The sequence below is a fragment of the Leptospira yanagawae serovar Saopaulo str. Sao Paulo = ATCC 700523 genome (genome assembly GCF_000332475.2).
In the GTDB taxonomy this organism is placed as follows: Bacteria; Spirochaetota; Leptospiria; order Leptospirales; family Leptospiraceae; genus Leptospira_A; species Leptospira_A yanagawae.
On record NZ_AOGX02000008.1, the window covers coordinates 112,529 to 170,199 of the forward strand.

Below are 57,671 nucleotides of genomic sequence, written 5' to 3' on the forward strand. Positions count from 1 at the left end.
GGCGAACCAAATCGCCACCTCTCGCTGGGAGAACCATATTTAATCCCACACCAATGATGGCTGTCGAAAAGGATTGTGTGAACGTGATTTTTTTCTCTAGGAGATGGAACCAACGGAAGGAAAAGGGTACAAAGGCCCAAAGGTTTGACAAAATGAGTAAGGGAAAAATCCACCAATTGATTTTGCCTTCCAAACGTTGGAATTCAGTGAGATCAAAATTTTTCTGCAAAAAATAAATGGCAACGCCAGATACGATGATTCCAAATAATAACTTTTTCATGTGATTAACCTGGTGGCCATACCATATGCCTTCCACCTAACAGGTGAAAGTGTAGATGCCCAACTGTTTGCCCTCCATAATTTCCGCAATTGTTCACAACCCGATATCCTTTCTCCATAATTCCATTTTTTTCTGCAAGTTTTGGAATCACTTGAAAGATTTCACTCGTTACTTTTGGATCTAGGTTTCCAATTTCATTCATACTGGATATATGTTGTTTCGGTATAATGAGTAAGTGGATGGGTGCTTGAGGGGTGATGTCATGGAATACAAAAATAGAATCCGATTCGTATTCTTTTTTTGCAGGTATCTCCCCTCGAATGATTTTACAAAAGATACAATTTTCCATATCAAACCTTCTTATTTGCAAAGACTAGGGATGCGGCTCCCAATGTTCCAGAAAGATTCCGGCCTTTTCCAAGTTTTAATCGTTCGTTGAGAACCGAAAATATATTGGAACGAATTTCGTTTTCTAAAAGTTCTCCAAACAAATCATAGGAGTTTGTGATCCCTCCGACAAATACTACTGCTTCTGGATTCAAAAGATGGATGGCTCCGCGAACGGCATGTGCTAAAGCTAAGGTACCAAAATGGAGGATTTCTTTTGCAATTTTGTTTTCTGTTCTTACGAGTTGGAAAAAGGATTCTGCATCGGTGAGTTTTGTATTCGTAGTTTCAAAATAGCGATTGAGAAACCCTTTGGTAGAAAAATAACTTTCTACACAACCTTTCGCTCCACATCCGCAGAGTGCACCTCCGATAACAGATGTTGTGTGGCCAATCTCAATCCCGTTACCTAAAAAACCTGTATATAATTCACCTTGTTTGACAAACCCACCACCCACACCTGTTCCTAACGTGAGGATGAGTTGGGATTCGCAACCTTTGTAAGTTCCGAAATAGGCTTCACCAAGTGCTGCACAGTTGGCATCATTTTCATAATATACAGGTAAAGAAAATTCCTTTTCTAACGTTTGTTTGATTGGAACATTTTGTAATCCCTGCATGTTTGCACTTTTTAGTAACGTACCAGTTTCATTATTGAGAGGCCCAGGTGATCCAACTCCAATCCCAATACAATCTTTTGCCAGTGGGCGGATGGTTTCCGTTAATGTTTTTAAAAACAAATCATTGTCTAAGTGGTCAGGAGTTTTGGATAGGTTTGATTTTTGTTCGTTTCCTGTTCCATCAAAAAGAGAAACTCGGATACTCCCACCACCAATATCAACGCCGATCGCATGTTTCAAAACCTCACTCTCCCTTGATTACTTGTTCGAACCTTCCGTTTTTCATTTCATAAACGGTTTGGGCATCAAAGGCAAGTTTCATATCGTGAGTGACAAGGATGATGGAATGGTTTCGTTTATTGTATTCGTTTAGTAACAATTGTACTAAATAACTATTTTCTGGATCCAAATCCCCAGAAGGTTCATCGGCAAAAAGAATGGCAGGATCATTGATAAGAGACCTTGCGATCGCGGCTTTTTGGATTTGTCCACCTGATAAGGTCCTTGGCAAAGAATTTTGGATGTCTCCCAATTTCAAATGTTCGATGAGGTAATCACATTTTCGGAGATAATCATCATTTGAAAACTTTTTCGTAAAAAGGGCAGGGAGGAGGATATTTTCTTTGATCGTCAAGTTACCCACAAGTTCCGAAAACTGGAAAACGAGTCCAAGGTCTCTTGCACGGATCTCCGCTAACTCTTGTTTGGAAATTTGAGAGAGTTTGATTTGGTCGTACAAAATGTCCCCTTCTGTCGGTGATAACATCCCTGTTAACATCGAAAGCAGGGTGGTTTTCCCTGATCCAGAAGGCCCAATGATGGCCACATAATCCCCTTGGTTCACATCAAAGCTTACCGAACTCACGGCTTCTTCTTTTCCAAAACGTTTGGTGAGGTTATGGACCCGAAGTAACATTATTTCTGCCTCCGAATGGACTTGTAGGGGTCCATAAAGGTGCTAATCCCAACCGTTGGGAACGAAACAAGGATTCCTAAAAACACATAAAGCACCAAACAGGTGAAAACGGATTTTAATTCTCCGACGATACCAAAATCAGGTGGCGGGGGTAAAAAACTCAAATTGATCAAAATCGAAAAGAGAAAACTAGGTAAAAATAGGAAAAATAAGGACAAAGAATGGAGGAGTATACAGCCCATTCGGTTCCCACCCACTGCCATCATGACACCGATATCTCCGAGTGCGTGCAGGCAGTGGAAGAAAAATAAAGTCATGAGTGCAAAGCTTGTGGCGTAAAAAAGAATCTGAGGAGACTTGTCAAAGGAAACGATACTAGTAAGAGACACTCCCGCATACAAATGGAAGTGGATCCGTACCGCAAGTACGAGGAAAGTAAAAACAAGGGTTCCCACAAGGCCATAGGCCAAGGAATAGAGACGATCTCTTGTGAGAAGTCGAAGAGCAAACGAAATGTAGGTGAGTTGTATCACTTCCAGGACAGAATTGACGTAAGACTCTTTTTTACCAACCAAAATAGGAATTTAGGAAGGATTCGAATTTGGCATTTTTTATCTTTGTTGGAGCCGCTGTGATTATGCTTGGCTTTCTTTTGACCTTTGTCATTGGTCAAAGGCGGGATAGTTATGCAAAAGCCTTAAGTCTTGCGACTTTAGGGAATTTTCTAGATGCACGGGCCCTTGTACGGGAAAAATTGGAAGAAGACCACCAAAACCCGTATGGTCATTATGTGATGGCAAAAATTTATGCCATGGAAAATGACCCCTTAAACGAAGCCAAACACCTCGAAATCATCAAAAAAAACAATCGTTACAATAAGGAAATTGATCCTGTCACGGTTTCGAACCGCATTGCTGAGATTTATTATAACAAAGATTTTTTTGAAGAGGCATTTTTCCATTACCTCGACACCCTCCAAACAGACCGTTCCAATCCCATTGCTTGTATCCGATTGGGGTTTATGGCACTCGGACAAAAAGAATTCAAGATTGCGGACCATTTTTTTTCCCGGATCCCAGAAGAAAAAATAAATCTCACATCGTTTTACATTGCCAAAGGTGTCATCTCTGGGGTCACAGGTGGGGGTAAGGAAAGAGAGTATTTTGAAAAAGCTTATAAACTCGAAAAAACTCCTGTCTCTGGATTTTTGTATGCCCTTTCTCTTTCCAGGGAAAACAAACACAAAGAAGCAGTGAAAACTGCCATTGCCATCAGTGAACAAATCGATGACGAGTTTGTCAGGTTTACATTATTCCAGTTCCTTATGACAGAAGCTATCCTCATGCAAAATTTCCCAGAGGCCTTGAAGTATGGAAGGTTATGCCTTGAGATGGCAAAACTGAATGCATGGCAAAGTGAAATCACAGAGTGTAGCATCCATTTTGCGATGATCACAACTTATATGGGTAGGTATGAAGAAGGAGCGGAATATCTAATCGAAGCAGAAGCGGAACGATTGGATGATCCTGATGTGATTGCCCTCGCGAATTTAAAATACCGATTGGAACGGGGAACGGGAACCGTTGAATCGTTGACCCATGAATATGATCTAACTCGTGAATTGAATTTATTATCTGTGAATATATTCCCTAATTCTCGTTATTTTGAGTTAAGTGGGATGCGTTCATCGAAACCATTTAACATCAAGGGAATGGTAGATGAAAATGGGAAAAAACTAACATCCAAATTGGATATGCTAGGCTTAGATAAATTTGAAAAATTTATCAGTTTACCTGGAACCAATTTTAAAAACCAAGCTACACGAATGGTGATGAGCCTTGGATACCGAGTGACAAAAGAAATTTCAAATCCTGAAGCCGACGGAGTCAATTTACTTGCGTCTTCCAAGGAAGATGTGAACAAACGTGCTTTGTTTCGGGTGCGAAAGTGGAAGGATGCCAAAGTATCGGATGTATTTTTACGAGAGATGACAAACCAAATGGAAGACTTAGGTGCCACCAAAGGGTATGTCATCGGCAATTTTGATGTCACAGAAGCAGGGAAAAAAATCATCTCCGCTAGTAATGGTGCTCTTGAAATGTATTCAGGGGATTTGTTTGAGGATCTCCTCAATAAAACAATGTAATGTGCATTCAATTCCAAAACATAGTTTCCGTCTGTATTCATCATTTGTTTCGCAGTTTTTGTTTGAAACGGATTATTTTTTTCCTTATATTTAGCCTCTCTTTTGGATGTGCAAATTCCAAACACGTAGAAAGCCCTGTTTCCATTCCTTCTTCAAAAGAAGTTCATTCGAAAGACATAACAAACCAAAATTCTAAAACCCAGTGCCCATTTCCGGTGTTATTGGGTGCTACTTATGGCAAAGGAATTTCCAATTTTGACAAAACCATGATTTTGTTTGTGACCAAACAATTGTTACTGGATTTGTGTGAGGGGCACTTACAACATTTGTTATCCTTTGTTGAAAAAGAGACAGGTTTATTTGTCGATGCAAAAGGGTATTGGACCGTTCAGGAAGTAGAAGAGGATTTAAGAGACCCTGATGGATACTTTGCCTTGTATTATTTTAACCAAACGAAACTAAACCAAAAAAAAGGAAGTAGTGGGAATTTAACCATCCGCGATGTATTTGTTCAGGCTGAAACTGTGGTTTTGGATTTTTATATTGGATCGAGTGAAGAGGTTGAAATAAAATTCAGATTTCCAAAAGATCCGAAATTAGAACGTTATCTCATCAATCCAAATTTTATCAAAATCAAAAACACCTGGTATTTACACCGTATGTTTTAATCATTTGGTTCCGGTGATCACTTGTTTTACGATATCAGAAGCACTGAGGCCCGGATGGTTTTTCTTTGCATCTGATACTTGTTTGGTGGCAGTTTTTTCATCAAAACCCAATTGGATAAGAGCAAGTGTTGCCAAATCGTTTTCCCGATCAACGATGTTGGCTTCAGTATTACCTTCGTTTAAAAAGATTTCGAATTTTTTAAGGTTTTGTTTGATCTCAAAAAGAATTTTTTCTGAAGTTTTCCCTTTGACTTTGGGAATTTTTTCTAAGGTTTTTTTATCATCTGCTTTGGCAATTTGGTACAAATCATCTGCTTGGAAAAAGGATAAAATTTTTAGAGCTGTGAGTTCTCCGATTCCATGCAGAGATTTGATAAGTTCGAATAATTCTCTATCTTTTTTTTGTGCAAAACCAAACAATCGTTGTGCGCGGTCTGTAATGGAGTGGTAGGTATGGATAAAAATTTCTTGTCCAAGTTTATCTTTACACTCTAAATGGAGGGGAAAGGGAATCATCACTTCATAACCCACACCAGATACTTCAACTACAAGGCGATCAATTTCTAATTGGAGTAATTTCCCACGTAAACTAGCTATCATAAAAACTTCTTCTATCCTATTGTAAGGGGGGAAGATTTATGACTACTCTTCTTTTTTTTTAAAGAATCCTCTCCAAGTTTGATCAATTGTCAAAAGGTTACTTGTAATTTTTAAAAACTGGCGTTAAAAACAGATGTTGTGAAACGGATTCGAAAATCAAAAAATCCTGCCCTGGCCCAGTATCTCACCTTGGCGGATTTATTCAAAAATCTCCCACATTCGGTTCTACGGGAAATGATGGACCATACCGTAAGAGAATTTTTAAAAGGGGGAGAGGTCTTATTTTTAGAAAATTCCGTTGGGAATGATTTGTATATCTTGGCCGCAGGGAAACTTCGGTATGAAAAACGAAGTGCGGATGGAAGTTTACGAGACAGTGGTGAATTCAAACGACTTGATATCATTGGTGAACTGAGTTTGTTCACCGGTGAAAAGCGGTCTGCAACGGTAAAAGCTGTACGCGATTCGGAACTCATCCGAGTACCAAGAGAAGTGGCACTATCCATTTTAATCAAATACCCAGAAAGTCTTTTACAGATCACAAAAATCATAGCAGAAAGACTTGCGCATGCAAAAACAGATTCGAAACCATTTGTGCCACAAGCAAAAACATTTTCTCTATTGTCATCTCTTCCTGAAAAAACTATTTTAGATGTGGTCCATTACTTAGGTCTTGTTTTTTTACGTTATGGTTCTTTTTATGTTGTCGACGAATCCATGTTTAACGAACGATTAAAAGAGCTAGATAAATTAGAAGAAGCAGGCAGAGAGCCATGGATCATTCGATTTTTCACACAAATTGAAGCAGAATATGATTATATCTTTTATATTTTAAAAGATGGAAATAATATCAGCTCCTTTGCCGAAAGAGCTCTCCGCCAATCCGATAGTTTTGTTTACATCAAAGATGCAGGTGAAACACCAAGTTGTATCGAATTAGAAGCATTTATCGACAAACGTAAGTTTAATGACAGAAAACATGTTTTGGTTTTAATCCAACCAGACAGAAATTCGGTGATCACAGGTACCATCAGACATTTAGAAAAACGAAGGTACGAACGCCATTTCCATGTCCATATGGACCGAATGGATACCTGGGAACGTTTGGGAAGGGGTTTACTTGGAAAATCCATTGGACTTGCCCTCGGAGGAGGTGCAGCAAAAGGGTTTGCTCATTTGGGAGTATTAAAGGCCTTAGAAGAAAATTCAATTCCCATTGATATGGTTTCTGGGACGAGTGCCGGTGCAATTTTTTCTGCTCTCATTGCGATGGGAGAATCAAGTGAAGCAAGTAAAGCTAAAGCGAAAGAATTTTGGGTAACAAGAGACTTGTTGAATGAATACACAATACCCGTTTTATCACTCACAACCGGTCGTAAGTACACAGAAGCCATCCGAGAGTTTTTTGGTGAGATCCAAATTGAAGATTTATGGATTCCTTATTTTGCGATTGCAACCGACTTATCCCATTCAGAAATCTTAGTCCAAGAAAGAGGAAGTTTGTGGAAAGCCATTCGAGCAAGTACTTCAATCCCTGGAGTGGTTCCTCCTTTTATCAATGAAGGCATTGTGTATGTAGATGGTGGAGTACTCGACAATGTGCCTGGCATTGCTTTAAAAGAACGCGGAGTTGGAAAGGTGATCTCAGTTGATGTGTTTGGTGATATTTACCCAGACCAAGACCGTGAACTTTGTGATTATTTTGATCCGAATCGGCCTGGAGTCATGACCAATCCATTCTTTCAGATGACAAACCTTATCAATTTCCAAGATTTGATGAAACCAAAATTCCCTCCTATTGGCGATATCATCATTCGTTCCATTTTGGCATCTAGCAGGGAAAGGATCCGCCAAACAGAAAAAATCTCAGATTTATTTTTGCAAATTCCAACGAATAATTTTGGATTACTCGACTGGTTTGCTTATGAACGATTGATAGAACTAGGATACATTTCCTCGGTTGAGAAAATCAAAATGAACCGCGAGAAATTCATAAATCCTTCTTTACAATGAAGGATTCTCAGTCTACTCATTGGATCATGTTTTCAGAATTTTCTTTCCATCTGACAAACCGATTGTTTTTCCTTTTGGTTTTTCTTTTTCCATTTCTTTTGCACTCTCAAAACTTAGAAAGTTTACTCAAATCAGGATACAACAAACAAGAAACCTTACTCATTCGAAATGAAATCCGTAAAAAATTAGGAGACCGGGCCAATCAAAAACAAATCCAAGATACCATAGAATCCCTTCGTGTATGGGCAGTATTTGAATCCATGCCTCCTGATGAGTTTGCTTTAGAAGTGGAACGATTTGTTATTTTACAAGACCACGGATATGAATGGGAAGAAGTAGAAGATTTGATTCCCTATTTCATTACCGCAAAACCAACGAAGTCAGAAATCCCATTCCTCGGAAAATTTTATCGTGAGATGACGGTAAGCCAAGTCCCCGAAGAAGAGGTATTCAAATTTTTCCAATTGGCAAAAAAGAAACGTTGGACAGGTGATACCATTTTTGTCGCAGGAAGGATGTATGTATTTCTTCGAAAACTAGAGCCTAATTCTGATTTGGTGTTTGTTCGTTTGGAAAAAATATTACCAAATAAAGTAATGGGTTTAAATCCTGAAAAACAAAAAAAACTTTTAATGGAGATCAAAGCTGGTGCCAAAGGTTCGCAGGAGGATGCAAAATGGAATGTGGTGCTCGAAGATACTTTATCCATCTTAAATAGCAAAAACTCCATTTCTGATTTTAAAGTTTCAAACCGTCGAACAGAGATCATTTGGAATGAAGAAGGGAATTGGATCACAAAGGAAAGACCAAAACTGGATCCCAGTTTGATTTTTATGGAAGAACAAACAAGTTTGGACATCCCACCAGAAAAACATGAATCCAAACGAAAACTTGTGGATCCAGTGGGAAGGCAATGGATTGGAACACCATACCTTTATGGTGGATATTCCAAAAGAGGCATTGATTGTTCAGGTCTCACCAAGTCCATCCTTACAGATGCCAAAATTGGAATGAAGGATAAGGCCATCCCTCGTTCAGCAAGAGACCAAGCATCGATTGGAAACTTTGTTTCTCGAGAAAAACAGCAGATTGGCAATTTAGTCTTTTTTTCTGCTTCTCCCAATACAAAAAAAATCACTCATGTAGGTCTTGTCTTAGATAATGGAAATTTTATCCATGCATCCACAAGCCGAGGGGTTGTCATTCAATCACTCAATGAAAAATGGTGGAAAGAACGTTACGTAACCGGACGAGATATTTTTGTAAGCGGTAAATAAAATGGCAAAAAAGAAAGCTTTAGTATTGTCAGGTGGTGGGGCAAGAGGTGCCTACCAAGCAGGAGTATTACGGTATTTAGAAGAAATTGATTGGAAACCAGACATCATTTGTGGCACTTCTGTTGGTGCAATCAATGCATGTGCCATTGGTTCTGGTATGGATTCCAAACAATTAACTGATTTATGGTTACAGTTAAACCAAAAACATATCATGCGTTATTCGATATGGAATATGATCAAAGGTTTTTTTCGTAGGAAATATTACCCCCTAGTCGAAACATATCCCCTTAAAAAATTCATACACGAACATTTGGATTTTACTAAGTTAAACCAAACGAAAACAAAAGTGATCATCTCTGCTGTCAATATTCTCAGTTCAGAACTTCGGTTTTTTGAAAATCCTAAACTGCAAATCGAACATATCCTTGCTTCTTCCGCAATCCCCATGATATTTCCTTGGCAATTGATTGAGGGGGAACCGTATTGGGATGGAGGAGTGATGGCAAATACTCCTATTTTACCGGCACTCACTCATGAGGCATCTGATATTGTTGTGGTTCTACTTTCGCCCGTTGGTAGTTCAACGATTATGCAAACTCCAGTGACCAAAGACGAAGCATTGGAACGGTTATTTGAACTCTATTTGTTAGGATCATATCGTAGTGTGGAACAAGGATTGGAGTATAGGAAATCTGTCATGGATGGGTTAACATCCATTGAGAATTTTTTCTTGAGTTTGCGTACTCAATTTACAAAAGCAAAAATTTCAGTGATTGCGCCGAAACAAATGTTAGGTCTTGGCAGTATTTTGAATTTTAAGAAAGAACAAGCGGAAACTCTTTTGGCACAAGGGTATGCCGACGCAAAAGAGTTTTTTGAAACGAAGTCCAAATCTAAGAAGTGATTTAGTTTCTGGAACTCACCATTATATAAATCGAATGAGCACTGTATTCAAAAGATTGGGCTAGTGAATTAGGATCAATTCTGGAATTGCCATACCCGAGTTCGCGGATATAAGTGACGGAAACTGAAGATTTTGATGTTACCCAAGAAAATCCTAAACTCAAACCCCGATTCCGTGAGTATTCGTTTCTTGGGTTGGTTCCAGACCTTGCCACCTTATAAATGACACTTGTATCCCCAGAGGATTGGGAAACTTGGTTTCCAATTGTATTTTGTAAGTATAAATCCACAGCTGATTCTGTCCATGAGATTGGTTTTGTGTTGGGTTCGTTGGTATAAATTCCACCTAGCACAGCAAAGGTGTCAGCTAGGTAATATTCCATTCCTGCGGCAAAATTGGTAGTGGAATAACGGGTGAGTTCTCTTACTTCAGTGTCATTGATTGTATAGGTGACCCGCCTTCCGAAAGTGCTAATTTCATTTTGGTTCCTTCTTACTTTATAACCAGAAGTATGGATCACATCAAAGGATGCGAGAAATCTTGCTGTTGGAAAAAAGGCCACACCAAATCGCATTTCCGATGTTTGAGGGATGGATGTGATGAGTTTTGGTTTTTGAGTGAGGACACCTTGTTCGATGGAGGAGGCACTTTCCCCCGTACCTTCAATGAAATCAATGGCTGATGTTCCAGGCCTTCTTGTGGAATCAGCATACACTTCATTGTACAACCTATCCCCACCTGTAACAAAAATCCTACGGTAACTCATTCCCAGTGATACTTTTGGGTTGGGTTGGTATTGGATGCCAAGGACTGGCATAATGCCAGTTGTTTTTCTGTTATCGACATAGGACCGCATCACATAACTCAAATCCGAAAACTGTTGGAATTGGGTCCTAGAAGCTTCCTTGGTATCATTCATGTAATAAAGTGTAGCACCAAGTGAGAGTTTGTCGTTTACAAGATATGCTAAACTTGGTCCAACAAGGAGTTGGTTGTATCGTTCTTTTGTATAATTCCTAGTGGAATTGATTGAAGGAGAAACAAGTGGGTAATTTACTTGGTCTACTCGATTGTAAGAATAATTATATGTATTTACGATTGAAAATGCAAATTTCCATCTGTCAAAGTTTTTAAGAAGTCCAATAAAATTCGGATCAAATCCTTGGTGTGTTTGGTTGTACCTTTGTCCAGGTGTGTCAATATTGATATAACTTCGTTTTACATCTTTAAAGTTACTGGCAGATATGGAAATTCCATCATTATGGGTGAACCCAAGTCCTGCTGGATTGTAATACGCTCCTGATGGGTCATCAGCTATAGCGGTAAAAGCACCAGCAAGACCAGCTGCTCTTTCACCATAAAACCCATGTAAGTTGTGAAACGGTTCGGAAGCAAAAAGAGAAAACGGAAGACTGATCAAAACAGGTAAAAATGACAATTGAAGGAAAAACCAAATGATAGTTTTTGATTGTTTGAAACTTTTTGGGTTCTGGCAGGGTTTTTTTAACATAAGATTTTATATACTTTTCGTGAAGGTTTGTAGATGTTGATTGTTCATATTTGACATATAAGTTCTTGGGACGATATTGTTGATGAATGTATTCTTCTAAAATTATTTAAAGTTGATATATCGAATTTGTGATTGTAGTATCGTCATAAACTTCGTTTCCATTTGCATCAACGCTATAGCGCCATATGACTGCAGTTGGGATTTGATCCGCAGTTCCGTAAAAATCTATATAATAAACTGGACCACCACTGTTGACATTATTATAAAATTCACCCCAACCAATGTATTCATCAGGGAAGTCATTTGGGTTTACTCCAGCTGGCATAATGACAAAAGCATCGTATTCATCAAAGGCTCCTACACCGATGCCTCCGTTTGGAAGAGGAGTCATAGTAAAATCTACGTAAACATCCCATTCAAATGTATATTCCGTTTCAATGAAATCTCCGTAGATTTCGGGTTCTGCATAACCTAATTCTTCGTAAACATTATAATATGGTGAATTTTCATAATAATCTACTGCAAAGTATACGATATTCCCTTCTGAGTCATATGCTTCTGCCATGTAGTATTCATAGTCTTCCGCATTATCGATGTACTCCGTGAGTACATAACCACCGAAATCATTGGTTCTTCCTTTTACGGAAGTGGTAATTTTATTACCGGCGACATCATCATAAACATTGCTATAATTGAGAGTCACACAATTGTTCGCATTGGCATTTGTATCGTTCGCACATTCTTCAAAGGTAAATCTGGTAGTTGATTTATCTGTATTGCCCGAACCAGATGTAACTTGTTTGATATTGAGGATGGCTTTGTCTTTTTTTCCTTCTTGGGTGATATAGGTGATTGAGGCATCTACACTAAGCGAGATACCAAATACCTTCAAAGAACGACTGATGGAACTAAATACTTTTGATTTGTCGTTTTTGAACTTGATGCTCTTTTGGAATTTGTTATTAGCGGGGCAAGGTTGCGGTGTGCCAAGTGCATCCGCAAAAGAATACTCCACCTCAATATCATATTCATTATTACTTAAGTTTCGGTACACCATGGCTGGAGTTGGCACAGCTTGTCCAATGAAGGGTAACAAACCTTCGTTTTGCAAACTAACAAGTTCCCCTCTTGCTTCTTCAGCACTGAGTCCAAGCCTTTCAATCCCTTCTAAAAATTCGTCTTCCATCGCTTGTGTGATGCGCACAGTGGAAGTGCCTCCAGGGATACAAACTCCAGGACTTGCTTTTGCAATTGAATAGGATCCACTGATGAGTACTAAATCTTTTTTGGAGTCTCGTAAGATTTCCGCAACAATCCCCGTTCCTTCGGTTAAAAAGTTTTGTCCAGTAAAACCATAGTCCAAAGTGTCCTGTGCTATTCCTTTATTTGAAAAAGCAATTTTTGATGATTTGTTTTTTGTTTGTAAACTGGCACCAATTCCAGTGAAGCCGTTGTCGCTAGGCAAAGGGCTTCCGATTTTACAAAGACAGCTGCTGCTAGAGGACTCTCCGAAACACAAAAAATGCGAGTAAGGGGAGAAGGGGATTTGTATGACTTCGAATCATTGCGTTGGCTTGAGTCTGTTCCCTTAACGATCGAATCAAATGCAACCAAACAAAACCAAAATAAGGATCGGGAAACGAATTTAATTCCCAACCAAAATAGTAATCAAAATTTATCAGTGTTAGGTGAGACGAAAGCGGAAGTGAAACTGGGTCGTTCCCTTGCAGCCAGGTTATTAAAACGGTATTCATTGGTTCGTGATTTAGAACTCACACGTTATCTCAATTCTATTGCCACAAAACTTGGTTCTGTTTCTTCAAGGAAGGATTTGGAATTTCGTGTTGGTGTGATTGAATCGAATGAAATCTATGCGTTTTCTTGTCCCGGTGGTTATTTATTTTTAACAACTGGTAGTTTAAAAAAAATCCAAACGGAAGCTGAACTTGCAGGGATCATTGCCCATGAGATGGGTCACGTGATTTTGTTTCATAATGGAGAATTCACGGAATCTAATGTATTTATAGACATTCTGTCTGGACTATTAACTCCACCTGGGAGTGAAGTCGTAAATACTGCAATGGCTACAGCGATTGGAGAAATGGAAAAACAATTTTTTGAGACTGGCCGTGATGCCAAAGTTGAATTGGAAGCAGATGAAGCGGCAGTTGGACTTGTTTCACAAGTTGGGTATTCTCCTTTGGGATTGTCAATTTATTTGAATGTTATGTCAAAAGCAGAAGGTGCTGATCTCTTAAAAAAAACACACCCTGAAACCTCGACAAGGATCGCAAAACTAGTGTTTATTGAATCTACCGTATCCATTGATAGTGCCCCACTTGTCGTGGACAGGTGGAGTGAATTTAAGAATAGAATCCCAAAATGATGAAAAACAAAATTTACATCCCATTCGTACTTATGGTAGTGATCCCTGCGATTCTCACGACCTTCATTTCATTTTTTCGGTTATCAACAACACTAGATCGAAAACTATCTGAAGCTTTTTTTCATATCTTACCTTCCCATCATTTTTTTTCAAAAGACATTGTCATCATCGATATCGATGAACTGAGCATTGCAAAATATGCAGACCATCCGGAATTGGGGCAGTGGCCATGGAAACGACATATATATCCAACATTAATTAGTTATACGAAATTACTCACACCACCCAAAATCACAATCATCGATATCATGTTTACCGAAAGATCTGATTACGATGATGCAATTGTAACAGCAAACGAGAGTTTGGGGGGAATTTCACATGCAGCAAACTTCCGAGATGGTGGGATTGTGATTCCTAGACAAGGCATTGATGAAATCAGTAAAAAATTTCATGTCAATTTAGAAACAAAACTTACATTTCCCAAATATGAAAATGCATCGTTTCCTATCGGAAACATAGGAGAAACGGCACCTATGATCCATGTGGTAAATGTAAGGGCAGATAGTGATGGTATCTTAAGGAGATTTTCTCCTGTGGTTATGTGGAATGGTTTGTATTTTCCTACCCTTGCCTTACAAGCGTTTGCCTTAGGAGAACCTTACCAAATTCAGACGATGGATTCCAATCTCGTTTTAACAAAGGAAAATTCGAAACGTGTACTCCCTTTAGGAAAAGATGGGATGGTCCGGGCCTATTTTTATACGGAAGAGGAATTACGGAATATCCCACGTTACTCTGCTGCTGGAATGATTGAATCCTTGGAAAAATTAAATTCTGGGGAAATTGAAGATCCCAATGAATTACTTGTCCCACCTAGTTTATTTGAGAACAAAATTGTTTTGATTGGTACATCCGCTGCTGCGACCCATGATGATGTAGTGACTCCTCACGGATTGTTTCCGGGAGTCATAGCCCAAGCAGTTTTTGCTTCGAATTTAACAGAAGGCCATTTGTTAAAAGAATTACCAGAATCATATGGTATCACGTTTACTATTTTGGTTTTATTTATCGGAGTATTAATCCTTTTTATCAACCAATGGCATCTTTTAAAGAATTTATATCCGATCATCGCCATATCTATGTTTGTTGGATTATTTTATTTTTTATACAGAATGGATTATGTGATCTCCACCTATTCTTTTGTATTGGGATTTCCCATTTCCTATTTACTTGGATTTGCATACTTAACCTACACAGAAGGTAAGGAAAAACGAAAGTTCAATCATATCTTACGAAACTTAGTAGACCCCGGTGTTGTCAGTGTAGCTCTTGAAAATATGGATTCTCTCAAAAAAGGTGGAGAGTGGGAGATCACTGCATTTTTTTCAGATGTGGCCGGTTTTTCTTCGATCAGTGAAGAATTAAGCGCAACAGATCTTGCTAAACTACTAAATGAATACTTATCGGCGATGACACATGTTTTAAAATCCAACTCGGGAACTTTGGATAAATACATAGGTGATGCAATTATAGGTATTTTTGGTGCACCCATCCAATATAAGGATCATCCGAAAATGGCATGTAAATCTGCATTGGAGATGGTATCTGAACTCGAAACACTTCGATCAAAATGGAATCAAAATAATGAATATACCCCTCTCGCACGTGCTATGGTTTTTCGGATAGGAATTAACTGTGGTTTGGCGAAAGTAGGATTTATGGGAACTGATAGTTTGGCTTCTTATACCATGATGGGTGATAGTGTAAATTTAGCAGCAAGGTTAGAGGCCGCAGCAAAGGATTATGGAGTATCCATTTTAGCTTCTGAAAACATCGAATCTGTTTGCAAAGATGAATTCCATTTTCGATTTTTGGATTGGATCCGTGTAAAAGGAAAAGAAGCACCCGTCAAAATTTATAGTTTAGAATCATTACAAAAAGATGTAACAGATGTGATGAGGCAAGCAGAACGAGAGTATGAATTGGGATTTGAAATGTATTTGGCTCGTAATTGGGAAACGGCCATCCAACATTTTCAGAATGTTTCTAAAATATACCAAAAAGATGATGTGAGCAGTCAATTACTGATCAAACGTTGCCAAAGTCTTTTCCAAAACCCACCACCTGTCGATTGGAATGGTGTTTATACACGTACTTCTAAATAATACTATACACTAATATCTTTTTTTTTCACTGTCCAGATAAGGATTTTGTAGAATGGATGAAGCGAAAGTAAAAGCCATATGTTGGCGGTTGACAATAGGTTTAGAATTACTTACAGCGGTGCTTGCTGTTCCTACCGCTGTGTTATTTATCATTATCGGTGGTATGTATTCATTCGATAAGTCATTGTTAGTTGTTTTAGGTGCGACAATCGCGCTGTTCACTTCCTATATTGTTCCAACAGTTCGTTTTTTTCGTTTAAAAACACTGTTACGAAAAACAATTCCAGACTTTTTCCAACATTTAAATTTAAACGAAAAACAAAAAATCAAATTACAACTACTTGAGTTTCCAAAAATGAATTCTTTGTATTTTTTAGTACAATGGTCTTTTGGGATTCCATTGGCGGCCTTTGTTACCTTTCAATTTTTTTCACCCACTCTTGTAGAATACCTACCTTATGCGATTTTGCCGATACTGATTTATCCAGTATTGGGTGTGTCTCATTTTTTTCTCACTGAGCTTTTGGTTTCAGAAGTATTGGTAATGAAAGAACTAAAAGATTTGCCTTTGGAAGCGCATACAATTCCTAAAGTTGGAATTTATGCACGAATTTTTTTTACTATGTCTGCTGTGTTTAGTATGACTTTAACTGCATTGGGTTACCTATTGGTTGCGGAAGTCACCAAGTTCATTCAATTACAAAATGCGGAACTCACATTGCTCCTTATGGCAGCATTTATTACGGTGAACATTTTTGTCTTAACATCCCTTTTTGTTAAGGCAATGAAGTTTAACACCATCCAAATGGCCACTCGGTATAAAGAATTGGCAAGTGGTGATTTACGCGAGTCCGTTCCAATCATTTCGACAGATGAGTTGGGGCATGGATCCATTTCTTTAAATTCATTTATCTTAAACATTCGTAAAATCACTTCTGTTGTCATAGAAGGATCAGATAAGGTGAACGCAGATGCGAAAATAATCGCAACGCAAACACAAGGTTTAACACAAGCGATGATGGACCAGGCATCTTCTTCGGAAGAAATGTCTGCCGGTGTGGAAGAAATGTCTGCAAGCATTCGTTCTACTGCTTTTGGAGCCAAAAAACAAAATGATATCACAATTGAAGCAAAAGATTTAGTTCTCAAAATGGAGTCTTCCATTGTATCCATTCATGATTTAATGAGTTTAACTGAGAATGAAACCAAACAAATGGAAGAGGAAACAAAACTAGGGCAAAAAGCATTGTTGTCTACCCTTGCTGCCATGTCTGAAATTGAATCAAGTGTTGATCATACTTCGAATGTCATCCAAGTGATCGGTGAAATTTCAGATAAAATAGGACTATTATCACTCAATGCTGCAATTGAAGCTGCGAGGGCAGGGGATGCGGGACGCGGTTTTGCAGTGGTCGCAAGCGAAATTTCCAAACTTGGTGAACAAACACTTTCCAATACAAAACGAATTTTGGAAGCAGTGTCCAAAGCATCTACTTCTACGAAATCTGGAAGACTTGCGGTTTCCAATACTGAAAAAACATTTCAACAAATTGGAAATTCTGTTCACACCACAATCGACCTAATCAAACAATCCACTGAAATGACAAAAAAACAATTGGAGCTAATCGAAAATGTAAAGAAGAGTTTTGAAAAATTAACGATTTCAGCTATGGAAATTGAACAAAATACAAATGAACAAGCAAGTACTTCGGAAGAACTTGCAAAAAGTATCGCAAGTATAACAGAAGGAACTGAATATTTAAATCAGTTTGTCAGTGATATCGATAAACTTTGTGCTGCTTTGTCTGGAAAGGCATCTAACTTAAGACAAACGATAGATTTTTTTAAGATTTAAGTTTCTAAATTAAATTGTAGTAAGAGATTAAAAAAAAAGAGCGATATACGTTGTGGTTTTTTATTTGCAATATCACCAATTCTGGTGAGGTAATCAAAAATAAAATTGTTAAAAAATTATTTACATTCATAGAATATTTGTGCAAAACTTTTTTAAAAAGTGTAGTCCAAATGAAACCAAACCAAAGTTATCTATATCTCCTTCTATTTTTTTGTATCAATTGCATAACCTTTTATGAAAAAATTCCGAATCCATCCAAACAGATCATTGATTTAAAACCGAAAACCTCGTTATCCTCTGCCTCTCAGAAATCATTTTTTTATGAAAATTCTTTTTCGTTACAACCTGGCCAAAAGATTGGAAGTTTGTTGTACGATCCGAATTCGGATTTTTTCAAAATTGGAATTGAAGAAAAAAGAAAGTATAAAAGCAACAATTCGCCATTTTTATGTTTATTGAGTATTTTAACGATCACACTGATTCCATGCTATTATGACGCGGTAGAGACAGTTCGTTTATCCGTTACAAGTCCTTATTTTTTCGATAAACGGAAGCCCATTGAACAAGACATTCGTAAAAGAGAATATGCTTGGTTGCCTTTGATTTTGATTAGTCCTTTTTTTGGAGATAAGTCACCAGAAGATGGCAATCGACTCGCATTAGAAGAAGCTGAAGGTAAATTATCTAAAGAATATGATACGATGTTGTCTGAAATCGATGTAACAAAAAAGAAGTTAAAACCATTAATTGAAAATCCTCAAAAATACTCTGTCATTTTGAATGATTTTGCAACGATTGATTTTTATGCTCAAAAAAATAATTTTAGTTTTGGAACCGGAAAAGATGTCATCATTCAAATATTCAATAACTCATTTAAGACAATGACAAAAATAAAATACCATTTAACCTCTACAAATAGTTTAACAAAGAGTCCAAACGATGTTTATGAAATTGTAGAAAACGAAGAAATTGTTTTTCCAGCGAGTTTTAGCAAAAATATTTTATTTGCCAATCGAAACCCTCGACCAAATTCATTATTTCTTTTTATGGATAAAATTGAAATCGAGTGGGAAGATGGATCAAAAACAGTAATTGCAAAAAGCGAAGTAAACCAAATAAAAGTTGTGGCCTCTCCTCGTTTGATAGCAGATCTATTCAAACAAAAGTAAAAAATGTTTAGCAGTGAGTTATGATTTTGAAATTCGGTTAATTGATAAAACCTAATTTCCTGGCTCGTTCGATCAGTTGCACTCGGTTTCGAACTCTCAATTTTCGATATATCGTTTTTAGGTGAGTATTGAGTGTATTGTCGCTAATTCCTAATCTTTTGCCTGCTTCATGGATGGATAAACCAGAAGCGATTTCAAGTAAAACTTGTTTTTCACGATTTGTTAATTCAAACTCTGATTTTTCATACGGTGTGCGAAAGGAATTGATCATTCTCAAGGCAATGGTTGGCGTGATCATAGCGCCTCCATTCATAATGGTTGTGATAATATGATTTAAATCAGAGAGTTCCGATTTTAATAGATAACCAAGTGCGCCTGCTCGTAATGCTGCAAAAATAGTTTCTTCTGAATCAGCAATTGTCAGAGCGGCTGTTTTTAAATCGGGAATCTCTTCCGAAATGATTCGGATCAGTTCGATACCATCCATTTGAGGCAAACGGATATCAACAAACAATAAGTCAAGATTTGCTTTTTTGCCGTGTTTCAAGAAATCCTCAGCGGAGGACCAGGTTTCCAGCCGAATCGGAGTATTTAATTCTTTTGTTTTGACTTCAAATGAAATTTGAAATTCGAATTGATTCTCAACCAAACCAAGTTTTAACACATTATTTTTTTTCATTTTGGATCAAACTATGAATTGGGATTTGAAATTGGATGGAGTAAGTATTGTTTTCTATGAACTCGGAAAAATTTGCATTCATTGATTGAAGTCTTTTTTGAATCGATTTACTTCCTATCGAAATATCTCTGGATTGTGAAAATTTTGTTTCCACGTTCATGTTCACTTGTAAAACATGATTCTCCAAAATAAAACTCCAATTGGTAGTATTAGAACCATACTTCAAATCATTTGTTGCAATTTCGACAGTAATGGCATACAAATTTCTTTTAATTTCCTCTTCTTCAATTTTTTGGAAATTTTGACTTGTGGATTCAGTTGTATGAAATCTGAGTTTTCTATTTGCGTTGGCATACCTTCTCGTAAGATTAAGTTGCAAACCATACATATAATCCTCTGCCATAATTCGGAAATCGTCATTATCGTAGATTGTATCTCGAAAACTTTGAAAACATTTTTTAACATCAATTTTTAGTGTTTCGATCTCTTTTTCGCTCAATTGGTTATTTGGTTTTAAGTTATCAATTTTTAAACTTAAATCCGTTAACCTTGCGCCTAAATGGTCATGTAAGTCGGTGACGATTCTCTCTCTTTCATTTGATAAGGATAGTTCTAATCTAATGTTTTTCCTTTTTTGATTTAAGATTTCTGTTTCCGCTTCAGTTTTTTCCTTACGTAATTTTTCCGTATGAAGGGATAAAACATATGCTTGTGACAATAAAAATATGATAAAACCGGGTACTTCTATAAAATCGACTCCTTTTATAATATTTCTTTCAATTAAGATTTCAATCAGAACAACAACTGCAAGAAATAGAAAGAGAAGGAAAACTACTTTTGCGCCTTTGTCTCCTTTTTTGATTTCGCGAACGAGTAGTATGGATAACTCGACGACTGCCGCACCAATCAAAATATAAACGGGAATTGGAATATTAGCAAATATAATAGGAGGAGTAAAAATTACGAGTAAAGAAAGTGATATAAAGATAACATTTAAAAATTTTGAAAAAATCTTTTGTGGTTCTTTTGAATATGAGACACGGATAAAATGATAAAAGAATGGTAACAGCGCTAAAAAATTCAGAAATTCTATTTTTTGCCAATTCTCCCAGGAAATAATCGGTAATGTTTCCACTAAGTATTGTTCGTTGATAAGCAATGGTCTTAATGATAAATTCAGGCAGAAAAATCCGAAAAATAAAAAGGGTTTATCCTTTCTAAAAATTAAGAAGGCAATGATATGATAAAATCCAAGTATAAAAGCAGCGCCAGATAGGAATACGGATTCCGCAATGCCATTTTCTCTGTAACCTACTATGTCTTTGTATTCTCCGATGTGTAAGGAAGATGGTATTCCACCTCGCGGAAAATGGAAATTTGCAACTTCAATGGATAATTTGAATTCATTGGAATTTGTGTTTAGTTGTATGACATTTCGATTAAAGGATGGGATCACTTCTTCTTTTGTGTTGGCGACATGACCGCTCTTTGTTACCAATTGATCATTGATGTATACATTATAGGATGAATACATTTCCGGTATGTGTAAACCGATCAGTACATTAGGAATGTTTTTGATTCTTAATTGGTATACACCAAATCCTTCCCCTGGAAGTCCTGGATCAGTGGTCCAGAGAGAAGGCATTTCAACGAAAAGTTTTAAATCCTCTTTTATAGAGTTTAATCTTCGGTTTGGATAAAATTCCCACTCTCCATTTAAAGGAATCACACGATTATACAATTGGTTTTCTAAATCAAAAATTCCTTTTTGTGCCTGAACTGTCACTTGTGTACAATTCGAAAGGACTAAACTAAAGAATACAATGAAACGCAAAATCACAGTATTTGAATAGATAGAATCCTTTGAAACTTTGTCTAGAAATTGTTTCCTTTCAAAAAATAGAATCTCACCAATTTTGGTGAGAATTCTTTTCTCTTTTGTCACCAATACTGGCGATTGTGTTTCACAACGATTTCTGATATTGTTAAAGGATCAAGTTTGAGGATTTCAATGTTTATTTTATCAAAATATCGATTCATTCTAATGTTTAGTTTTTTCTTTTCCTTGGTTGTTAACTGTGCTTCTTTATCGACCTTAAGTGATAGCGAAGTAGAAGAACGATTAGAAAACTGTAAAAGTTTGGGTATGCCAGAAATCCCTTGTCGGGAAGTTGCCAATGAATTTGGAAGACGAAAACAAGCGGAATACAAACGTGAAAAAGAAGCAGAAGCACTTGAGGATCAAAAAATCCAAAATGAAAAAGATGCAAAATCAATCGAGATGGCAAAAACGATAAAAATGCCACCTGCTGGAATGGTTGATCCTAATTTATCCAAACAAATGTTAGAAGCATATTCTGCCGCTTTCTCTGAAGAAAAGTTGACGAGTATGAGGGCAGTGATTGTGTCCAAGTCTTTTAGTCCGATCCGTCATGAGATCAGTGGGATCATCATAGCGAGAGGATTTGCAGGAGTTGTTGCGATGAAGCGACCCAATGGAGAGTGTTTTGTTGCATCTACATATTATGAGCAAGTGTATGATGGACAAAAATACACAAATGTTTATTTCAAACGTTATTCCACTGCATGGCCACCAGAAAGTACGAAATACCAACAATTGATCGATTGTAATAATGTTTATAAATAAATTTTATTCGAGATATAATATTAAAATTTAAAGTTCATATTCGTTCGTTCTTTTTCTATGCATCTTTTTCCTTTAAAGCCTGTTTGAAAATAACAGGCATATTTTTACTTGAATGAGGATACCTTCCGAATATCTGGTTGTCAATTTGTGAAGTATATGACCTGATTTAGCTTATGGCACAATTTGGAAATTTATATTTACCCTATGGTGTTACCTTGGCGACACCCTTACAAAGATTTTTCGCTGCATGCATTGACATCGTATTCATTTATGGCAGTGGATTTTTCGTTTTATTTGTTATATTGGTGATCAATGTTTTCATTCCTACGGAAAACCAATTCAGCACAATTTATCTCACGGGAATATGTTTGTTTTTTATATTGATCCCGTTTGTGATCAATTTGTACTTTTTAGAAAAGGAAGGACAAACCATAGGGAAAAAAATGATGAAAATTAAAATCGTAGATGAATCTGGAGCAATGATGTCAACTGATCGTCTGATTATGCTAAGGCAAATTGTGCCAGCATTATTATTTCATATACCCATTTTAGGTTTAATCTTTTTTTTGTTTGATGCGATTTTGATTTTCTCAAATAGAAGGCAATGTTTCCATGATCGAATTGCTAAAACCATTGTTGTGAATGTTCATAAGTCCTAATTACGGCTTGATTCACTTTATCCTTAAAAAATAAAATGAATCAATTTCTGAAATTGTTGGGACTATTGCATTTTCATGTTTTTGCAAACGTTTTCCAGAAAATATCAGTATGGCTCTTTAAATAGGCTTCAATGTTGAGTGGTCTTACTTTGTGACCACCTAATTTTTTTTGGTGTAATAAAACCAAAAATAAGGGAGAGATTAAAAATAAAGCTGCGACTCTAGGTTCACATTCGATCAATTCATTTTGTCTCTGGTGTAGGATCAATCTTCGTTCAACAGCATCGAATAATGGTTCGAATAAATGGACCAAATATGATGGTCCAAGTTCTTTTTCGCCCATGCCATGTGCCAATCCGAATTGATGGATTGTTCCTACTGGACCCGCTTCAAAACCACTTGTAATGTATTGGAGTAATTTATGAATTGATTCTTTTCCATTTCCTTCTGGTACCAATATTTTTTCTAAATAAGATTCGCCTTTGCTTTTGATGTGGGTGAGTAGGGCTGTCATGACTCCATTTCGGTTTTGAAAATAGTGTTTCAAAGTTGGTGGAGAAACATTCAATAACTTCGCAACATTTCTAAAACTAGGAAATTCTCTGAATTTTTTTTGGACTAATTTTTGAAAGAGTGATTCCAGAATTTTATTTCTTTTCACTTCATAGTCTTCGTTTTTACTACCTTCTGGTCTTGGCATAAATTCTATCGTTTAATAAATCCAAAGATAATAGGAAATCACAAAATCATTTTCAATTATATTATGGAGTGGAACGGTATTTTTAGATTTCAATTTCAACTTCCGATTGTGTTTTTGAGAAAGGTTTTTTTTTGTAAAAAGATAAAGATCTTTTTACAAAATATTCTTATTTTTAAATAATTTTTTTAATTCATATGTTTGTATATTTAAGATTTTTGCAATCGTAACCAAATTAGGCAACGTTTCCATGTTGTTGATTTCTAATGCAGTAGACAATTTTTCTAACAAAATTTTCTTTTTTTGATCTAAAATTCCCTTTTTGGTAGGTTTTGGGTTTCGATTCATTTTTCCGTTTATATTGTATATCAAATGGTATACAATATAAAATAAAATATCCCAATTGGTATAGGATAATCAATTCTTTTTTTAAGATTTGTTTTTGTTAGTTGGACTTGGTTTTGGATTTTTGACTGGTGCCCCAGGAGGGAATCGCCCTCTCCGCTGCCAACACATCCTGTGTTGTCTGCGCTCCGAGGCACGGTTTTGTTCGTCGCCTCCCATCCAGGTCGGCTTATCCAAAACATTGCTCCCTATGGGTCGCAACGTTTTGGTTCACAAAACTGTTCGATTCCGATTTGTTTTTGTTAGTTGGACTTTGTTTTGGATTTTTAACTGGTGCCCCAGGAGGGAATCGCCCTCTCCGCTGCCAACACATCCTGTGTTGTCTGCGCTCCGAGGCACGGTTTTGTTCGTCGCCTCCCATCCAGGTCGGCTTATCCAAAACATTGCTCCCTATGGGTCGCAACGTTTTGGTTCACAAAACTGTTCGATTCCCGATTTGTTTTTGTTAGTTGGACTTTGTTTTGGATTTTTAACTGGTGCCCCAGGAGGGAATCGCCCTCTCCGCTGCCAACACATCCTGTGTTGTCTGCGCTCCGAGGCACGGTTTTGTTCGTCGCCTCCCATCCAGGTCGGCTTATCCAAAACATTGCTCCCTATGGGTCGCAACGTTTTGGTTCACAAAACTGTTCGATTCCCGATTTGTTTTTGTTAGTTGGACTTTGTTTTGGATTTTTAACTGGTGCCCCAGGAGGGAATCGAACCCCCACTGTCGGTTCCGAAGACCGATGTTCTATCCGTTGAACTACCAGGGCATGCTTGAGGGATGTAATGTCAGGATAGGGGGAGGCTATCCTTGGGCAAATGATTTTTTGAAAAAGAAAAACTCATTCGTACGATATAGGAGAAAAGTAAAATTGTCCAAATGACAAGAAGAAATCTTAAAAATAGAAATACATAATAGATCGGTTTTGGTTTTCCTGGAATCAGGAAAACAGTTAAATCATTCACTTGGAAAAGACTGGAACCTGCTATTTTTTTCCGAATGGCATCAAAGTTCTTTCTGAAATCACCTAATCGTTCCGATGGATCCAAATGAAAGTCGTTTGTGTACCGTAAGGATCCTTCATCACCAAAGGCATAAAATGTTGCCTCCCAACCAATGAAAGCAAGGTGGATCGGAAAAGAACCTGGTGGGTTTTTAATAAAAAAATAGATGGTACCACCTTCATAAACAAAGGATGGGATTTGCCCTTCCAATCGAAGTTTCTCTTTGCTAAAACCATCTTCGTAAAAATCAGACCAATCCCCCCATTGGAAAATGGTACCACGGTCTTCTTTCCAAAGGATCCCACCTAAATTTCCAATTTGTTCTAAATCAGATGCCCAAGTTTCACGTTTCTCTTTGGAAGAGGTAAGGTTATCCTTTGTGATTTGATTCTGTTTTAGAGAGTTTTTGATGCGGATGCGAAGTTGTCGAACTTCAGCTTGGTTTGTTTCCAAAATCCTTTTTTTGATTTCGATTTCCTCTTTTTGGAATGGATCGGAAAAAACTACTTCGGACAAAGTGAGGAGAATTTCTGTGAGTGGGTCTTGTTCCATTTTTGGTGCCACTGCCTCGGAAGGTGTAACCATAGAAAAGAGAGAGACAAGGAAAATAAAAATATAAATTCTCATCATATTCTGTATCGGCAATCTGGAGTCTATTTATGACTTGTCCCATCTGTGAAGCACATAAAAATCCCGAAGAAATCCTTTATGAAAATGAATTTTGGATTATAAGAAAAGCAAACCAAAACCTCGAAGGTTATCTTTATTTAGAAGCGAAACGTCATGTCGAATTTTGGCACCAATTAACACTCGAACAATTTGAATCGTATGGCAAAGCACTCCATAAAGGGACAGAGATTGTGGAAGGTTACCATCCAGAGAAGATGTACATGACTGCTATTGCCGAACGTGTTCCGCATTTGCATGTCCATCTCATTCCCAGATACGCGGGGCAAACCCCGGGAATCGAACACATTGCCAAGGCCACCGGGCCAGGATTTCCAAAACCAATGTAAAAAATGCTTGGAGGTTGTAAAAAAACTCCATAGCATTTTGGTTTGTGATTTTAGACCGACATCCCACAAACCAAATTCCCAATTCCTCGTTAGAGGAATTGGGTAGCTTGCAAGAACGTTTTTTTCTTTTACAAAGAGAAAGTGGACGCCAAAAGATCGCTCACATCTTTATACTCGAAGGGTTTGCTTCATCTGGAAAAGGTTCCATCTTACAGTCCTTAACCATCCGCCTCGACCCAAGAAAATTTAAAGTACATTCTCCTTATGTAGACCAATCAGAGGATCGAGGGTATCCATTTTTATGGAACTTTTGGAAAGTGTTACCTCGATATGGTGAATTTCTTTTTTACTTGAACACATATTATAGTCGTTTGGCGTATCTTAGATCGCAGAAGAAAATAAGTTTAGCAGAATACGATCACAGGTTGTTATCAATTCTCAATACGGAACGCATTTTATCGAAAGATAAAATCATCGTTCATAAATTCTTTTTCCATCTATCCAAAAAAGAACAAAAGAAACGATTGGAAGATGCCAAAAAAAAGAAAAAGGAGTGGGAACTTTCTGCGTATGACAAAGACCAAGGCGAACATTACAAACGGTATTTCGGAATTTTTGATTCGATCTTAAGTTCTTCACGGACAATTGATTCTCCATGGATTGTGATTTCTAGTGATCATAAAGATGATACCAAACTACTTGTTTTTGAAGCCATTTTAGAAAGTTTAGAACGAACGTTAAACTATGATTCAAAAGCAAATTTACAAATGATCCAACGAGGAATGGAACTTATCCCATGAAACATAACCTCATTCAATCCAAAGTTCTAAATTTAAAACAACTCGATCTTAATATTTCGATTCCAAGTGATGAATACCAAATCCAAATGAAAGGATTAAAAAATAAAATCAGAGATTTAACCTTTCTAACAAAAGCGAAAAACAAACCTGTGTTAATTGTATTTGAAGGTTGGGATGCAGCGGGCAAGGGGGGAGCGATTCGCCGACTCACTTCCGAAATCGATCCACGTTTATTTGAAGTCCATCATATTGCAGCTCCAAATGAGGAAGAAATCAAACACCATTATCTTTGGAGGTTTTGGAATCGAATACCTAAAATAGGTCATATAGGAATTTTTGATCGTTCTTATTATGGGCGAGTGCTTGTGGAACGAGTGGAAGGATTTGCCAATGAATCGGAGTGGTCACGTGCCTACGAAGAAATCTTTTTATTCGAAGAACAACTCCAAAGTTTTGGCACCATCATCATCAAGTTTTGGTTGCATATCAGTTCGGAAGAACAGCTGGCTCGATTTGAAATGCGTAAAAACGATCCGCTCCGACGTTGGAAACTAACGGACGAAGATTGGCGTAACCGTGACAAATGGCAATTATATGAAGATGCAGCCAATGAAATGTTCCAAAAAACGGATTCTCCCAAAGCCCCTTGGCATTTAGTTCCTGCCAATGACAAATACTTTGCACGAGTGATGGTGATGGAAGCAGTGGTGAAACGCTTAATTGACGAATTAGAATGAATGTTGCTACGGGAAACAATTAACCTATGTAAGGTTCATTTTTTTACGGTTCAGAAGATTCCAACTTTTTTGGGGATAGATAAAAAAAATCGGGTCATTACAGATTTTGCAAAATAGTTTCATTGACAACAGTTTCCTGGGAAACTATTATTGGATTGATGACATCTGAGGCGAACCTAGAACCAAGCCACCTAAAATCACATTTGGGATACCATCTGCGGGTGGTATCAAATGCAGTTTCTCACTCTTTTGCAAAAAAACTTACCAGTTTGGATGTTACAGTTGCGGAATGGGTGATTTTAAGAGAAATGTATGCCAATCCAAACAATACGTCTCCAAGTGGAGTGGCGGAGTTTACGGGCCTTAGTCGGGGCGCTGTTTCGAAACTCATCGATCGGTTGTTACAGAAAAAGCTTGTGAGTAGAGAGGAAGGTTCAGTTGACCGTCGATACCAAGAAATCAAACTCACGAAACCGGGAAGGATACTTGTTCCAAAACTTGCAAAGATCGCAGATGAGAATGATGAGTTCTTTTTTTCAATGCTGACACCAACGGAAAAAAAAGAAATCCGGAAGATTTTAATCAAACTCACAAACTTACACAAACTAAATACAAATCCAATTGAATGAGGCAAAGACAATGACTAGTTTAATCACAAAACTAACCGAAGCACAAAAGTATGCGATGTCCATCCGACCAAAGATTGGAGGATTTCCAGTCCTTGCAGAAGTGTTAAGGCAAGCAGGAGTTCTCATGAACCGTTGGACCTTACCTTCGTGCCAGTCCGTTTATTTGATGCAAGGTGGCTCGGTTGTCCAACAAGGAACCCCTCTTGTCACAGGAATACATGAAATTCCCGTTTTCCAAAAAGATCTTTTAATTAAGGCCCTTCGAAAAGACCAGGAAGGAGGGAGCACGTTCCCTGAATTTTTGCAAGCTGCATGGGATGCAGGAGTTGTTGGCTACGAAGCCCATTTGAATGAGAGAAAAGTTGTTTATTACGGCGTAAACGGAGAAAGTTATTTAGAGGAATACCCGGAAGTTTATTTATAGGGTTTTTGTTTGATTTGGAAGGTATAGGTTCTGTCACTTGATTGAAGAACCACTTGTGCATAAAAACCTAAATCAAGAGATCGAAATTTAGATCGAAAGATCGAAGCTTCTTCATCAAAAATTTCTTTTCGGCAATCTGGTACGAGAGTTTTCCATTTTTCCTTCGAAACAGAATGGTACAAAAAACCATTTGTTTGGGAAGGAAGGGTTCTTTCTTCCCAAGGGATCGGTTCCGAAAAACACAAAATTCCATTCCTGGTTTTGATCCGAAACTCTGATTTCCAATTTGGGTTTGGAACTTTGATTTCCGATTTTGTGTTATTTTCTATAAATAAAAAATACCCTTGGTAAGTTGGGTCTTCCTCTCTGGACAAACTCAAATACATTGGATATCCATCTACGACTTGTTTGTCGGACTTTGTGCTATTCTGAAAACTTCCTGGGTTTAGCGCTTTGAATCCAATATAAAAAATAAGGACAACAAGAACCAAATCAATGAGAAGGACAATTTGTCTCCATCTCGTTTTTTTGTGTTTGTCGTTAATTTGTTTTAGATAATCACGAAACTCTTCTGGTGAACGTGAGTGGTATCCTTTTCCCATTACAATGTCTCCACAAGTGATGTGAGGATTTCGTGTGCAGAAGGATACGGTTCTTCCAATTGTTTTGAATTGTCCAAAAAGGAAAGGGCAAGTAAAACAACTTCTGGAATGGAAAGATCCAAATCCAAACTAAAATACCTGGTTAGGATTCCCGAAAGTAAATCTCCCGTTCCCATGGTCGCAAGTTTCGGATTGGGTGACTCCCAAATATACGACGATCCATCTGGACAAACAAGTAGGCTCACAAAAGATTTTACTAATACATAAACATGATGACTTTTGGTAAATGGAATCAGGCTTTCATAGGCTTCTTGGATGGAATGATGGATTTTACCCGTAAGTCGATTTAACTCACCCACATGTGGAGTAAGGAGGATACGGTCACCTATAGGAAGTTTGGTGCCGGAATCTGGAATGGCTCCCGCATCCAAAATACAAGTTTTACCTGGTTCTAAATTCCATCCAGCAAGACCTTTTGGATAGTTTTGTAGGCCTGGGCCGATCAATATGGTTTTCGTTTTAGTCAAAAAAGGATCGGCTAAAGCGGATTCGAAATCAGCACTAAGAGCCATTTTAGATAAATCATCACCTAGCGCAAGTTGTGTGATTTTTTTTGATGGAGAATAAATTTTTGAAATTCCGCCACCCAACCTAGAAAAAGCTTTTTCAGATAAAAGGATTGCTCCTTCCATTCCTTCCGAACCTCCGAAAAATAAAGCAGAACCAACACTGTATTTATGTGCTTTGTTTTTTCGTTTCAAAACTTGGATGGCTTTTTCAGGTTCTTTTTCATAATAATATTTTTTGGAAAAATTTGATTCTGTTAGGTGGGTACGGATGGGAAACCCAATTGATTCAAAGTACCTAGGGATTACATTGTCCTTTTCATAGATAAAACCTACATTTTCCCATTTACGGGTACCCAGTTCCTCAATCGAATCGGCGTACACATAATGCTGGGAATCTTTTCCTTCGGGCCCAAGGTTATAAGGATCCCAACCACTTGGGGAATCCAGTGAGAGTCGGTAAAAAAAGACGCGAGAGTCGTTAATGGTTTCCACGATACGTTGCAATTCTTTTGAGAGAGGGGACTTAAATCCTGTTCCAAGAAGTGCATCTACAAGTAAAACGGAGTCTTCTTTAGTATGTTTCGTTTCGTTTTGGAAGTCAATGATACTGCCAATCTTTCCAAGAGTGGTGATTACAAGCGATTCATAGTATTTTCCCGCTTCGTTTTTGTTTGGTGATGTTTGAAAAACGCGAACCGAATACCCTTCTTGGTAAAGGAAATGGGCTAATGCATAACCATCTCCGCCATTTCCTCCCGAACCACAAACAATCCATATGGATTCTGCTGTATTCCATAGGTCTTCATTGGCATTAAACACCGATAAGGCGGCCATCCCCATTAGTGTTTGTTCGGAAAAACCGAGTTTTGTTATGGCCAATGAATCCATTTGTTTGGATTCATCACTTGTAAAAAGTGGAATTTGTTTCATTTAAATCCAGCGGTACACTTCTAAGGCACCAGAGCGAATGCGTACGGAATAAATGGTATCGAAGGCATCCGTATACGTTTCTCTCCACTGTCCGCGGGGACTGGAAAAAGGAATCCGTTTGTTGTTGATGTGGTTTCCTTCTTTGTCATGAACTTGCAGTCGAACTGAGTTTCCGCCATCTTCAGTTTCCCAAATGTAGAACTCACCATTGTTTCGAATGGAAAATAAAATTTCGGAAGGATCTTGTATTTCTTTTAAGAGTTCATAATTTTTTGAATCGAATTGGAAACGGTAAATCCTACGAAATTTAAATCGTTTGTCTTTTTTGGAATCATAACTAAAGGAACCAAGAACATAATCTCCTTCAGGATGTGGAATGAGTTTATCCAAAGTGATATCGTATTCTTTTGCATCATTTGTATTAAAAACATCCAATGCGGATTCTTTTAAATTTCCTTTGAGTTCTCCTTCCTCAAAATAAGAGAGTCGCATCTCTTCTGCTATGCGGTGGTAAACGAATAATTTATCACCTTCCCCTGGCATAATGGATTCAATGTATCGAAACGGTTCCGAGTTTTTTCCCGATGCCCCTAACATAAATTTCACGACACCTTTTTGTGTGATTTGCACTAAAAAGGAAGGTAACACAGTTGTCCCTTGGGTGGAAAACGCACCACTATAGGTTTTGTATAAGTTCTCCTGGCCGGGGGGGAGTTCCATTCCCTTGGAAGAAATTCGGTTTTGGACCACAAGGTCGCCGTCTTCATTCATGGCCACAATGCCGATCCCACCAAAACGAAAGGGGTAGTGGGGGATTCCTGCAACCGATTTAAAATCTGGATTCCCGATGGTGGCATCCAATCTGCCATTCCGATCAAAAAGTTTGATCACCGACTGTTTATTGTCAGCAAGAGCTGAAATATTAGAAGAAGTGGGGATGGTTAAGGGAACGTTGGTCAATACTTGGTTCACCACCACACCTTCAAAGGTTTCATTGGTAGCTCCCAGTGGGATTCGGAAGAGGATTTCTTCTTTTAGGTTCTCCACTCGGAAACGCAAACAGGAAATGGAAACAAAGAGTAGGAGGCCGATGGTAAGGGTTCTCATGGTGCAACATCCATTCCCTAATTTTTTATTTACAGGACAACTCGCTTTTCCTAGCCTGTCTAGAGACGTGCTAAATTTTAGCATGAGCTTTGGTCTCTTATACAGATTCCTATTGGAATCTTTGGATATGGTTTGGTATATACCGAGGAAAACATCAGAGAACTGATTTTACGAGTTCTCGCTCCACCTCTAGCGCTTTTTTCGCTCCAAGTACAGAATCGGAAAAACCACGCCCTCATTGAGATTGAACTGGATCATCTCACAGATAAAACTGGCTCTGCTAGTTTGGAAGACTGTGAGACTGTGTCTAGGAGACTCAAAGAGGAGCTGGACCAATGGGGAGAGGAATTTGATTTCACTCTCCAAGTCTCCTCCGCGGGAGCAGAACGTGTTTTACGTTTGCCGGAGGATTTAATTCGTTTCCAAGGACTTTTAGCAAAACTAGAAGTGCCGCTGGAATCAGGGAAATGGGACAAACGATTGTATCGTTTGGGACCGGTTTCGGGGGATTCCGTTGAGCTTACGCTTTACGATCGTAAAACTCGACACAAAAAGAACCAAAAATCGGTATCTATGCCCATCGCAGAAATACGAAAGGGAAATTTGTATTTAGAAATTTAAGACTATGGCGACAAAACAAGCAACGAAAGAAACTGGGCTATTCGAAGCCATCCAACAATTCTGTCAGGACAAATCTCTTGATAGAGAACTCGTACTCGGTGTCATCCGCGACTCCCTCCTTGCCGCATATCGCAAAAAAGTCGGTTTAGAAGCGGAAACGGATGACCGCTGCCAAGTTGAATTTGGCTCTGATAATAAAAATGAAATCATCATCTCTGTGTTACGCGATGTCGTAGCAGAAAAAACAACAAACCCTCTTGAAGTTTCTTTGGAAGATGCACAAAAGATTGATCCAAAGATCGAAGTGGGAAGCCAAATCCGAGTGTTTGAAAAACCACAAGACTTGTCTCGGGTCCTCTCGAGCCAAGCAAAACAAATGGTATTCCAACGCCTCCGCGATATGGAAAAAGAATTACTCTACCAAGAATACAAATCCAAAGAAGGAGAACTCACACATGGGTACTTCCAACGTTGGAAAAAGGACATCATGTCCATTGACCTTGGAAAAGTAGAAGGCATCATGTTAAAAAAAGACCAAAACCCTGGTGAAAAGTACCGCCAAGGTGACCGTCTAAAAGCCATCATCTCTCGTGTTGAGTTGAGACCTCGTGAACCAATGCCAGTCATCACACTTTCCCGTGCGTCTGGTGACTTTGTTAAAAAACTTTTCGAAATGGAAATTCCGGAAGTGTATGATGGCATAGTGGAAATCCGCGATGTGGCACGAATTCCGTCTTACAGAACGAAGGTGGTAGTGACCACAAGTAAGTCTGATGTGGATCCGGTGGGAGCTTGCGTGGGAATGAAAGGGGTTCGGATCCAAGCCATCGTAAGAGAACTGGGAAACGAAAGGATCGACATTGTCCTTCACTCAGATGAACCAAGTGTTTTTATCGCCAATGCCATCTCTCCTGCAAAACCAGTGGAAGTCCATGTGGACAGAAAACGGGGAGATGCCCTTGTCATTGTTCCTGATGAATCGTTATCCCTTGCGATTGGGATCAATGGTTCCAATGTAAAACTAGTTTCCCAACTATCGGGATTCAAAATTGATATCAAAACTGTTTCACAATACAACCAAGAACTCGCGTCTCCTGAGGCACGCGAAAAATTGGACCGACTCTTCAATGCCCAGCAAGAAGCAATGGAAGAATCGGAAGACGGTTACAACGAGTCTAGTGGAGAAGAGGAAGAAGAAGATTCTGGATACACACCTCTCTCTGAAATCCCAGGTCTCACACCGAGGATTGTTGGCCTTTTGGAGGCTGGTGGGATCAAAAATGTGGAAACCCTGCTTGAGTTCAGCCAGGAAGAACTTTCGAAAATTTCCGGAATCGGAAAAACCACGGCAGAACAAATTTTACGTCTGTTACGTGAGTCAATCGAATGGGTAGAAGAGGGTTAAGTTTTAAGGCATAATATGGAAGAGCAAAAATCGATTAAAGAAACCCTCCAGCAGGGAGCCAGCGGTGACAAAACCAAGAAAAAACTTGTCATCAAAAAGAAAGCTGCCCCTTCTGATGAGAAAAAAGAATCCAGTTCCGGGAACCAAGAGCCTAAAGCTGCGGCAGAAGTGAAACAACCTTCGACTCCTAGTGCGGACAAAAAAAAGGATTTAAACGAACTGATTCGGGAAGAAGCGAAACGACAAGGTCTAGGATCAGGTCCTCAAGCTCCTTCCCAAGCATCTCCGATTGTTTCGAGACCAGAACGGAAATCGGAACCTCTTCCTCAATCAGAAAGAGAAAAACCACCAATGGACCGAAAACCGGAATCCATCCTATCAGGCGACACATCTTCACCTAACTATCGTTCTGGTGGAGGGCAAGGTGGTGGAAACCAAGGTTATTTTAGAAAAGAAGACCGCAATCCAATCGTTAGCCGACCAACAACCCCGCGCCCACAAAGGCCAGAGGGGCAAAGTGGCGGTTACCAAGGCAACCGTGGCCCAGGACAAGGCGGCGGTTACCAAGGCAATCGTGGCCCAGGACAAGGCGGCGGTTACCAAGGCAATCGTGGCCCAGGGCAAGGCGGTCCAGGTGGATACCAAGGAAATCGAGGTCCAGGACAAGGTGGCCCAGGTGGTGGATACCAAGGGAATCGAGGTCCAGGACAAGGTGGTCCCGGTGGTTACCAGGGAAACCGTGGAGCAAGACCCATTGGACAAGGCGGCCCAGGTGGTGGTGGAAGACCTCCCGGTGATGCTCCTTTCGGTGCCCCTCCAGGAGGACTTCCGGGTGCAGGTGGTCCAGGTGGAGCCAAAAAGAAAGTTTTTGATAAAGAAAAAGGTGGAAGGGAAGAAAACGAAAACACAAAGTTTTTCAAACAATCCTTTCGCAAACAAAAAGCACAAGCTGCAGCACTTGCTGCAGTTCCAAAAGAAATCTCTATTTTAGAAAACATCCAAGTGGGTGAGATCGCGAAAAAACTAAACCTGAAACCAGGGGAAGTGATTAGTAAACTCATGAAGATGGGGATGATGGTGACAATCAATAATGTAATCGATGCGGAAACGGCATCGATCCTTGCTGACGATTACGGCTGTAAGGTGAAAATTGTTTCCCTTTATGACGAAACTGTCATTGAAGAAGAAAAAGACGCACCAGAAGATTACATCACTCGTCCACCAGTCGTTACCATTATGGGTCACGTTGACCATGGTAAAACCAAACTCCTCGATACGATTCGGTCTTCCCGAGTGGCAGAAGGGGAATCGGGTGGGATCACTCAGCACATTGGTGCCTACCAAGTAGAGACGGAACGCGGAAAAATTGCCTTCCTCGATACACCAGGTCACGAAGCCTTCACTTCGATGAGAGCACGTGGTGCATCCGTTACGGATATCGTTGTATTAGTTGTTGCCGCTGATGATGGGGTCATGCCTCAAACCATAGAAGCGATCAACCATGCCAAAGAAGCAGAAGTTCCGATCATTGTTGCGGTGAACAAAATTGACTTACCAGCAGCAAACCCAGAAAAGGTGAGACAAGAACTTTCTAATTATGGCTTACAACCAGAAGAATGGGGTGGAACTACCATCTTCTGTGATATATCAGCAAAAAGTAATATTGGAATTGATAAACTACTTGAGATGTTAATCATCCAAGCAGAACTCCTTGATCACAAAGCCAATCCAAAACGAAAAGCAAAAGGAACCATTGTGGAAGCAAAACTCGATCCAGGTCGTGGTGCTGTGGCAACGGTTCTCATCCAAAACGGAACTCTCCGTGTGGGTGATGCCTTTGTAGCGGGAGTCCATGCTGGTCGTGTTCGTGCCATGTATGATGACCTTGGTCGTTCCATCAAAGAAGCAGGTCCATCCTTTCCAGCACTTGTGACGGGTCTTGATGGTGTTCCAGATGCCGGAGCTCCATTTGATGTCGTGATCGATGACAAGGAAGCAAGAACCATCTCTCATAGCCGTCAAGATTATGAAAGACTTGGCCAATCGAAAAATGCTGCCACTCGTGTGACACTCGACAATATGAGTGAGATCATCAAACAAGGTGCATTGAAAGAACTCAAAGTCATCATCAAAGCTGACGTTCGTGGTTCTACAGAAGCGGTGAAAGAAGCACTCGAAAAACTTTCGACGGCAGATGTTCGTTTGAATGTGATCCATGCGGGAACCGGTGCAATTGTTGATTCCGATATCATCTTAGCTTCCGCATCGAATGCGATTGTGATTGGTTTCCATACTCGTGCGAACCCAAAAACAGTTTCACTTGCAGAGAAAGAAAAAGTCGAAATCAAATACTACAGCATCATCTATGATGTCGTGAACGAAGTGAAAGCTTCCATGGAAGGAATGCTCGAACCTGAAAAAGTGGAAAACATCATTGGAAAAGTGGAAATACGTGACGTATTCAAAATTTCCAAAGTGGGGAACATTGCAGGTTGTATGGTGAAATCCGGTAAGGTGACCAAACAAGCGTATGTTCGAGTGGTTTCTAGTGAAACAGGTGAGATCACTTGGGAAGGGAAAATCAAAAACCTCAAACGTATGAAAGACGATGTGGCTGATGTCCTCACTGGGTTTGAATGTGGTATCTTACTAGATGGTTTCAATGACTTCTCAGTGGGTGATGAGATCGAAGCATACGAGATTCGCGAGATTGCTCGTAAACTGTAAGGCGGCCTAAATGAATCCCATTCGAATGAAAAAACTCGAATCGGAGATCATTCGCCTTATCTCCTCTGCGATTTTGGAAGGAAAGGTAAAAGACCCCCGGGTCTTTTTGCCAAGTTTCCATCGCATTGAAATCAGCGAAGACTTAAAGTATGCAAAGGTTTACTTCACTGCCCTTTGTAATAATAACGAAAGGAAAAAACTCACACAAGGACTTGTGTCCTGTGCGGGATTTTTATCTTCCCTTGTTGGGAAAAATCTTCACCTTCATACCAACCCAAAGTTTAGTTTTGTCTGGGACAATCACTACATCAAAAGTTTAGAGGTGAACCGACTCATTGATGAATCGGCTCCTAAAACTTTATTTGAAGAACTCCATCCAGAGGAACAGGAAGAAGAGAACAAAGATACGGATTTTCATGAAGGGGATGTTCGCGATGACGAAGATGCCGATCACAAATCCTCAGATGCAGACGGCGAAGTTTCTGAAAAGGAAAACTAAACCGGAAAATCGAAGGATTGAACTTGGGAGTGGGGTTAAAAAGCACTCTTTTCAAGGATAACTCTACGTATCAAAAGGTTGATTTCGATGAAATTTGGAAAAAATCACAATAGCCATCTAAAGTTTGTTTGGTGACCGCAGATGGCAAAACCTTATCAATCAGGATTTTTATTTGTCTACAAACCACCTGGGATTACGAGTTCCGATTTGGTTTTGAAAACGAAACGGTTGCTCGGTCAAAAATCGGTGGGGCATACGGGAACTCTCGACCGGTTTGCCGAAGGACTACTCATCTTACCTTGCGGGGATTACACTGCTTTCTCCCAAGTATTCCTTGGAAAAGACAAAACCTATTTGGCAGAGGTGATTGTGGGACTTCGCACGGATTCAGGTGACCCCGAAGGGGTTGTGGAAATGGATCACCGCGACTCTTTCCTACCAATCTTCCCTTCTCGCTTTCCCATGGAAAGATTGGAAACAGAACTACAAACTCTAACCACACTCACAACCCAAAAAGCACCTAAAATCTCGGCTTTGAAAGTCGGTGGGAAACGGCAATCTGACCTTTTCCGAGAAGGGACGGTGGTGGAAGAAAAGGAACGTGCGATCACCATCCATTCGGTACAGGACATCCAATTCACAGAGGTTGGATTTTCGTTTCGCATCCATGTGAGTTCTGGGACATACATCCGAAAAATTGTCCTCGACCTCTCCGAGAAATGGGGGATCCCACTTTCGCTTGGAAGGCTTGTCCGAGAATCCATTGGAGAGTATGGTCTAACCGGTGCCAAACCCTTGGATCAGATTACCTTTTTGGATTTGAAGGGTTGGAAAGAAGTGTTCCCTCTACCCCTTCGCATCGTGGATGAAATGGAAAAAAAAGCAGTGATCCATGGAGGTTACATCTGGGACAAACTCCCAAAAGCAGACGAAAATGGGTTTTATATCATCGACAGAGATGAAACCACAATCCTTGCCTGGTGTTCTTACGATGGAAAACCGGACCATATTCCTTACCGGTACAGAAAAGTATTTTTTGACCCTTCTGCAAAAATTATGTTTTCTAAATGAGTCCTTCTTAAAATCTGGATACTGTTATGATCACAAAAGAACAAAAACAGCAGATCATTGCTACTTTCGGTAGCAAACCAAACGACTCAGGTTCTGCAGAAGTACAAATCGCTCTTCTCGACTCTCGTATCAAAGACCTTACGGAACACTTCAAAGCGAACAAGAAGGACTTCCACTCTCGCCGCGGATTAATCGCAATGGTGAACCAGAGAAAGAGTTTATTGGAATACCTAAAACGTTCCAACTTAGAAAGTTATAAAAAGCTGATTGAAAAACTCGGCCTTAGGAAGTAATTCCTATGGCTACAGAGTACACTGGTGTTTGGGGTAGAGATTCTATTACCCTAGAGACCGGCAAGTGGGCGAAACAAGCTCACGGGTCGGTTGTATACAAAACCGGAAATTTGGTCCTGCTTGCCACTGTTTGTGCCGCAGAGGAACCAAAAGAAGGACAAGATTTTTTCCCACTTACTTGCGAATACACAGAGAAGGCTTACTCCGTAGGTCGTTTCCCTGGTGGATACTTCAAACGAGAAGCAAAACCTGCTGAACACGAAGTACTACTTTCCCGCATTCTAGATCGTCCCATCCGTCCTATGTTCCCAGAAGGTTACTTCTCGGAAGTCCAACTTCTTGTCCAAGTTTTATCTGCAGACAAACAAGTATCTGTACAAGGCCATGCGATTAACGCAGCTTCGGCGGCACTTTCTGTTTCTTCGATTCCTTTTGCAGGCCCAATTGCTGGTGCTCGCATTGGTCGTATCGGTGGAGAGTTTGTTCTGAACCCTACTAACGAAGAGATCACAAAATCGGATCTGGACTTAGTGGTTGCGGGAACAAAAGATGCCATCGTTATGATTGAAGGGGAAGCAAGTGAAATCTCCAAAGAGGATATGATGGCTGCCCTTCGTTTTGCACAAGAGCAATTGAAAATTGCCGTTGCCATGCAAGAAGAGTTGGCGAAGAAAAATGGAACTGTTAAAAAGGAAGTTGTTTTAAAGGCTCCTGACAAAGAACTCCATGCTAAAATCCGTGAATTCGCATTCGATCGTTTGACTGCTGCCAACAAAAATGCAGACAAAGCAAAACGTAATGACGACATCAAAGCCATTAACAAAGAAACGGTTGAACATTTTAAAACCTTACTAGCTCCCGAAGACAGATCCAAAGAAATCAAACATTTCCTTCATGAATTGGAATACGAAGTCGTCCGCGAACTTGTATTAGGTGAAGGAATTCGTTTTGACGGTCGTAAAACTGACGAGATTCGTAAAATTTCTTGTGAAATCGATGTTCTTCCTGGACCACATGGATCTGCTGTTTTCACAAGAGGACAAACACAGTCTCTTGGGGTGATGACACTCGGAACCACTTCTGATAACCAAAGATACGAAACACTCGAAGGTTCCAAAGAAAAGAACTTTATGTTACACTACAACTTCCCTGCGTTTTCCGTAGGTGAGGTAAGGCGTAACTCAGGTCCTGGAAGGCGTGAAATTGGTCACGGGAACTTAGCAGAACGTGCCATCAAAAAAGTCCTTCCGACACAAACCGAGTTTCCATATGTGATTCGGCTTGTATCTGAAATTTTAGAATCCAATGGATCTTCTTCTATGGCATCTGTTTGTTCAGGAACCTTAGCGTTAATGGCAGGCGGAGTACCGATTTCTGGTCCTGTGTCTGGGATTGCGATGGGACTTTTCAGTGATGAAAAAGGCCGTTTTGCAGTGTTGTCTGACATTGCGGGGATCGAAGACCACTTTGGCGATATGGACTTTAAACTAGCAGGGACCAAAAAAGGGATCACTGCCTTCCAAATGGACCTTAAAGTCAACGGACTTGGTTTGGAAGTGTTACAAAAGGCCATTGAACAAGCGGAAGTTGGTCGTGACCATATCCTTGGTGAAATGAACAAAGCCATTTCTTCTGTGAAGGGAAACCTTAGCGAAAACGCTCCTCGCATCACACAAAAACAAATACCAAAAGATCGCATTGGTGAGCTCATTGGCCCAGGTGGGAAAATGATCCGTGCCATCATCGAACAATCAGGTTCCGAAATTTCTGTAGATGATTCAGGAAAGGTAACCATTGCCTCTCCAAGTGAAGAGTCGAAAGAAAAAGCAATCGCCATGATCGATGGAATCTTTGAAGAAATCGAAGTAGGAAAAATCTACGAAGGTGTCATCAAACGAATCGCTGACTTTGGTGCCTTTGTGGAAATTTTACCTGGAAAAGAAGGGCTTTGCCACATCTCCAAACTAGATGTGAAACGAGTTCAATCTGTCCGTGATATTGTTTCCGAAGGGGAAAAAATCAAAGTGAAAGTGATTTCTGTTGATAAAATGGGAAAAATTGATCTTTCGAGAAAGGATGTCCTTTTAGACAACTAAACAGTCCCCAAACAATTGTTTGGGGGGAGTGAACCAAATGGCACCCGTCATTGAATGCAAACGAACTGTATTGCCAAATGGTCTTACGGTTCTTTTCCAACCTATGAAACACGCATCCTCTATGGGGGTGGGTGTTTTTTTAAAGCAAGGCAGTTTAGCCGAAACCAATTCCGAACATGGTTACTTTCACTTTTTAGAGCATATGCTCTTTAAAGACACAGAAACTCGCACAAGTAAAGAAATCGCTGAGTCCATTGAGCGAGTGGGTGGGATCTTAAATGGTTCTACAGGCCGCGAATACACACAGTACTATGTAGTTGCCATCAAAAACCAAGCAGAGCTTGCGTTTGAAATTTTATCCGATATGTTATTCCGGCCGCTCTTTCGAAAAGAAGACATCCAAACAGAAAAAGGTGTCATCATGGAAGAAATGCGTTCGTATGAAGATGCCCCCGATGATTTTGTATATGATTATTACTTTCGTAATATCTTTAGGAATTCACCTTACGGCCGTGATATCATTGGCACCAAAAAATCGGTAACGGGAGTAACGGAAAATTCCATTCGAAAATTTTTTGAAAAACATTATTTCCCTAAGAATATGGTGATCTCTGTTTCAGGGAATTTCACCTGGGAGAAGGTACTCGATCTTACCAAAAAATACTTTTCGTTTGAAAATCCTAAGGGAAAAACTCCGACAGAACTCATCATCCCGGCACCTAAAAAAAGTTATTCGAAGCATTTGGAACGCCGTAAAATTGAACAGTTTCATATCATGTTAGGAGTGAATGGAAAACAAAGGGACTACCGAACGGTAACGGTTTCCGGTCTTATCTCTACCATTCTCGGTGGAGGGATGGCTTCCAGGCTTTTCCAAAACATCCGTGAAAAGGAAGGTCTCTGTTATAGCATTTATAGTTTCCCTTCCTACTACAAAACTACCGGGCTTTTTTCCATCTCTTCGGCGACATCGAAGGAGAAGGCTGCCCGTTGTGTAGAACTCATACTGAAGGAACTCGAACTCATCACAAAACATGGATTTTCCAAATCGGAACTTGCTGATGCCAAATCCAATCAAATGGGTTCCATTGCCATCGGGTATGAACTTCCTGAAAACAGAATGAATAATATTGGTCTACAGGAAATCTATTATGGGCAGTATTTTTCACTCGAAGACCGAATGAAGGCAATTAAGTCTGTGACCTTGGATGAAATCAATCATGCCGCCAAAGAGATGTTTGGTTTGGACAAGGTGCATTTGTCTTGTGTTGGGGATATGACAGAAAGCCAATTTGCCAAAATCCCAGTGCAATTTGGTGGATAACGAATTCAATTGAATCGGTTCAAGTGAAGGATGAATCAGATGCGTTTGTTTCTTCGCCTTTCAATGGAATCTGAATCAAACGTTTTGATTTAGGACATTCAAAATTTAATGTTTTGCAAAAGGACTTTATGGTAGAACCACACACCCATCTCCAAATCCAAATCCTTAAAGAGGGGGCAGTTGTCCCAGAATACAAAACGGAAGGTTCAGCCGGAATGGACCTCTCTGCTTGCCTTACCGAAAACCTAATCCTTCCAAAAGGAGAAGTGGTATTTGTCCCGACGGGACTTGCCATGGCGATCCCCGAAGGGTATGAGGGGCAAATCCGTCCTAGGAGTGGGTTTTCGACAAAACACCGCATCATGATGCCCAATAGCCCGGGGACAATTGACTCAGACTACCGGGGTGAGGTCCTCATCCCACTCCTCAATTTGAGTGGAGAGGACTTCGTTTTAGAACCAGGAACCCGTGTGGCACAAATTGTTTTCCAAAAGGTAGCAAAACTTTCGGTTCAGTTGGTTCCAAAACTCGGAGATACGGCTCGCGGGTCGGGTGGGTTTGGTAGCACGGGAAAATAAGACATAAACAAAAAAAAAGACACTTAGCTTTTTTAGAGGAAAACCGATAGAAGCTGTAGAGGTGCCTTTTTATGATGCGATCCCTTTGGACCGGTGCTACCGGGATGATTGCCCAACAATTTCATATTGATACCGTTGCCAATAACCTAGCCAACGTAAACACCACAGGTTTTAAAAAGAACCGGGTGGACTTTGAAGACTTAGTTTACCAACACCAAGTGCTCGCGGGAACTCCAGCCACCTCTGTTTCCGAAATTCCAACGGGTGTGAATGTGGGGCATGGTGTGAAAGTTGCCGCCACACAGAAATTATTCGAGATTGGATCATTCCAAGCCACAGGAAATAAACTAGACCTTGCGCTCACAGGGGAAATGGCATTCTTTAAAATCCAAATGCCTGATGGAACTTTCTCGTATTCACGTGACGGGTCCTTTAAAATTGATTCGAACCAACAAGTCGTTACATCTAACGGGTATTTGCTCGAACCACCGATCATCCTACCTGAAAATGCCATTCTAAATACTCTTATGGTTTCGGAAGAGGGGGAAGTCACAGTAAAAATCGGAAACGACATCCGTCCCACGACCATTGGCCAATTGGAACTCTACCGGTTTGTCAACCCAGCGGGTCTCCAAGCTGTGGGGAAAAACTTATTCCGTGAAACCGTTGCTTCAGGACAAGAAATCCCAGGGATGCCATCCCAAGAAGGTTATGGGAGTGTCCTCCAAGGATTTTTAGAAATGAGTAATGTTAAAATCGTAGAAGAGATGGTGAATATGATCGTTGCACAAAGGGCTTACGAATCAAATTCCAAAACCATCCAAACTTCGGATAACATGCTTTCGACGGCAATTGGGCTCAAACGTTAATGAAACTTTGGGTTTCTATTCTTTTTAGTTTGGTAATTGGTTTGCCAGTTTTTGCAAACCAAGATGACAATCGTTTGTATCTCAAACCTAAAACCATTGTGGGTGTGGGAGAGGTGAGGTTGTCTGAATTTACCAACTGGAAAGGGAATTGGAATCCAATTGTATTTCAAAATGTTAAGGCACCCATCGTCATCAAACCAGATGACCTGACACGTCACATCACAACACTTTACACAAAAGAAATGGGAACCAGTGAATCCTTTATCGTGATGGGGAAAGAGGGGATTTTACTTCCAAAAACATCAATTCTCTCTAAAAAAGATTTAGAAGTTTCACTTTGGAAAGATTTAAGTGCATCCAGTGGACATACATTGGGTGAAATGGGAGATACGTTCCGAATCAGTTCTGAAAAAGAGTCCTTGCCAATCATTTCTGGAACTTCGACTGTATGGCGTTATTCGGGACGGTCCCTACATGCAGGGAAACGCCTTTTCCCTTTGGATTTTTATTATGAAGGAAAACTCGTCCATTCTGAATCTGTACCCTTTCTCATTGAAGAAAAGAAAAAAGCATACTTCACAAAAAGGGAAATCCCTTCTAAAACTGTTTTAACCGATGATGATGTTGAACTTCGGTATTTTTTCTCTGCTGATTCACTGAGAGAGTACACAGAGGAAAACCCAGTTGGTAAAACAGCATTAAATGGTTTTTTACCTGATACTGCGATTGAAAAAAAACAAGTGCGAACTCTCCATACCATTGAACGTGGACAAGAAGTGGAACTAGTGTATACGATTGGGAATTTATTATTAAAAATCAAAACAAGGGCCTTGAACTCGGGGAACCGAGGGGAAGAAATTTCCCTTCTCAATTTGGCTTCGCAAAAAATAATCAAAGCCCGTGTGCAAAATGAAGGCATTTGCCTTCTGGAAGAAAGATAAGTGATGATGGTTCCGAGAATGAATGTGTTCAAAACTACACTGAAAACGTTTAAAATGGGATCTTTATCCCATCGTTTTTTTTACCTTCGCAATCATTTTGCATATAGAATTTTTCTGCCTTTCATACTATGTTTGGTAATCCCTCAATTGGCTCGTGGTTTTCAATCACACGTAACGATTGGTTCGACTTTACAAGCAGAATCTTTATGGAAAGACAAAGACCCATATTCCTATCCCAAAACGATCCAACCTGGCACTGTTGTTAAAGTTGTTTTGAAAAACGGACTCCGAGTCGAATATGAATCAGAATACAAAGCTACTTTTGACAATGATATCAAAACGGTTCCAGACAAAAAACTAGTCCCAGACCTACCGAATTACACAGCAAATGCAACCTATATGCGATCCAAAGTGGGAAAATCAAAATCCCAGGGTAAGGTTGTAGGGGTCATGGCAGTAATTGTGACAGGGATTGATCCTGGAACTGGGAATTTGGAATTAGAAGGAAGTCGTGTTTTTAATTTATCTGAAGAGCGTATTAACCTTCGTTTGTCGGGGACTATTTCTCCAGAAGACTTAGATAAAAATAGGTTCATTGCGAGTGACCTGATTGCCAATTTACGAGTAGAATACCAAGGTACATTAAATCCCAAAGAATTAAATGATCCCAATATCCAAATGAAACGAATCACAAATCCTGATGGAACCGTCACAGAAAAAGCAGAACTTTCGGATAAAGAAAAACAAGAAATCATTTTAAAAAATATCAAACGACTCTTAGGTGAAAGTGAGTGATTGTCATGGAAAATTTTGGAACATTGGAAATCACAAACGATCGGAAAGAGTTCCAAATGAAAGGTTGGAATCCAATTCAAATGCGCCCTGTTACGAAGCCAAAACGATTGAAAGAAATTTTTGAAAAAATCAATTCAATTTTAGAGAATGGGAATCTGGCTTCTCTCAAGATTACTATTTTTACACTTCCTTTGTTCGGAATGTTGTTTGTTACGAACTCTCTTCAAGCTGTCGAAACGCGACTCAAAGATTTGGTGAGAATTGATGCGGTTAGGGAAAACCAACTCACTGGTTTTGGACTTGTGGTGGGTCTAAATGGAACTGGGGATACCAAAAACCCTCTCACCGAAGAAGCCTTACAAAATTATTTAAGTGGTCTCGGTGTGAATACGAAAAAGAACCTCCGTGATGCTAAAAATACAGCATCTGTACTCATCACAGCCAATGTTCCGGTGAATTTAAAAGAAGGTGACAAAATTGATATCGTTGTCTCGTCACTTGGTGATGCAAGGTCTCTCGAAGGGGGGGTGTTACTGCAGTCTCCACTCAAAGCAGCCAATGGGGAAACCATCGCAGTCGCTTCCGGCGTACTTGTGTTTGGTGGCAAAGAGAAAAAACGAGCAGCAGATAAAAAATCTGGATCCAATACAGCGCTGGTTCCAATGGGTGCAATCTTAGAAAAATCAATTCCAAATGCGCCAGTTACAAAATCAGTGAAACTCACTTTACTCGAAAAAGATTATACCACCATGGGTGCGATCGTAGATGCAATTACTGCGGAAATGGCAGTTGTGCCAGAAGTTGTCTCTCCCACAGAAGTCCTTGTGCCATTGCCAACGATGCCATCTGCACAAGGACCCAATGGAGAGTTGGTAACTGGTGCTCCAAAACTTGACCTCAATTTTTTATCGAAATTGGAGAACCTCACTGTCAATTCTTCACCCGTGGCAAGAGTTGTGATCAATGAACGAACCGGGACAATCGTTATGGGAGCAAACATTGCCATCGATGAGGTCGCCATATCCCAACAAGGCCTTACGATCCAAATTGCCAACCGTGACAAAGCACGTTATTTTTTCCCGATCCAAGAGGACGGGAAAGGGGAATCGGTATTCGTTTTGAAAGAGACGACCCAAGTTTCAGATGTGGTAGGAGCCTTAAATAAGGTTGGGGCATCTACAAAAGACATTATCTCCATTTTGGAGGCCTTAAAAAAACAAGGGGCTCTAAAAGCAGATCTTGTGATTCAGTAATTCCAGGATTTGCCGATAGATTTAATAGACATAATATGGACATTCACAAAATCCAAGACTATTCGGGTAGGTTAAGCCGTTCCAATGACGAATCGATTTTAAATAGGATGAAGTCTCTTTCGGTTCCAAAAGAAAAAGAGATACACAAACAGGGAAATTCAGAATTCCAAAACCTACTCGAAACCCATGAAGGACTTATGGGGAAAGTGAGTTCTTCTTCCTTACGCGTTCCACAAAACATCCGTGAGGAGATCACTGCTGATCCTTATCGAAAAAAATTATATGATGCTTCGGTAGAATTTGAATCTGTTTTTGTGAAGATGATGTTAAAGGAAATGAAAAACACCATCCACAAAGAAAAACTCATCGATGGTGGTTATGCAGAGGAAATTTTTGAAGATATGTTATATGATGAATATGCTAAAAATATCTCGCAAAACGAATCCATGGGTCTTGCGGAAGAGATCTACAAACAAATGTCAGCGTCACTTCCACCCGTGAAAAAAAATCCTTACCTTTAAATCCAATCCGAAAAGGATGTTTTCCGAAGTTCATCCTTCCATTTTTCTTCTAACTTGGTTAGGCTATCATTGAGTTTTGGTGATAAACTTGCTCTTTCTTTCGGAGCTCCCAGTTTGAAACTAGAAGTTGATTCATAAACAGAAACCAAATCGATTTGTGCTTTCAGTTTTACTGGTGCAATTCGATTCTCTTCAGTGATTTGGATGAGTTTGGAATCAGTCAGTTTATCTAAAATTTGTGATAATTCTTTTTCGGGTAATAATAATGATTTTCTAAGATGAGTGAGTTTGATGAGTTCACCCTTGTTCTCCTGGTGAGTATAGGTAAGTGTCAAAACTTGTAAGATCTTATAGAACTCATATGATAAAGTAGAATCGATATCATCAAATGGATGTTTGGGTAATAAATATCTGTCTGGAAATTGTAAGGTTGCCGTAACTTCCGCTCCATAAAGGATGATGAGTGAAATGGAATAAATCGCTAATAAGGCAATGGGAATGGCAGCAAGTGCTTTATAAACCAACATCGTTTTTTCGGTAAAGGAAGTTAGGTAGATATTGATAAATCCCCAAAAGAAAAGTATCAAGATAAACCCGGTGACAGCTGCTCCAATGGAAGAAGCCTTTAGTGGCACTTTTGTATTGGGGATGATATTAAAGATCAGTAAAAAAAATAACCACAAAGATAATAAAGGTAACAAAAATTGGAAGATGGAATATAGGGAAAAAAAACGTTTCCCACCTTGGTATTTTTTCCAAATTGTTTCACCTTTACTATTTTCTTCTACACGGATGATTTTGTTAAATTCTCCAACGCCAACAATTCCTAACATCCCTTCGTTTGGACTTTCCGCTTCATTTTGATTTTCGATTTCAATCGGAGAATCCGTTGTGAGATTACCTAATGTGGTTGTATCCGTTTGGTTTTTTGTTTGGCTCCCATCCGTTTCTACGAGTGATTTTTTCTTGGAAAGCAGGAGCATGTCCAAAATCATTCCAGCTTTTCCTTTGTAAGCGATAGACCAATTTTCACCCTCGTCTTCTGAAAGTAAAATATCACCAAGAGATGTTAACACAAAGATATCATAGTCTTGTTTTTTGGGAGAAGCAAATACCCAAACACGTTCGTAGGAATACTTTCTGTGGCTTAGGTCTGCCCACGTATAACCGCCGTCAGTTGTTTTGTAAATGGCTCCACTATCGCCAACTAAAAATCCAATATTGCGATTTAAAAAGGAAATGTCATTGAGAGGTTTTCTGGAAATTTCTTGAGGGAAAAAACTAATCCCCCCATCACTTGTTTTCCATAACCTTCCTTCTCGGTCTAAAATGAAACCATCTTTGTCAGAGAAAAATCGAACCCGAATCGGAGTGATCCCATCATCATGGAATCGTTTGATTTCTTTGAATGGTTTTCCAAGGTCATAACGTAACGTACTAGTGTCCTTTGTTAGTATGAAAAGTGTATCATAGTCAATGGCACCAAAATCCGATACATTGATTCCCTTTAATGAGTGAACCTTCCAAGTGTTTCCAAGGTCATTTGAATATAAAAAAGTTCCTTCTTCGGAAATTGTAAATAAATCATTCCCTACGCTGCGAATCCGAAAGAAATTTTCCTTCCTAATATTAGGTTTTTTGCATGTACCGGTTTCGACTGTTTCCATATCGATGCATAACATATTTTCGAAATCGATACTGGATTCCGGGATGAAGGAAATGGATTGGTTTAACTCCTTCATCATCCCAATATTGCCTTTTTCGCCAGCGACCCAAAGTTCACCATGTTTTGTGGAAACAATCGACTTTAAGTGGGGAGGGCGTACAGAATCGGAAATGGTATCAGTGATATTTTTCCCAACCACAAATAAAAGTGGCCCAAAGGAGATCAGGAAAAAATAAAATACAAATTTATTAATAAAACTACGGTGTAGGTCAATCTGCCAAATGATATGGAATGCTTTCTCTAACGAACGTAAAACGGCAGTGGCCGAAAAGATAAAAACTACAAATCCTACGGCACCAATCTGTGTGGCTGTGGAAATGATATCAGATAATGTTTCTAAATAGGGAGTGATGTCAAATTGGATATTGTTACGAAGGAGATAAGAGTTGATTTCATCTACCATTTCCCCTTGCCTTGTGTGGATGCCAGATGCAACGGTAATCAAAGCAAGTGCAACGGTTAGAGTTGGAATGAGGGTAACGATCGTTGTATACGCAAGGCTTGATCCAATAATGAGGCAATCATCTTTCATGAAACGATGAACAGAAACGAGTAAAACCCTGATTCCCAGTATGATTTTTCGTTTCCATCCAGGCCCTTCTGGGATAGTTGTCAACCGAACAAGGATTGGGGTTTTTATCGCTTCGCTCATAATCGTTCCTATTTTTTAAATGCGTACAAAACGTAACTTGAGGTGAGAGGAAATCCCTTTCGTTTCCACTTGGAACGAAAATGGTAATAACTAATCCGAAACCATTGAAGGTAGTCCGTCCAATTTTGGAAAGACCCTCTCACTTTTTTCAGTTTTGCCACCAATGGGAAATCCACACCGAAGTAAGATACGAAACTCCCAAATCCAAACCCAGTCAATATTTTTTTTAACAATCCATCCGAGTAATAAAAAACATGGCCAGGCATATAATAATGGTAGGCACTGCCTTCTTCTTTTGCCTGCCAACCTTCAAAATTGGCTGTCTGCAGAAGGAGTAAGCCACCTGGCTTTAAAATGCGAGTTAACTCTTTAAAAAAACGATTTGGATTTTCAATGTGTTCGATGACCTCCACAAGAGTGATCACATCGAAACAAGCAGAAGGAAACTTAGCATCATACAGATTTCCATTGAAGGTTGGGATATTGTTTTGGTTGGCAAAATTTGCTGCATACTCCGAAACTTCTACTCCTTGGATCGTATAACCTTCTTCTTTTGCGACTTCAAGGAAACCACCAAAGGATGATCCTATATCTAAAAAATGGCCATACTTCACAAACCGTTTGATGTTTTGGATCCGCGCTTTCCAGACGTGGCGGAAAAAAGGTTTGGATGCCCTTTCGTCAATGTATGAATACTCTGCTTTGCCTTGGTAGTATTCTTTGGAATATAGTTCACTTTGGTTGGGTCTTGGGGAAAGGGCTTGGAGTTTGCATGTTTGGCAAACTGCTATTTGTAATCCTTTGTAATGGCCAGTGGATTCGTACAAAAACCTCCAATCACAAACCTTTTCTAAGGGACATTCGTCGCGTAAGGAATCAAAAGCTGTCATTATTTTTTAGCGAGGAAAAACCAATGGCAAATCCTTTCATTTAGTTTGCCCAGCGGAGTCCTTTCTGAATAGCCAATGGATACTTCGGAAAAAGGAGATAAGAATTCTTTTAGTTCCGATAAAGAATAAGTTTCCGCATAACCTCCGCTAAGATCCGTTAGGTTCATCTTTCCTGCCTTTAGTCCCAAGTGAGTATCACCTTCAGCACGGATGGAACCGACTAGGTATCCATCTTTTGCCATCGCATTCAGAAGTGATTGGAGTAAAGTTTTTGCATCTTCCCGTTTGTTGTAATGGAAAACTCCCCAACTCACAATCAAACCAAAGGTATTGGGTAAAAAAGGAAGTTCGTGACTGGGTGTGTGGAGGAAACGAATTTTCTCCGTTTCTTTTTGTAATGAGTCAATTGTAGTTTTTGCGTTGTCACAGGCAGTGACAGAAAATCCCGCATTTTGGAGTAAATAGGAATGCCTACCGGATCCACATCCAAAATCCAAAGCATTTTGGTTAGGTGGATCAATTTTGGAAAGTAAACGCACCAAATTTTCATCAGGAAAATTTAACTTTGACTTTGGCCTTTCGTAATGAGTATCCCAAACGTTTTTCATGATTCCAATCGGAGTAAAATAGTCTCTAACCAATCTTTGGCGGGAATTGTTTGTTTTGTGTTTATTCCCATAACAGACGTTCGCTTGTGGTTTCCTTCTCGTTTTTCTAAACTAACACCTGTTTCAATCAATTGTTTTTTAAAAAATACAGATTCTAATGGTTTGGGAGCGAAGGAAACCATTTCTCCCATTTTTTTTTGTTTGGAACCAGGCAGTGTAAAGACAATTGCGGAATGTGTGAATCCATTTTTGGATTGTTTCAAAAATTCTGGTCTAGTTTTCTCTCCAATGGTAACCGAAAGCAGATCTTTGAAATAGTCATAACCATAGTGGTTTGGCAGTAATTGGTCCGCTAAAAATTCCCCACCCACTTCAGGTGCCGCTTCCATCAAAATACATTCTTTATTTTTGGTGATTTTGAATTCGGCTACAAATGGTCCTGTTTTCAATTTGGTGGAAGTGACGATGCTTTGGCAGATCATTTTCAACTCACCCGCCATACTGATATGGATAGAAGGGGCAATGTGTGCCATTTCAATGAATTCGGGGATGCCCGTTGTGATTTTGTCTGTGACAGAGATCAAATAAAATCGTTTGGAGATTACAAATCCAAGAACAGTCACTTCATCACCTGGAGTAAAGCTCTCAAGTAAAAAGGATTCATTGGATTTGAGTTTGGTGAATTTTTTGAATTCCGTTTCGGATTCTAAAACAGTGATTCCCTTTTTGCCAGAGCCTTCTTTGGGTTTGGCGATGATGGGAAACGTTAAGTCTAACTTTTTATCTTTGGCTTTTACGGATGGGGCAGTGGTAACACCCGTTGGAACTGGGATCCCATATTTGGAAACAGTTTGTTTGCATTTCTCTTTGTCTAAAAAAAGATTTGTGCTTTCTCTTGGATTACCGCGTAATTTGAATTTTTCCGCTAAGTAAGAAACAGTAAATACAGCTTTTCCATATGACCTCGAACCCACCCCAAGTAACTTATAGGGTAAGGGAACCTTACTCATTGCATGTAAGATTTTACGGTATTCATGAGTAGATTCTAATATCTTAATGTCACATTCATTTAAGCCAGGTGCCATGGGATTTGTATCCACAGCAATGACTTTAAGACCTCTCAGTTTCGCAGCTCGAATGAGAGGGATTTGGTTCTCTCCCGCTCCAATGGAGAGATAACTTCCGTTCAATTGTTTCATTTATGACCCGCGGGAACCACCTCGGCGTTGGACTCCTGTATTGCCACCACCAGAAGTTTGGTTACGTCCAAACGTTGGTTTTGCCACAGCAGGACTTCCTTTTTTCTTTTGTGCTTCGTTTTGCGCTTTGGTCAGTTCTTCTTGGTTGACAACAACGATCTTTTTGCCTTCCAATTCCTTTCCGTTGAGACTTGCGATGGCTTTTTCCGCGTCGGCATCTGCCATTTCAGCAGTTCCATACCCAAGCGAAACCTTTGTGAGTTTGTCTCGTTTGATCTGCAGGTGTTCCACCTTTCCATACGCGGAAAGAAGTTTCTCGAGGGCATCGTCCGTAAGGGTCTGAGGGAGGTTTCCGATAGATAACTTCATGTCCTTCTTTTTTCTAAAAAATTCTCCAAAACTTCAACTCTTTTTTGACTATGTCGCATTTTCTCTTGTGGAATTGGCGGATTTGGTCGATTGGAATCTTAGGTAGGGATTTATGTTACGAGGATTGTATACAGGTGCAAACGGGATGATTTCCCAACAAGTGCGTATGGATGTGGTAGCCAATAATTTGGCCAATGTGGACAAAACTGCCTTCAAAAAAGATACCACTGTCTTCAAAACTTTCCCAGAAATGTTACTCCACCGTTACTCTGAAGATGGAATCGGGAAAACCCCGATGGGTTCCTTTGATACTTCCCCTGTCGTCGGTAAACTAGGGTTTGGTGCTGAAGTGAACGAAGTGTACACTCGTTTTGAACAAGGTGCTGTAAAGAAAACTGACAATATCTTTGATTTAATGGTCCAAGACCAACCTGGGATGGAAAAACCTGCTTTTTTTTCGGTCCTTACCAATCGCGGAGAACGCCTCACGAGGAGCGGAAACTTTGTTTTGGATAAAAATGGATTCGTTGTGACCCCACAAGGGTTTCCACTCCTTGGTGAAAAAGGTCCCATCCAAGTGAACCAAGGGAATTTCCTTGTAAAAGAAAATGGCGAAATTTATATCAATGCAAAATTGGGAACAGCTCCAAAAGATGGAACCAATTTTAGCGAAAATCGTTTCGAAGAACCAGTGTTACTTGATCGATTAAAAATTCGAACTGTTGAAAACCCAAGACATCTCGACAAAGAAGGGGATTCTTTTTATTCTGATACTCCTGAATCGGGTGAACCCACAGCCTTTCCAGAACTCCTTGCCCCCCAAGTTTTACAAGGCTATCTGGAAGCCTCGAATGTATCAGTTGTGACAGAGATGGTAGATATGATTGAAGTGAACCGGGCCTACGAAGCCAATTCCAAAACCATGCAAACACAAGATAGTTTACTCGGTCGTTTATTCGAAATTATGCGGTAGAGTAAATATCCTAGATACATTCCGCACAACTCCTTCCCTCTGAGCTGTTACTAATCTATCCATTCCAACAGCCTGAATGGATTTAATGAATGACAGCTCATTCAAATAGAGTTGTGAGTATGTGGGTTTTATATAACAGTAAGCACTAAAAGCACTTTTTAATAATCTCTGATTACCTTCAGCAACTTGATTGTGAATGGAAAATTTACTCCAACGATTCTTTGCGAACTTATACCTTTTGTCCTTACTATGAGCCTGATGATTTACAGTCCTATGCTTTTTATAAATACCCCATAACCAAGGATACCCTTCATCTGAAAATAGTGGAGACTCATAGGGAACAGTTTTGCGGAGTAAGGTTCCTAATGTATTAGCCTTTTGATCTGGAACTGAATCAAAAAATACACAACCATTCATAGTGGCTATAGTGCTTACTAAAATTCCTACCTGCCTACCACCAACTGAATCACTTTGATAGATACTAGCTGTGAGACCACCGTGGCGAAACCTTTTCCGATGTTGATTACTCCTCTGAGAGGCAGAATATAATACTGCGGTATCTGTATGTGGTATTTTTCTATAAAGTTTTTTGCCTAAGTGCTTTTTTACGTCCTTACCATCTTCTAATTTTGGAAGAGTAACATCTTTGAAAGTATCTTTGAGATCATTGTAATATAATTTCCTTAAAACCTCTACCTGATGGCTAGAAAACACCTGAATTCGTTGCTTCAAAAGCCTTGCGGACTTGTAGGATATACTTAACCTTTTGCTAATTTCTATTGAAGTGATTACCTTGGGAAATTGAAGGATGGATTCTTCTAAAATATACCCAAACATCCAAATTGGTAACTTGAAGTGGTGGAGTGGTGTATATGATAGCCTTGAGACTTGGTTGTGACAGTTTTTATTCCCACATCTTACAAGGTCTGGACGATTCTTAACACCTTTGGAAAGGATAACATTGCACTTGGGGCAGTACTTAGGGTAGAGATCATAGAGGATTTTATATGTGAGTTTCTGGAACTTCTCTGTATGGATTCCCGAAGTGCTTTTATACTTATATTCCTTAAAAGTATCTGCTTCTATAAAAATATCATCTGTAAGGTTCTCAAATAAATGATCCTTAGAGTGGTGATTGTTTTCCCCTTCTAAATGTATCTCTGAGCTAGAAGGTTGAGGAACGTAAGCACCTTCGCTTGTAGTCTTTGAGGTAGCAGGTGTAATCTTACCCTTTGAGGATATTTTGGGTGATACTTTCTTAGTCCTTAAAGTAGGTTTGTTATGGTGTATTTGCTTCGAGGATACCTTTGTAGAGGCTGTAGTTCTTTGGGAAAGGGTAGGAGAAGGGGATACGTTCGGAGAGTCTAATTTTGAGTCACAGGTGTTAGGTTTTATGGAAAAACCTGTTGATTTGTGCGAATTAGTATTGAGAGATTAGAGTAAGAAAAAGATTCAATCATTGAATGATAGCAGATACTGAAAATTTACAAACTTAAAAAATGATTGCTGAATGTAATCTACTTTTAATTCTTTTTGTCTGCAGCATTTTCTAGCATCTTGACAATCTCGATGTGACCTTTCTTTTTCGCGTGATCTAAAGCTGTATTGCCAAAATTATCGATAAGGTCAATTTTCGCATTTGCATCTAAAAGAAGTTTCACAATCTCTAAATTGCCTCGACTTGAAGCATACATGATTGCGGTGATGCCATTGGTCGTTTTAACATTTACGTCAGCTTTTGAATTGATTAGGAGCCTAACAATTTCAACTTGCTCTCTTTGTACTGAAAAAATTAATGCGGTTGAACCTTCGATATATTTTACATGAATGTCAGCTTTCGCTTCAATCAAGGTCCGGGCAATCTCTGTATCATTTGGATGGTTTGCAATTGACATCAAGGCAGTAAATCCAAAGCCATCCTTCTCATTAACATTCACATTTGATTTTACCAACGATTGAATTGTTTCTAGATCTCCATTGAGTGCTGCCTCAGTTAACATTGCTGTGTTTCTTCGTTCTAAAGTAGAATACTTTGGTATCGGAAGTTTCGAAGTTGGATCGTTAGTTCCCTTAATGCATATAACTGCAAGCGAATCAGTTTTTTTGCCTGATCCTGAACCACCGTTATCGAAATTGATATACAAATAGGAGTTGCGATTTTCGTCAATTGGAGAAGAGGACCAATAGTAATTAGATACTTCTAGCCAATTTTTGTGTTTGCCTGATTGATAAGCTTTTTCCAATTCAAAAATGCTTGGTAAATGCATGCCGATGAGTTTGCACTCATTTTTTGCATCATCAATGGTATGGTTTCCCAAATAAGCAAACCTAGAGTTATTTTTAAAAGTCAAAATCGGTTGGCTTAGAATTTCAAAATTCAATAGGATTAGTATTATTTGGATTGTGTATCTCATATATTGACAATATCGTATGAATCCTTTCATCTATTTTTATTTTTGAAAATCATTTCAAATCAGTCGATGTATCTTTTCGATACTGTTTCGAGATTGTATATTAAAAAAGATACGATTTCTGGAATCCGAAACATAAACATACGTATGAAACCGATCTAACTCCTTGTCCCTCCATCAATTCGATATACCGATCCCGTAATGAAACTAGAGGCATCCGATGCTAAAAAAGCAATCAGGTTTGCCACTTCTGTTGGTTTTCCTAATCTTCCCATTGGGATATTTTTTTCCATGGTTGTTTTTCCTCTATCACCAGCCACATCCAGTATCGCTGTTTCAGTCCATCCAGGACAGACCGCATTGATCCGCACGCCATACTTCGCAACTTCTAAAGCTCCGGTGGTACTAAGTTCAATCACACCGGCTTTCGCCACACAATATGGTCCAAGGGAAGGGGAGGCACCAAGGCCTGCAATGGAAGCTACATTGACAATGGAACCTCCCTTTCTGTCATCAAGCATGTGTTTTGTGGCATATTTTTGACACCAGAAGACACTTGTTAAATCCATAAGAATCAGTTTGTTCCAAACTTCTGTTGTTACCTTATGCATAAAAGTTGGTTTATTTGCTATGCCCGCATTGTTTACCATTATATCCAATCGTTTGTTTTGTTTTTGAAAGGTATTTGTGAGTTGGATGATTTCCTCTTCCTTCGTGACATCACATTTAACAAAAAGTGCATTGCCACCAAAGTTTTGGATTTCTTCCACAACTAAATTTCCTTCTTCTTCTTTGATGTCAGAAACAATGACGGTTGCACCTTGTTTTGCAAGTAACACACTGGTTTCCTTTCCAATGCCGAGTGCTCCACCGGTGACGATCGCATTTTTACCTTTTAAACTCAATTCCATATAGGCAAATTGTGAAAGTTCCAAATCTTAGACAATCGAATTAATTTCTCTGTTAGTTGAAAAGTGGACTGACCGGTCTCCTTTGGTAATGCAAGGAATTGAATGGATAGGGTAAAGGTTTCGAATCAAAAGAGAAAGGTCTATCGTAGTTTTTGAATATGGGTTCTATCGATTCCTCCAAACCAAAGGATAACTGAGGATCATTGGTTGGAAGGGATTGAAAAGAAAAATGGTCCAATTCCATAGCGAATCTCATTACTTTTTTTTCACAAACAACTCCAATTTCAAGTTCTCAATTGGGAAAAGTACGGGGATACCCTGAACTCATTTTTTAAAGTAAGGAATTACTTCCTTTTCATTTCCAATCCTTGTCCAAATATGGAGTGGGTTTTCTAACGTAGTTTGGAGAACAGAGTTTTTAATTCAATGATGGAATTCTTACAAAACTTTTTTATATTCAATCCATCCCAGGTATATTTTGTAACGGGAACGTATAATGGGTGGTTGGTTTTATTATCCATTTTTATATCGATTCTTGCATCTTGGATTTCTTTGTATTTATTGAATCGATTTTCTGAAGTTGGGAGTTCTCTTTCTAGATTTGCTATTTTGTTTACAGCAAGTTTATCACTTTGTGGAGCCGTATGGTCTATGCACTTCATTGGGATGATGTCCTTTGAGTTGTGTACGACTGTTACTTATAATAAACTCATTACAAGTTTGTCCATTTTACCAAGTTTTTTCGCTTCTTTTTTTGCTTTAAGAACGCTTAGTAAAAAACAAATTACAAAATTGGAATTAGTTTCGATTGGCGTGGTTGTTGGCGCAGGCATAGGTTTTATGCACTATATGGGAATGTCTGCAATGCAAATGAAACCCAAGTTATTGTATGATCCGATCTTGTTTTTTGTTTCCCTAGTAGTGGCAATTTCACTTGCGATTGTATCGATTCTAATCCAATTTCGATTGAAGAGTAACGTTTGGAAGATTCGTCCACTTTACCTAACATTATTTAGTGGCATTGTAATGGGTTCTGCCATATCAGGTATGCATTATACTGGTATGGCTGCGGCTCGGTTTGTTGTTCCGATTGGAACTGAGCTCGACAACTCCACCACTGACCAAATATTTTTAGCCTTCCTTGTTGGATTTGGC

The 57,671-nt window shown here is 39.3% G+C and carries 56 protein-coding genes, 1 tRNA gene and 1 pseudogene (2 of these 58 running past the window's edge); 33 read left to right on the forward strand and 25 right to left on the reverse strand.

Features of this window, described 5'->3' with window-relative positions; all coding sequences use genetic code 11:
• The 5 genes in view from LEP1GSC202_RS01010 to LEP1GSC202_RS01030 are tightly spaced (at most 4 nt apart) and all read right to left on the reverse strand, a layout consistent with a single transcriptional unit that may run on beyond the window.
• Positions 1 to 280, reverse strand: partial view of a lysylphosphatidylglycerol synthase transmembrane domain-containing protein gene (locus LEP1GSC202_RS01010; protein ID WP_015675909.1) — the beginning only. Its footprint begins 680 nt before the window's first position; the window shows 280 of its 960 coding nt (coding positions 1-280); it begins with the start codon at positions 278 to 280; its stop codon lies beyond the left edge, outside the window.
• A 4-nt stretch (positions 281 to 284) separates the two neighbouring features.
• Positions 285 to 629 carry a histidine triad nucleotide-binding protein gene (locus LEP1GSC202_RS01015; RefSeq protein ID WP_015675969.1) on the reverse strand — a complete coding sequence of 115 codons (345 nt, stop codon included), beginning with the start codon at positions 627 to 629 and terminating at the stop codon, positions 285 to 287.
• 1 nt (position 630) lies between these two features.
• Positions 631 to 1,527 carry an ROK family protein gene (locus LEP1GSC202_RS01020; RefSeq protein WP_015675891.1) on the reverse strand — a complete coding sequence of 299 codons (897 nt, stop codon included), beginning with the start codon at positions 1,525 to 1,527 and terminating at the stop codon, positions 631 to 633.
• Between the two features lie 4 nt (positions 1,528 to 1,531).
• On the reverse strand, positions 1,532 to 2,203 hold the full coding sequence (locus tag LEP1GSC202_RS01025; protein ID WP_015675730.1) for an ABC transporter ATP-binding protein: 672 nt from the start codon (positions 2,201 to 2,203) through the stop codon (positions 1,532 to 1,534).
• Complete coding sequence (locus LEP1GSC202_RS01030) at positions 2,203 to 2,778, reverse strand: hypothetical protein (protein ID WP_015675863.1); 576 nt, start codon at positions 2,776 to 2,778, stop codon at positions 2,203 to 2,205. The genes LEP1GSC202_RS01025 and LEP1GSC202_RS01030 overlap by 1 nt, the downstream gene beginning before the upstream one ends.
• A 26-nt stretch (positions 2,779 to 2,804) precedes the next feature.
• Here LEP1GSC202_RS01030 and LEP1GSC202_RS01035 point away from each other — a divergent pair, with 26 nt between their 5' ends.
• Both LEP1GSC202_RS01035 and LEP1GSC202_RS01040 read left to right on the forward strand, forming a co-directional pair.
• The gene (locus tag LEP1GSC202_RS01035) at positions 2,805 to 4,349 is read left to right on the forward strand and encodes a restriction endonuclease (protein WP_015675941.1); all 1,545 of its coding nucleotides are present in this window, start codon (positions 2,805 to 2,807) and stop codon (positions 4,347 to 4,349) included.
• Between the two features lie 62 nt (positions 4,350 to 4,411).
• Entirely contained in the window at positions 4,412 to 5,017 is a 606-nt protein-coding gene (locus LEP1GSC202_RS01040) for a hypothetical protein (RefSeq protein WP_156825322.1), read from the forward strand.
• On the opposite strand, the gene ruvA is transcribed toward LEP1GSC202_RS01040, so the two are convergent.
• Positions 5,018 to 5,617, reverse strand: a complete 600-nt coding sequence (gene ruvA, locus LEP1GSC202_RS01045; protein WP_015675763.1) for a Holliday junction branch migration protein RuvA — start codon at positions 5,615 to 5,617, stop codon at positions 5,018 to 5,020. It lies immediately after the preceding gene.
• Positions 5,618 to 5,755: 138 nt separating this feature from the next.
• Here ruvA and LEP1GSC202_RS20350 point away from each other — a divergent pair, with 138 nt between their 5' ends.
• Genes LEP1GSC202_RS20350 through LEP1GSC202_RS01060 form a run of 3 tightly spaced genes read left to right on the forward strand, consistent with a single transcriptional unit; the run spans position 5,756 to position 9,811 of the window.
• Positions 5,756 to 7,630, forward strand: coding sequence for a patatin-like phospholipase family protein (locus LEP1GSC202_RS20350; protein WP_015675714.1), 1,875 nt, complete (start codon positions 5,756 to 5,758; stop codon positions 7,628 to 7,630).
• A 26-nt stretch (positions 7,631 to 7,656) separates the two neighbouring features.
• Entirely contained in the window at positions 7,657 to 8,907 is a 1,251-nt protein-coding gene (locus LEP1GSC202_RS01055; RefSeq protein ID WP_015675779.1) for a C40 family peptidase, read from the forward strand.
• A 1-nt stretch (position 8,908) separates the two neighbouring features.
• Positions 8,909 to 9,811: a patatin-like phospholipase family protein gene (locus LEP1GSC202_RS01060; RefSeq protein WP_015675994.1), complete on the forward strand. Its 903-nt coding sequence runs from the start codon at positions 8,909 to 8,911 to the stop codon at positions 9,809 to 9,811.
• 1 nt (position 9,812) lies between these two features.
• Here LEP1GSC202_RS01060 and LEP1GSC202_RS01065 read toward each other — a convergent pair whose 3' ends face one another.
• On the reverse strand, positions 9,813 to 11,321 hold the full coding sequence (locus LEP1GSC202_RS01065) for an OmpP1/FadL family transporter (RefSeq protein WP_015675801.1): 1,509 nt from the start codon (positions 11,319 to 11,321) through the stop codon (positions 9,813 to 9,815).
• A 106-nt stretch (positions 11,322 to 11,427) separates the two neighbouring features.
• Entirely contained in the window at positions 11,428 to 12,786 is a 1,359-nt protein-coding gene (locus LEP1GSC202_RS01070) for a hypothetical protein (protein ID WP_015675711.1), read from the reverse strand.
• Here LEP1GSC202_RS01070 and LEP1GSC202_RS20455 point away from each other — a divergent pair.
• The 5 genes and pseudogenes from LEP1GSC202_RS20455 to LEP1GSC202_RS01090 form a co-directional block, all read left to right on the forward strand.
• Positions 12,754 to 12,913: pseudogene (locus LEP1GSC202_RS20455) on the forward strand (M48 family metalloprotease); the annotation flags it as partial. The gene LEP1GSC202_RS01070 and the pseudogene LEP1GSC202_RS20455 overlap by 33 nt on opposite strands.
• 113 nt (positions 12,914 to 13,026) lie before the next feature.
• Positions 13,027 to 13,707, forward strand: coding sequence for a M48 family metalloprotease (locus LEP1GSC202_RS01075; RefSeq protein ID WP_425256007.1), 681 nt, complete (start codon positions 13,027 to 13,029; stop codon positions 13,705 to 13,707).
• Positions 13,704 to 15,872, forward strand: coding sequence for an adenylate/guanylate cyclase domain-containing protein (locus LEP1GSC202_RS01080; RefSeq protein WP_015675913.1), 2,169 nt, complete (start codon positions 13,704 to 13,706; stop codon positions 15,870 to 15,872). Before LEP1GSC202_RS01075 ends, LEP1GSC202_RS01080 begins: the two co-directional genes overlap by 4 nt.
• A gap of 52 nt (positions 15,873 to 15,924) precedes the next feature.
• Positions 15,925 to 17,727, forward strand: coding sequence for a methyl-accepting chemotaxis protein (locus LEP1GSC202_RS01085; RefSeq protein ID WP_015676004.1), 1,803 nt, complete (start codon positions 15,925 to 15,927; stop codon positions 17,725 to 17,727).
• Positions 17,728 to 17,897: 170 nt separating this feature from the next.
• Positions 17,898 to 18,896: a hypothetical protein gene (locus LEP1GSC202_RS01090; RefSeq protein WP_156825323.1), complete on the forward strand. Its 999-nt coding sequence runs from the start codon at positions 17,898 to 17,900 to the stop codon at positions 18,894 to 18,896.
• Between the two features lie 37 nt (positions 18,897 to 18,933).
• Here the strand turns inward: LEP1GSC202_RS01090 and LEP1GSC202_RS01095 are convergent, their stop codons facing one another.
• Together LEP1GSC202_RS01095 and LEP1GSC202_RS01100 are read right to left on the reverse strand one after the other, a co-directional pair.
• Positions 18,934 to 19,575 carry a response regulator transcription factor gene (locus LEP1GSC202_RS01095; protein ID WP_039927804.1) on the reverse strand — a complete coding sequence of 214 codons (642 nt, stop codon included), beginning with the start codon at positions 19,573 to 19,575 and terminating at the stop codon, positions 18,934 to 18,936.
• Positions 19,562 to 21,520: a 7TM diverse intracellular signaling domain-containing protein gene (locus LEP1GSC202_RS01100; RefSeq protein ID WP_039927807.1), complete on the reverse strand. Its 1,959-nt coding sequence runs from the start codon at positions 21,518 to 21,520 to the stop codon at positions 19,562 to 19,564. The genes LEP1GSC202_RS01095 and LEP1GSC202_RS01100 overlap by 14 nt, the downstream gene beginning before the upstream one ends.
• 66 nt (positions 21,521 to 21,586) lie before the next feature.
• Here LEP1GSC202_RS01100 and LEP1GSC202_RS01105 point away from each other — a divergent pair, with 66 nt between their 5' ends.
• Both LEP1GSC202_RS01105 and LEP1GSC202_RS19395 read left to right on the forward strand, forming a co-directional pair.
• Positions 21,587 to 22,222: a hypothetical protein gene (locus LEP1GSC202_RS01105; RefSeq protein ID WP_015675707.1), complete on the forward strand. Its 636-nt coding sequence runs from the start codon at positions 21,587 to 21,589 to the stop codon at positions 22,220 to 22,222.
• A 173-nt stretch (positions 22,223 to 22,395) separates the two neighbouring features.
• The gene (locus LEP1GSC202_RS19395) at positions 22,396 to 22,881 is read left to right on the forward strand and encodes an RDD family protein (protein ID WP_015675824.1); all 486 of its coding nucleotides are present in this window, start codon (positions 22,396 to 22,398) and stop codon (positions 22,879 to 22,881) included.
• Positions 22,882 to 22,954: 73 nt separating this feature from the next.
• On the opposite strand, the gene LEP1GSC202_RS01115 is transcribed toward LEP1GSC202_RS19395, so the two are convergent.
• From LEP1GSC202_RS01115 to LEP1GSC202_RS01140, 4 genes are all read right to left on the reverse strand, one after another.
• A complete protein-coding gene (locus tag LEP1GSC202_RS01115; protein WP_015675888.1) occupies positions 22,955 to 23,581 on the reverse strand; it encodes a TetR/AcrR family transcriptional regulator in 627 nt (208 codons plus the stop codon).
• A 153-nt stretch (positions 23,582 to 23,734) separates the two neighbouring features.
• Positions 23,735 to 23,926 (reverse strand): hypothetical protein, encoded by a 192-nt coding sequence (locus tag LEP1GSC202_RS01120; protein WP_015675895.1) that lies wholly within the window; start codon positions 23,924 to 23,926, stop codon positions 23,735 to 23,737.
• Between the two features lie 734 nt (positions 23,927 to 24,660).
• Positions 24,661 to 24,735, reverse strand: a tRNA-Arg gene (locus tag LEP1GSC202_RS01135).
• A 19-nt stretch (positions 24,736 to 24,754) separates the two neighbouring features.
• Positions 24,755 to 25,597, reverse strand: a complete 843-nt coding sequence (locus tag LEP1GSC202_RS01140; RefSeq protein WP_039927815.1) for a hypothetical protein — start codon at positions 25,595 to 25,597, stop codon at positions 24,755 to 24,757.
• A gap of 32 nt (positions 25,598 to 25,629) precedes the next feature.
• Between LEP1GSC202_RS01140 and LEP1GSC202_RS01145 the strand changes: the two genes are divergently transcribed.
• The 5 genes from LEP1GSC202_RS01145 (at position 25,630) to LEP1GSC202_RS01165 (ending at position 28,576) form a co-directional block, all read left to right on the forward strand.
• Positions 25,630 to 25,986: an HIT family protein gene (locus tag LEP1GSC202_RS01145; protein ID WP_015675840.1), complete on the forward strand. Its 357-nt coding sequence runs from the start codon at positions 25,630 to 25,632 to the stop codon at positions 25,984 to 25,986.
• 44 nt (positions 25,987 to 26,030) lie between these two features.
• Positions 26,031 to 26,786 carry a polyphosphate kinase 2 family protein gene (locus tag LEP1GSC202_RS01150; protein ID WP_039927816.1) on the forward strand — a complete coding sequence of 252 codons (756 nt, stop codon included), beginning with the start codon at positions 26,031 to 26,033 and terminating at the stop codon, positions 26,784 to 26,786.
• Positions 26,783 to 27,523 (forward strand): polyphosphate kinase 2, encoded by a 741-nt coding sequence (locus LEP1GSC202_RS01155; protein ID WP_015675956.1) that lies wholly within the window; start codon positions 26,783 to 26,785, stop codon positions 27,521 to 27,523. The genes LEP1GSC202_RS01150 and LEP1GSC202_RS01155 overlap by 4 nt, the downstream gene beginning before the upstream one ends.
• 158 nt (positions 27,524 to 27,681) lie before the next feature.
• Positions 27,682 to 28,152, forward strand: a complete 471-nt coding sequence (locus LEP1GSC202_RS01160) for a MarR family winged helix-turn-helix transcriptional regulator (protein ID WP_039927817.1) — start codon at positions 27,682 to 27,684, stop codon at positions 28,150 to 28,152.
• Positions 28,153 to 28,162: 10 nt separating this feature from the next.
• On the forward strand, positions 28,163 to 28,576 hold the full coding sequence (locus LEP1GSC202_RS01165; RefSeq protein WP_015675811.1) for a DUF1398 domain-containing protein: 414 nt from the start codon (positions 28,163 to 28,165) through the stop codon (positions 28,574 to 28,576).
• Here LEP1GSC202_RS01165 and LEP1GSC202_RS01170 read toward each other — a convergent pair.
• From LEP1GSC202_RS01170 to LEP1GSC202_RS01180, 3 genes are read right to left on the reverse strand one after another with little or no spacing between them, the layout of a single operon-like run.
• A complete protein-coding gene (locus LEP1GSC202_RS01170; RefSeq protein ID WP_015675931.1) occupies positions 28,567 to 29,178 on the reverse strand; it encodes a hypothetical protein in 612 nt (203 codons plus the stop codon). The genes LEP1GSC202_RS01165 and LEP1GSC202_RS01170 overlap by 10 nt on opposite strands.
• Positions 29,178 to 30,677, reverse strand: coding sequence for an NAD(P)H-hydrate epimerase (locus LEP1GSC202_RS01175; protein WP_015675716.1), 1,500 nt, complete (start codon positions 30,675 to 30,677; stop codon positions 29,178 to 29,180). The genes LEP1GSC202_RS01170 and LEP1GSC202_RS01175 overlap by 1 nt, the downstream gene beginning before the upstream one ends.
• A complete protein-coding gene (locus tag LEP1GSC202_RS01180) occupies positions 30,678 to 31,784 on the reverse strand; it encodes an LIC_12708 family protein (RefSeq protein ID WP_015675971.1) in 1,107 nt (368 codons plus the stop codon). It lies immediately after the preceding gene.
• Between the two features lie 132 nt (positions 31,785 to 31,916).
• Here LEP1GSC202_RS01180 and rimP point away from each other — a divergent pair, with 132 nt between their 5' ends.
• From rimP to LEP1GSC202_RS01250, 14 genes are all read left to right on the forward strand, one after another.
• On the forward strand, positions 31,917 to 32,405 hold the full coding sequence (gene rimP / locus LEP1GSC202_RS01185; protein WP_015675866.1) for a ribosome maturation factor RimP: 489 nt from the start codon (positions 31,917 to 31,919) through the stop codon (positions 32,403 to 32,405).
• Positions 32,406 to 32,409: 4 nt separating this feature from the next.
• The gene (gene nusA / locus LEP1GSC202_RS01190; protein WP_015675767.1) at positions 32,410 to 33,810 is read left to right on the forward strand and encodes a transcription termination factor NusA; all 1,401 of its coding nucleotides are present in this window, start codon (positions 32,410 to 32,412) and stop codon (positions 33,808 to 33,810) included.
• Positions 33,811 to 33,825: 15 nt separating this feature from the next.
• Complete coding sequence (gene infB / locus LEP1GSC202_RS01195) at positions 33,826 to 36,537, forward strand: translation initiation factor IF-2 (RefSeq protein ID WP_015675995.1); 2,712 nt, start codon at positions 33,826 to 33,828, stop codon at positions 36,535 to 36,537.
• 10 nt (positions 36,538 to 36,547) lie between these two features.
• A complete protein-coding gene (gene rbfA, locus LEP1GSC202_RS01200; RefSeq protein ID WP_015675865.1) occupies positions 36,548 to 37,036 on the forward strand; it encodes a 30S ribosome-binding factor RbfA in 489 nt (162 codons plus the stop codon).
• A 141-nt stretch (positions 37,037 to 37,177) separates the two neighbouring features.
• Positions 37,178 to 38,107 (forward strand): tRNA pseudouridine(55) synthase TruB, encoded by a 930-nt coding sequence (gene truB / locus LEP1GSC202_RS01205; RefSeq protein ID WP_015675720.1) that lies wholly within the window; start codon positions 37,178 to 37,180, stop codon positions 38,105 to 38,107.
• Positions 38,108 to 38,133: 26 nt separating this feature from the next.
• Positions 38,134 to 38,400, forward strand: a complete 267-nt coding sequence (gene rpsO / locus LEP1GSC202_RS01210; RefSeq protein WP_002973902.1) for a 30S ribosomal protein S15 — start codon at positions 38,134 to 38,136, stop codon at positions 38,398 to 38,400.
• A 5-nt stretch (positions 38,401 to 38,405) separates the two neighbouring features.
• Positions 38,406 to 40,496 carry a polyribonucleotide nucleotidyltransferase gene (pnp, locus tag LEP1GSC202_RS01215; protein ID WP_015675839.1) on the forward strand — a complete coding sequence of 697 codons (2,091 nt, stop codon included), beginning with the start codon at positions 38,406 to 38,408 and terminating at the stop codon, positions 40,494 to 40,496.
• Positions 40,497 to 40,533: 37 nt separating this feature from the next.
• The gene (locus LEP1GSC202_RS01220; RefSeq protein WP_015675932.1) at positions 40,534 to 41,820 is read left to right on the forward strand and encodes a M16 family metallopeptidase; all 1,287 of its coding nucleotides are present in this window, start codon (positions 40,534 to 40,536) and stop codon (positions 41,818 to 41,820) included.
• Positions 41,821 to 41,948: 128 nt separating this feature from the next.
• Positions 41,949 to 42,398: a dUTP diphosphatase gene (dut, locus tag LEP1GSC202_RS01225; RefSeq protein WP_015675776.1), complete on the forward strand. Its 450-nt coding sequence runs from the start codon at positions 41,949 to 41,951 to the stop codon at positions 42,396 to 42,398.
• A gap of 71 nt (positions 42,399 to 42,469) precedes the next feature.
• Complete coding sequence (flgG, locus tag LEP1GSC202_RS01230) at positions 42,470 to 43,267, forward strand: flagellar basal-body rod protein FlgG (protein WP_012388518.1); 798 nt, start codon at positions 42,470 to 42,472, stop codon at positions 43,265 to 43,267.
• Positions 43,267 to 44,208: a flagellar basal body P-ring formation chaperone FlgA gene (gene flgA / locus LEP1GSC202_RS01235; RefSeq protein ID WP_015675874.1), complete on the forward strand. Its 942-nt coding sequence runs from the start codon at positions 43,267 to 43,269 to the stop codon at positions 44,206 to 44,208. Before flgG ends, flgA begins: the two co-directional genes overlap by 1 nt.
• A 3-nt stretch (positions 44,209 to 44,211) precedes the next feature.
• Positions 44,212 to 45,003, forward strand: a complete 792-nt coding sequence (locus tag LEP1GSC202_RS01240; protein WP_039927867.1) for a flagellar basal body L-ring protein FlgH — start codon at positions 44,212 to 44,214, stop codon at positions 45,001 to 45,003.
• 200 nt (positions 45,004 to 45,203) lie between these two features.
• Positions 45,204 to 46,256 (forward strand): flagellar basal body P-ring protein FlgI, encoded by a 1,053-nt coding sequence (locus LEP1GSC202_RS01245; protein WP_039927868.1) that lies wholly within the window; start codon positions 45,204 to 45,206, stop codon positions 46,254 to 46,256.
• A 35-nt stretch (positions 46,257 to 46,291) separates the two neighbouring features.
• Entirely contained in the window at positions 46,292 to 46,777 is a 486-nt protein-coding gene (locus LEP1GSC202_RS01250) for a rod-binding protein (RefSeq protein ID WP_015675781.1), read from the forward strand.
• On the opposite strand, the gene LEP1GSC202_RS01255 is transcribed toward LEP1GSC202_RS01250, so the two are convergent.
• Genes LEP1GSC202_RS01255 through LEP1GSC202_RS01275 form a run of 5 tightly spaced genes read right to left on the reverse strand, consistent with a single transcriptional unit; the run spans position 46,774 to position 52,221 of the window.
• The gene (locus LEP1GSC202_RS01255) at positions 46,774 to 49,155 is read right to left on the reverse strand and encodes a YhjD/YihY/BrkB family envelope integrity protein (protein WP_015675894.1); all 2,382 of its coding nucleotides are present in this window, start codon (positions 49,153 to 49,155) and stop codon (positions 46,774 to 46,776) included. The two genes, LEP1GSC202_RS01250 and LEP1GSC202_RS01255, sit on opposite strands and share 4 nt — an antisense overlap.
• Positions 49,156 to 49,163: 8 nt before the next feature.
• Entirely contained in the window at positions 49,164 to 50,045 is an 882-nt protein-coding gene (locus LEP1GSC202_RS01260) for a class I SAM-dependent methyltransferase (RefSeq protein ID WP_015675722.1), read from the reverse strand.
• Positions 50,045 to 50,653, reverse strand: coding sequence for a class I SAM-dependent methyltransferase (locus LEP1GSC202_RS01265; protein ID WP_015675834.1), 609 nt, complete (start codon positions 50,651 to 50,653; stop codon positions 50,045 to 50,047). Before LEP1GSC202_RS01265 ends, LEP1GSC202_RS01260 begins: the two co-directional genes overlap by 1 nt.
• Positions 50,650 to 51,852 (reverse strand): ATP-grasp domain-containing protein, encoded by a 1,203-nt coding sequence (locus tag LEP1GSC202_RS01270; RefSeq protein WP_015675764.1) that lies wholly within the window; start codon positions 51,850 to 51,852, stop codon positions 50,650 to 50,652. Before LEP1GSC202_RS01270 ends, LEP1GSC202_RS01265 begins: the two co-directional genes overlap by 4 nt.
• Positions 51,853 to 52,221, reverse strand: a complete 369-nt coding sequence (locus LEP1GSC202_RS01275) for an RNA recognition motif domain-containing protein (RefSeq protein ID WP_015676002.1) — start codon at positions 52,219 to 52,221, stop codon at positions 51,853 to 51,855.
• Between the two features lie 112 nt (positions 52,222 to 52,333).
• Here LEP1GSC202_RS01275 and LEP1GSC202_RS01280 point away from each other — a divergent pair, with 112 nt between their 5' ends.
• Positions 52,334 to 53,194 (forward strand): flagellar hook-basal body protein, encoded by an 861-nt coding sequence (locus LEP1GSC202_RS01280; RefSeq protein ID WP_015675797.1) that lies wholly within the window; start codon positions 52,334 to 52,336, stop codon positions 53,192 to 53,194.
• On the opposite strand, the gene LEP1GSC202_RS01285 is transcribed toward LEP1GSC202_RS01280, so the two are convergent.
• From LEP1GSC202_RS01285 to LEP1GSC202_RS01300, 3 genes are all read right to left on the reverse strand, one after another.
• Entirely contained in the window at positions 53,174 to 54,031 is an 858-nt protein-coding gene (locus LEP1GSC202_RS01285; protein ID WP_015675946.1) for a transposase, read from the reverse strand. The genes LEP1GSC202_RS01280 and LEP1GSC202_RS01285 overlap by 21 nt on opposite strands.
• A 686-nt stretch (positions 54,032 to 54,717) precedes the next feature.
• Positions 54,718 to 55,575, reverse strand: coding sequence for an ankyrin repeat domain-containing protein (locus LEP1GSC202_RS19400; RefSeq protein WP_167321691.1), 858 nt, complete (start codon positions 55,573 to 55,575; stop codon positions 54,718 to 54,720).
• 188 nt (positions 55,576 to 55,763) lie between these two features.
• A complete protein-coding gene (locus tag LEP1GSC202_RS01300; protein WP_039927819.1) occupies positions 55,764 to 56,516 on the reverse strand; it encodes an SDR family NAD(P)-dependent oxidoreductase in 753 nt (250 codons plus the stop codon).
• 426 nt (positions 56,517 to 56,942) lie between these two features.
• Between LEP1GSC202_RS01300 and LEP1GSC202_RS01310 the strand changes: the two genes are divergently transcribed.
• Positions 56,943 to 57,671, forward strand: the 5' portion of a protein-coding gene (locus LEP1GSC202_RS01310) for a PAS domain S-box protein (RefSeq protein WP_039927820.1). It continues 2,724 nt past the right edge of the window; 729 of the gene's 3,453 nt are visible here — the first part of the coding sequence; its start codon is at positions 56,943 to 56,945; the stop codon falls past the right edge of the window.

Excerpts from the sequence above, each read along its gene's own strand:
- nusA (WP_015675767.1), top strand. The coding sequence starts at position 32,410 with ATGGCGACAAAACAAGCAACGAAAGAAACTGGGCTATTCGAAGCCATC.
- LEP1GSC202_RS01300 (WP_039927819.1), bottom strand. The coding sequence starts at position 56,516 with ATGGAATTGAGTTTAAAAGGTAAAAATGCGATCGTCACCGGTGGAGCA.
- truB (WP_015675720.1), top strand. The coding sequence starts at position 37,178 with ATGGCAAAACCTTATCAATCAGGATTTTTATTTGTCTACAAACCACCT.
- pnp (WP_015675839.1), top strand. The coding sequence starts at position 38,406 with ATGGCTACAGAGTACACTGGTGTTTGGGGTAGAGATTCTATTACCCTA.
- flgA (WP_015675874.1), top strand. The coding sequence starts at position 43,267 with ATGAAACTTTGGGTTTCTATTCTTTTTAGTTTGGTAATTGGTTTGCCA.
- LEP1GSC202_RS01280 (WP_015675797.1), top strand. The coding sequence starts at position 52,334 with ATGTTACGAGGATTGTATACAGGTGCAAACGGGATGATTTCCCAACAA.
- LEP1GSC202_RS01115 (WP_015675888.1), bottom strand. The coding sequence starts at position 23,581 with ATGCCAAGACCAGAAGGTAGTAAAAACGAAGACTATGAAGTGAAAAGA.
- LEP1GSC202_RS01095 (WP_039927804.1), bottom strand. The coding sequence starts at position 19,575 with ATGAAAAAAAATAATGTGTTAAAACTTGGTTTGGTTGAGAATCAATTC.
- LEP1GSC202_RS01120 (WP_015675895.1), bottom strand. The coding sequence starts at position 23,926 with ATGAATCGAAACCCAAAACCTACCAAAAAGGGAATTTTAGATCAAAAA.
- LEP1GSC202_RS01285 (WP_015675946.1), bottom strand. The coding sequence starts at position 54,031 with ATGTTTGGGTATATTTTAGAAGAATCCATCCTTCAATTTCCCAAGGTA.
- LEP1GSC202_RS19395 (WP_015675824.1), top strand. The coding sequence starts at position 22,396 with ATGGCACAATTTGGAAATTTATATTTACCCTATGGTGTTACCTTGGCG.
- dut (WP_015675776.1), top strand. The coding sequence starts at position 41,949 with ATGGTAGAACCACACACCCATCTCCAAATCCAAATCCTTAAAGAGGGG.
- LEP1GSC202_RS01265 (WP_015675834.1), bottom strand. The coding sequence starts at position 50,653 with ATGAAAAACGTTTGGGATACTCATTACGAAAGGCCAAAGTCAAAGTTA.
- LEP1GSC202_RS01160 (WP_039927817.1), top strand. The coding sequence starts at position 27,682 with ATGACATCTGAGGCGAACCTAGAACCAAGCCACCTAAAATCACATTTG.
- LEP1GSC202_RS01080 (WP_015675913.1), top strand. The coding sequence starts at position 13,704 with ATGATGAAAAACAAAATTTACATCCCATTCGTACTTATGGTAGTGATC.
- LEP1GSC202_RS01250 (WP_015675781.1), top strand. The coding sequence starts at position 46,292 with ATGGACATTCACAAAATCCAAGACTATTCGGGTAGGTTAAGCCGTTCC.
- LEP1GSC202_RS01025 (WP_015675730.1), bottom strand. The coding sequence starts at position 2,203 with ATGTTACTTCGGGTCCATAACCTCACCAAACGTTTTGGAAAAGAAGAA.
- LEP1GSC202_RS01060 (WP_015675994.1), top strand. The coding sequence starts at position 8,909 with ATGGCAAAAAAGAAAGCTTTAGTATTGTCAGGTGGTGGGGCAAGAGGT.
- LEP1GSC202_RS01140 (WP_039927815.1), bottom strand. The coding sequence starts at position 25,597 with ATGAGAATTTATATTTTTATTTTCCTTGTCTCTCTCTTTTCTATGGTT.
- LEP1GSC202_RS01175 (WP_015675716.1), bottom strand. The coding sequence starts at position 30,677 with ATGAAACAAATTCCACTTTTTACAAGTGATGAATCCAAACAAATGGAT.
- LEP1GSC202_RS01260 (WP_015675722.1), bottom strand. The coding sequence starts at position 50,045 with ATGACAGCTTTTGATTCCTTACGCGACGAATGTCCCTTAGAAAAGGTT.
- LEP1GSC202_RS01065 (WP_015675801.1), bottom strand. The coding sequence starts at position 11,321 with ATGTTAAAAAAACCCTGCCAGAACCCAAAAAGTTTCAAACAATCAAAA.
- LEP1GSC202_RS01165 (WP_015675811.1), top strand. The coding sequence starts at position 28,163 with ATGACTAGTTTAATCACAAAACTAACCGAAGCACAAAAGTATGCGATG.
- rpsO (WP_002973902.1), top strand. The coding sequence starts at position 38,134 with ATGATCACAAAAGAACAAAAACAGCAGATCATTGCTACTTTCGGTAGC.
- LEP1GSC202_RS01085 (WP_015676004.1), top strand. The coding sequence starts at position 15,925 with ATGGATGAAGCGAAAGTAAAAGCCATATGTTGGCGGTTGACAATAGGT.
- LEP1GSC202_RS01180 (WP_015675971.1), bottom strand. The coding sequence starts at position 31,784 with ATGAGAACCCTTACCATCGGCCTCCTACTCTTTGTTTCCATTTCCTGT.
- flgG (WP_012388518.1), top strand. The coding sequence starts at position 42,470 with ATGATGCGATCCCTTTGGACCGGTGCTACCGGGATGATTGCCCAACAA.
- LEP1GSC202_RS01220 (WP_015675932.1), top strand. The coding sequence starts at position 40,534 with ATGGCACCCGTCATTGAATGCAAACGAACTGTATTGCCAAATGGTCTT.
- ruvA (WP_015675763.1), bottom strand. The coding sequence starts at position 5,617 with ATGATAGCTAGTTTACGTGGGAAATTACTCCAATTAGAAATTGATCGC.
- LEP1GSC202_RS01015 (WP_015675969.1), bottom strand. The coding sequence starts at position 629 with ATGGAAAATTGTATCTTTTGTAAAATCATTCGAGGGGAGATACCTGCA.
- LEP1GSC202_RS01055 (WP_015675779.1), top strand. The coding sequence starts at position 7,657 with ATGTTTTCAGAATTTTCTTTCCATCTGACAAACCGATTGTTTTTCCTT.
- LEP1GSC202_RS01275 (WP_015676002.1), bottom strand. The coding sequence starts at position 52,221 with ATGAAGTTATCTATCGGAAACCTCCCTCAGACCCTTACGGACGATGCC.
- infB (WP_015675995.1), top strand. The coding sequence starts at position 33,826 with ATGGAAGAGCAAAAATCGATTAAAGAAACCCTCCAGCAGGGAGCCAGC.
- LEP1GSC202_RS01170 (WP_015675931.1), bottom strand. The coding sequence starts at position 29,178 with ATGGGAAAAGGATACCACTCACGTTCACCAGAAGAGTTTCGTGATTAT.
- LEP1GSC202_RS01090 (WP_156825323.1), top strand. The coding sequence starts at position 17,898 with ATGAAACCAAACCAAAGTTATCTATATCTCCTTCTATTTTTTTGTATC.
- rbfA (WP_015675865.1), top strand. The coding sequence starts at position 36,548 with ATGAATCCCATTCGAATGAAAAAACTCGAATCGGAGATCATTCGCCTT.
- LEP1GSC202_RS01245 (WP_039927868.1), top strand. The coding sequence starts at position 45,204 with ATGTTGTTTGTTACGAACTCTCTTCAAGCTGTCGAAACGCGACTCAAA.
- LEP1GSC202_RS01155 (WP_015675956.1), top strand. The coding sequence starts at position 26,783 with ATGAAACATAACCTCATTCAATCCAAAGTTCTAAATTTAAAACAACTC.
- LEP1GSC202_RS01105 (WP_015675707.1), top strand. The coding sequence starts at position 21,587 with ATGTTTATTTTATCAAAATATCGATTCATTCTAATGTTTAGTTTTTTC.
- LEP1GSC202_RS01145 (WP_015675840.1), top strand. The coding sequence starts at position 25,630 with ATGACTTGTCCCATCTGTGAAGCACATAAAAATCCCGAAGAAATCCTT.
- LEP1GSC202_RS01270 (WP_015675764.1), bottom strand. The coding sequence starts at position 51,852 with ATGAAACAATTGAACGGAAGTTATCTCTCCATTGGAGCGGGAGAGAAC.
- LEP1GSC202_RS01240 (WP_039927867.1), top strand. The coding sequence starts at position 44,212 with ATGATGGTTCCGAGAATGAATGTGTTCAAAACTACACTGAAAACGTTT.
- LEP1GSC202_RS01255 (WP_015675894.1), bottom strand. The coding sequence starts at position 49,155 with ATGAGCGAAGCGATAAAAACCCCAATCCTTGTTCGGTTGACAACTATC.